The organism is Acinetobacter sp. ANC 4558, from assembly GCF_002135375.1.
Classification (GTDB): Bacteria; Pseudomonadota; Gammaproteobacteria; order Pseudomonadales; family Moraxellaceae; genus Acinetobacter.
Genome location: NZ_NEGH01000018.1, coordinates 1 through 43,186, shown reverse-complemented (window position 1 = coordinate 43,186; position 43,186 = coordinate 1). Strand labels below are relative to the sequence as shown.

General features: G+C 35.0%; 37 protein-coding genes and 2 pseudogenes. 24 read left to right on the top strand and 15 right to left on the bottom strand.

Going from position 1 to position 43,186, the window contains the following annotated elements; translation table 11 throughout:
- The 6 genes from B9T31_RS16495 to B9T31_RS16470 form a co-directional block, all read left to right on the top strand.
- Positions 1 to 521, top strand: a 521-nt coding sequence (locus tag B9T31_RS16495; protein ID WP_322853507.1) for a hypothetical protein, incomplete at its 5' end; no start/stop codon positions are given.
- A gap of 507 nt (positions 522 to 1,028) precedes the next feature.
- On the top strand, positions 1,029 to 1,583 hold the full coding sequence (locus tag B9T31_RS16490; RefSeq protein WP_086183026.1) for a fimbrial protein: 555 nt from the start codon (positions 1,029 to 1,031) through the stop codon (positions 1,581 to 1,583).
- Positions 1,584 to 1,711: 128 nt separating this feature from the next.
- Positions 1,712 to 4,117, top strand: a complete 2,406-nt coding sequence (locus B9T31_RS16485) for a fimbria/pilus outer membrane usher protein (protein ID WP_086183025.1) — start codon at positions 1,712 to 1,714, stop codon at positions 4,115 to 4,117.
- Between the two features lie 29 nt (positions 4,118 to 4,146).
- Positions 4,147 to 4,869, top strand: coding sequence for a fimbria/pilus periplasmic chaperone (locus B9T31_RS16480; protein WP_086183024.1), 723 nt, complete (start codon positions 4,147 to 4,149; stop codon positions 4,867 to 4,869).
- Positions 4,870 to 4,879: 10 nt separating this feature from the next.
- Complete coding sequence (locus B9T31_RS16475; protein WP_086183023.1) at positions 4,880 to 5,422, top strand: fimbrial protein; 543 nt, start codon at positions 4,880 to 4,882, stop codon at positions 5,420 to 5,422.
- A gap of 13 nt (positions 5,423 to 5,435) precedes the next feature.
- Positions 5,436 to 6,329, top strand: coding sequence for a hypothetical protein (locus tag B9T31_RS16470; RefSeq protein WP_139840936.1), 894 nt, complete (start codon positions 5,436 to 5,438; stop codon positions 6,327 to 6,329).
- A gap of 197 nt (positions 6,330 to 6,526) precedes the next feature.
- Here the strand turns inward: B9T31_RS16470 and B9T31_RS18280 are convergent.
- From B9T31_RS18280 to alaS, 3 genes and pseudogenes are all read right to left on the bottom strand, one after another.
- A pseudogene (locus tag B9T31_RS18280) lies at positions 6,527 to 6,634 on the bottom strand (hypothetical protein); the annotation flags it as partial.
- Positions 6,635 to 6,756: 122 nt separating this feature from the next.
- Positions 6,757 to 7,959: a tyrosine-type recombinase/integrase gene (locus tag B9T31_RS16465; protein WP_086183021.1), complete on the bottom strand. Its 1,203-nt coding sequence runs from the start codon at positions 7,957 to 7,959 to the stop codon at positions 6,757 to 6,759.
- Between the two features lie 288 nt (positions 7,960 to 8,247).
- Positions 8,248 to 10,941 (bottom strand): alanine--tRNA ligase, encoded by a 2,694-nt coding sequence (gene alaS, locus B9T31_RS16460; RefSeq protein WP_171264790.1) that lies wholly within the window; start codon positions 10,939 to 10,941, stop codon positions 8,248 to 8,250.
- Positions 10,942 to 11,354: 413 nt separating this feature from the next.
- Here alaS and B9T31_RS16455 point away from each other — a divergent pair, with 413 nt between their 5' ends.
- Complete coding sequence (locus B9T31_RS16455; protein ID WP_086183019.1) at positions 11,355 to 12,386, top strand: type I glyceraldehyde-3-phosphate dehydrogenase; 1,032 nt, start codon at positions 11,355 to 11,357, stop codon at positions 12,384 to 12,386.
- Between the two features lie 67 nt (positions 12,387 to 12,453).
- Here B9T31_RS16455 and B9T31_RS16450 read toward each other — a convergent pair whose 3' ends face one another.
- Together B9T31_RS16450 and B9T31_RS16445 are read right to left on the bottom strand one after the other, a co-directional pair.
- On the bottom strand, positions 12,454 to 12,753 hold the full coding sequence (locus tag B9T31_RS16450) for an AzlD family protein (RefSeq protein ID WP_086183018.1): 300 nt from the start codon (positions 12,751 to 12,753) through the stop codon (positions 12,454 to 12,456).
- Positions 12,750 to 13,499 carry an AzlC family ABC transporter permease gene (locus B9T31_RS16445; RefSeq protein ID WP_086183017.1) on the bottom strand — a complete coding sequence of 250 codons (750 nt, stop codon included), beginning with the start codon at positions 13,497 to 13,499 and terminating at the stop codon, positions 12,750 to 12,752. The genes B9T31_RS16450 and B9T31_RS16445 overlap by 4 nt, the downstream gene beginning before the upstream one ends.
- 148 nt (positions 13,500 to 13,647) lie before the next feature.
- Here B9T31_RS16445 and B9T31_RS16440 point away from each other — a divergent pair, with 148 nt between their 5' ends.
- Positions 13,648 to 14,106 carry an Lrp/AsnC family transcriptional regulator gene (locus B9T31_RS16440; protein WP_086183016.1) on the top strand — a complete coding sequence of 153 codons (459 nt, stop codon included), beginning with the start codon at positions 13,648 to 13,650 and terminating at the stop codon, positions 14,104 to 14,106.
- Positions 14,107 to 14,110: 4 nt separating this feature from the next.
- Here the strand turns inward: B9T31_RS16440 and B9T31_RS16435 are convergent, their stop codons facing one another.
- Positions 14,111 to 14,524: an Lrp/AsnC family transcriptional regulator gene (locus tag B9T31_RS16435; RefSeq protein WP_086183015.1), complete on the bottom strand. Its 414-nt coding sequence runs from the start codon at positions 14,522 to 14,524 to the stop codon at positions 14,111 to 14,113.
- 112 nt (positions 14,525 to 14,636) lie between these two features.
- Here B9T31_RS16435 and B9T31_RS16430 point away from each other — a divergent pair, with 112 nt between their 5' ends.
- The 6 genes from B9T31_RS16430 to B9T31_RS16405 all read left to right on the top strand — a co-directional run bounded on the left by B9T31_RS16430 (position 14,637) and on the right by B9T31_RS16405 (position 20,552).
- Positions 14,637 to 15,200 carry a cysteine hydrolase family protein gene (locus B9T31_RS16430; RefSeq protein ID WP_086183014.1) on the top strand — a complete coding sequence of 188 codons (564 nt, stop codon included), beginning with the start codon at positions 14,637 to 14,639 and terminating at the stop codon, positions 15,198 to 15,200.
- Between the two features lie 416 nt (positions 15,201 to 15,616).
- Positions 15,617 to 16,783: an ATP phosphoribosyltransferase regulatory subunit gene (locus tag B9T31_RS16425; RefSeq protein ID WP_086183013.1), complete on the top strand. Its 1,167-nt coding sequence runs from the start codon at positions 15,617 to 15,619 to the stop codon at positions 16,781 to 16,783.
- A gap of 71 nt (positions 16,784 to 16,854) precedes the next feature.
- Positions 16,855 to 18,174 carry an adenylosuccinate synthase gene (locus B9T31_RS16420; RefSeq protein WP_086183012.1) on the top strand — a complete coding sequence of 440 codons (1,320 nt, stop codon included), beginning with the start codon at positions 16,855 to 16,857 and terminating at the stop codon, positions 18,172 to 18,174.
- A gap of 165 nt (positions 18,175 to 18,339) precedes the next feature.
- Entirely contained in the window at positions 18,340 to 19,131 is a 792-nt protein-coding gene (locus tag B9T31_RS16415; protein ID WP_086183011.1) for a M48 family metallopeptidase, read from the top strand.
- Between the two features lie 214 nt (positions 19,132 to 19,345).
- Entirely contained in the window at positions 19,346 to 19,651 is a 306-nt protein-coding gene (locus B9T31_RS16410; protein ID WP_086183010.1) for a hypothetical protein, read from the top strand.
- A gap of 118 nt (positions 19,652 to 19,769) precedes the next feature.
- Complete coding sequence (locus B9T31_RS16405; RefSeq protein ID WP_086183009.1) at positions 19,770 to 20,552, top strand: M48 family metallopeptidase; 783 nt, start codon at positions 19,770 to 19,772, stop codon at positions 20,550 to 20,552.
- Positions 20,553 to 20,629: 77 nt separating this feature from the next.
- Here the strand turns inward: B9T31_RS16405 and B9T31_RS16400 are convergent, their stop codons facing one another.
- Positions 20,630 to 21,679: an NADP(H)-dependent aldo-keto reductase gene (locus B9T31_RS16400; protein WP_086183008.1), complete on the bottom strand. Its 1,050-nt coding sequence runs from the start codon at positions 21,677 to 21,679 to the stop codon at positions 20,630 to 20,632.
- A gap of 163 nt (positions 21,680 to 21,842) precedes the next feature.
- Positions 21,843 to 22,541: a cAMP-activated global transcriptional regulator CRP gene (gene crp, locus B9T31_RS16395; protein WP_086183007.1), complete on the bottom strand. Its 699-nt coding sequence runs from the start codon at positions 22,539 to 22,541 to the stop codon at positions 21,843 to 21,845.
- Between the two features lie 170 nt (positions 22,542 to 22,711).
- On the opposite strand from crp, the gene B9T31_RS16390 reads away from it, so the two are divergent.
- Together B9T31_RS16390 and clpB are read left to right on the top strand one after the other, a co-directional pair.
- Positions 22,712 to 23,134 carry an OsmC family protein gene (locus tag B9T31_RS16390; protein ID WP_086183006.1) on the top strand — a complete coding sequence of 141 codons (423 nt, stop codon included), beginning with the start codon at positions 22,712 to 22,714 and terminating at the stop codon, positions 23,132 to 23,134.
- Between the two features lie 325 nt (positions 23,135 to 23,459).
- On the top strand, positions 23,460 to 26,039 hold the full coding sequence (gene clpB, locus B9T31_RS16385) for an ATP-dependent chaperone ClpB (protein WP_086183005.1): 2,580 nt from the start codon (positions 23,460 to 23,462) through the stop codon (positions 26,037 to 26,039).
- 75 nt (positions 26,040 to 26,114) lie between these two features.
- Here the strand turns inward: clpB and rlmKL are convergent, their stop codons facing one another.
- Together rlmKL and B9T31_RS16375 are read right to left on the bottom strand one after the other, a co-directional pair.
- Complete coding sequence (gene rlmKL / locus B9T31_RS16380; RefSeq protein WP_086183004.1) at positions 26,115 to 28,319, bottom strand: bifunctional 23S rRNA (guanine(2069)-N(7))-methyltransferase RlmK/23S rRNA (guanine(2445)-N(2))-methyltransferase RlmL; 2,205 nt, start codon at positions 28,317 to 28,319, stop codon at positions 26,115 to 26,117.
- Between the two features lie 473 nt (positions 28,320 to 28,792).
- A complete protein-coding gene (locus B9T31_RS16375; RefSeq protein WP_228146073.1) occupies positions 28,793 to 30,106 on the bottom strand; it encodes a D-alanyl-D-alanine carboxypeptidase PBP6B in 1,314 nt (437 codons plus the stop codon).
- A gap of 180 nt (positions 30,107 to 30,286) precedes the next feature.
- On the opposite strand from B9T31_RS16375, the gene B9T31_RS16370 reads away from it, so the two are divergent.
- Positions 30,287 to 31,990, top strand: a complete 1,704-nt coding sequence (locus B9T31_RS16370; protein WP_086183028.1) for a M61 family metallopeptidase — start codon at positions 30,287 to 30,289, stop codon at positions 31,988 to 31,990.
- 70 nt (positions 31,991 to 32,060) lie between these two features.
- Here B9T31_RS16370 and B9T31_RS16365 read toward each other — a convergent pair whose 3' ends face one another.
- The 4 genes from B9T31_RS16365 to B9T31_RS16355 form a co-directional block, all read right to left on the bottom strand.
- Positions 32,061 to 32,759, bottom strand: a complete 699-nt coding sequence (locus tag B9T31_RS16365; RefSeq protein WP_086183003.1) for a putative quorum-sensing-regulated virulence factor — start codon at positions 32,757 to 32,759, stop codon at positions 32,061 to 32,063.
- A 182-nt stretch (positions 32,760 to 32,941) separates the two neighbouring features.
- Positions 32,942 to 33,436: a hypothetical protein gene (locus tag B9T31_RS16360; protein ID WP_086183002.1), complete on the bottom strand. Its 495-nt coding sequence runs from the start codon at positions 33,434 to 33,436 to the stop codon at positions 32,942 to 32,944.
- Between the two features lie 10 nt (positions 33,437 to 33,446).
- Complete coding sequence (locus B9T31_RS17935) at positions 33,447 to 34,034, bottom strand: hypothetical protein (RefSeq protein ID WP_213033244.1); 588 nt, start codon at positions 34,032 to 34,034, stop codon at positions 33,447 to 33,449.
- A gap of 81 nt (positions 34,035 to 34,115) precedes the next feature.
- Positions 34,116 to 35,381 (bottom strand): S8 family serine peptidase, encoded by a 1,266-nt coding sequence (locus B9T31_RS16355; RefSeq protein ID WP_213033243.1) that lies wholly within the window; start codon positions 35,379 to 35,381, stop codon positions 34,116 to 34,118.
- A gap of 663 nt (positions 35,382 to 36,044) precedes the next feature.
- Here B9T31_RS16355 and glyA point away from each other — a divergent pair.
- The 6 genes from glyA (at position 36,045) to ahpF (ending at position 42,575) form a co-directional block, all read left to right on the top strand.
- Positions 36,045 to 37,298, top strand: coding sequence for a serine hydroxymethyltransferase (gene glyA, locus B9T31_RS16350; protein ID WP_086183001.1), 1,254 nt, complete (start codon positions 36,045 to 36,047; stop codon positions 37,296 to 37,298).
- Positions 37,299 to 37,458: 160 nt separating this feature from the next.
- The gene (gene rnk, locus B9T31_RS16345; RefSeq protein ID WP_086183000.1) at positions 37,459 to 37,863 is read left to right on the top strand and encodes a nucleoside diphosphate kinase regulator; all 405 of its coding nucleotides are present in this window, start codon (positions 37,459 to 37,461) and stop codon (positions 37,861 to 37,863) included.
- A 165-nt stretch (positions 37,864 to 38,028) separates the two neighbouring features.
- Complete coding sequence (locus B9T31_RS16340) at positions 38,029 to 38,805, top strand: tellurium resistance protein (protein ID WP_086182999.1); 777 nt, start codon at positions 38,029 to 38,031, stop codon at positions 38,803 to 38,805.
- A gap of 19 nt (positions 38,806 to 38,824) precedes the next feature.
- Positions 38,825 to 39,952, top strand: coding sequence for a toxic anion resistance protein (locus tag B9T31_RS16335; protein ID WP_086182998.1), 1,128 nt, complete (start codon positions 38,825 to 38,827; stop codon positions 39,950 to 39,952).
- Between the two features lie 17 nt (positions 39,953 to 39,969).
- Positions 39,970 to 40,884 (top strand): hypothetical protein, encoded by a 915-nt coding sequence (locus tag B9T31_RS16330; RefSeq protein ID WP_086182997.1) that lies wholly within the window; start codon positions 39,970 to 39,972, stop codon positions 40,882 to 40,884.
- Between the two features lie 125 nt (positions 40,885 to 41,009).
- Complete coding sequence (ahpF, locus tag B9T31_RS16325; RefSeq protein WP_086182996.1) at positions 41,010 to 42,575, top strand: alkyl hydroperoxide reductase subunit F; 1,566 nt, start codon at positions 41,010 to 41,012, stop codon at positions 42,573 to 42,575.
- Between the two features lie 94 nt (positions 42,576 to 42,669).
- Here ahpF and B9T31_RS16320 read toward each other — a convergent pair whose 3' ends face one another.
- Positions 42,670 to 42,894: a hypothetical protein gene (locus B9T31_RS16320; protein ID WP_086182995.1), complete on the bottom strand. Its 225-nt coding sequence runs from the start codon at positions 42,892 to 42,894 to the stop codon at positions 42,670 to 42,672.
- A 47-nt stretch (positions 42,895 to 42,941) separates the two neighbouring features.
- On the opposite strand from B9T31_RS16320, the pseudogene B9T31_RS16315 reads away from it, so the two are divergent.
- A pseudogene (locus tag B9T31_RS16315) lies at positions 42,942 to 43,186 on the top strand (hypothetical protein); the annotation flags it as partial.

Genomic DNA, 43,186 nt, shown 5'->3' with positions numbered 1-43,186 from the left:
TTATTTTTAAAATGAAAATAGCTCTTCAGCAATTTATAGATAAGTTTTACCAAATCATCATTTTAGTTTTGTTGGCCATAATTTTAATTCTTTCAATTTTCAGTGGTACACAGACTTGGCGAGTACAAAGTCTAAAGACGAATTACTCATTGCTGAATGCTCAATACAAAACAGAAGTTGCCGAAACTAAAGCCTTAACCGAACAAGCTAAAGCTGAAGCAAGAACTAAAGAAAAGCAATGGTCAGATAAACTTTTAGAAGCAGAGAGAAATCATAATGCGAAAATGCAAGAAATCATTATTGATGTTAATCGTGCTAAGTCCGCTATTAATGGCATGTCAAAGCAAATCGATAAAGCCACAAGTCGTATGTCCACAGCTTCCAAAGAAACCATTATTGAGTACGCCACTACCAACAGTGACATACTCAAAAAATGCATCATTGAATATCAATACATGGCAGAACAAGCTGACAAACACGCAACTGATGCACGGCGATTGAGTGATGGGTGGCCTGAATAAAATATACTTTGAATTGTTATGAGGTTTATATCAAATTATTTGATAGTACACAGTGCCTACTTCAGGGTATTTTTGTTCTGTATAAAGTAAATGACAAAATTACCCTGAAAACAAAGAAAAACTGTGTTTATAAGTTTTCATATCAAAATGAAACCAACTTACACTATATAAATATCAATCCAGCTGCACATAAAATTTAAAATCTAAATTATCTAGTAAGATAATTAATCCCAATCACATATTGATGGAATCGGATACGGTTAGCGTCGCTAAAAATAAATTTTAGCACCTAACAATTAGCTAATAATTTAAGAAATGTTTTAAAGCCTAATTAAGAGTATGAGCTGCTTAGTTTAACGAGCAGAATATCCATTATAAAAAGCTTAATGTAATCAATTGTAATTATGCTATACAAGAAATAACAAATTAGTAACATGATATAATTATAAAAAGTATTAATTTTCAACATAATAAATTTTCAAATGGATAAATTTTGAAGAGTGAAAAATGAAAAAAATCTCACAAATTGTAACTGCATCATTATTGCTTTCTGGGCCGACTTTAATTCATGCAGCAGGTGGGCAAGGACAAGGGTCTGGTCAAGTTCAGTTTCATGGTTATATTGTAAATTCACCATGTTCGATTGTCTCTGATGACCCAATCAAAGTGGAGTTTGGTCAAATTTCAAACAAGCTTTTAAATAATGGAACTACATTTGATGGTGAAAGCCATATTAAACCATTTAGTATTGAACTTGCAGATTGTGATGTATCAGATTTAGACGATGGTACAGTTACAACTACTTTTACATATACGGGTGCAACAGCAGCTGGTGCAACATCTGACTATGTGGGTTTAGATTCGCTTCCTGATTCTGGCGCAGGTGTTGTGATCGTTGCTGGTAATGAACAAGTGAAAAATGGTGAACCATTAAAACCTAGGAAAATTCAAAATGGTCCAAATTCACTCGAGTTTTCTTCATATGTTAAAGGTTTAGGTATTGCAGCAGTTAAAACTGGTGAGTTTTATGCAAATGCGAATTTTACTTTAACTTATCAATAAAATATCTAATTTAAGTACCATATAAATTTGTTATATGGTACTTAATAAAATATAAAGACATAGGTTATTATTTTTTATTTGAAGTCTGTTAAATATATATTTGAATATTTTTTGTGGGGAAAGAGTTGATGAATAATAAAGTACTTTTATTATTTGTTTTTATTAGCAGTTCAAATGTATATGCTGTCGAAACGGAATACACATTTAATCCAGATATGCTGGGATTTTCAAAAAGTCAAAATATTGATCTTACAAAGTTTGAAAATAAGAATTACATTTATCCTGGTCAATATAGTATGTCACTTTATGTGAATAATAAATTCTACCAAACGGATGTAAGATTTAATGTTACAGATGACAATGACAAAGCTATTGTCTGTTTTAATAAAATTGTTACAGGCTTAATTCCTTTTGATGAAAAATTTGAAAAGTCTTTAATATTCGATGAAAAAGGATGTTTAGATTTATCAAATATTCCTGGGTTTGAATATAGTATTAATTTATCTGAGCAAGATCTAAAACTAAAAATACCGCAGGCCTATTTACAATATAGTAGTGAAAATTGGGATCCTCCAAAGTTGTGGAGCAATGGAATTAATGGTTTTCTTTTAGACTATAATTTAAATATAAATGCAAGTAATCAAATCTCAAAAAATAAAAATATTGTAGCTGCATTGAATGGGGTTACTGGCTTTAATATAGAGGAATGGCGTATTCGAGGTGAATGGCAATCACGCTATCAAGATCAACATAATGATCATGGGTCCAATAATAGTAGTCATAATTTTAAATGGGATAATATCTATGCTTATCGCGCCTTAAAAAGTATAAAAGCAGATTTATTAATTGGTGAGACATATTTAAGTTCTAACCTATTTAATTCATTTAATTATACGGGTATTTCATTAGAATCTAATGAGGAAATGCTCCCACCTAATTTAAGGTATTATGCTCCTGAAGTTACTGGAATTGCTAATACGAATGCCTTAGTAACAATCTCTCAACTAGGACGGGTTTTATATTCTACACAGGTGCCAGCAGGTAATTTTTCTATTCGAGATTTACCTAATTATGCCAATGGTATATTAGATGTTAAAGTTGAAGAACAAGATGGAACGGTACAAAATTTCCAAGTAAATACAATAGCGGCACCATATTTAACACGACCAGGTCGGATTCGCTATAAAACAGCAATTGGTCAGCCAAGAAATGATCATCATTTAATTCATAAAACTTTTATATCAGGTGAAATGTCGTATGGCTTAAATAATATGACATCATTAATTGCCGGTGCATTAAGTTCAAAAGATTATCACAATATTAATATAGGTTTAGGGCAGGACTTAAATATACTGGGTGCATTTGCAATTAATTACTTAAATTCTAACTCTTCTGATTTTCATGGGAATGGATATCGATTTAGTTATAATAAAAGTATATTAAATACACGCTTACAAGCATCAACCAGCTTTTTTGATCGAAATTATCAAGAATTTAGTGACTATTTAGGAGAAACAGGAAGATATTCCAGAAGTACTACAATTGTTTTAAATCAATCTTTTCCATTACAAAGAGCATCTATTTCGGTATCTTACTCACAAAATAAACAAGCAGAAGATGCTGATATTAATAAACGTTTAGATATTAATTTAACTAAATATTTCAATTTTGAAAATTATAAAAATGTGAGTACAAGTCTAAGCTTTTACCGCAATATAGATCAAAATGATTATGGAGCGTATTTGAGGGTTTCTTTCCCATTTAATACCAATGGCTCTATTAGTTATAATGCTAATCAAAGTAAGAATAATGATTTTTCATCAAGCATTAGTTATTTTAATCGAATCAACGAAGCTACGAGTTATTCAATGGGGGTAGGTCATGATGGTGACAAAGTCACAGCAACATCATTTTTTACTCATCAAGCAAATAGTTTTACAGCCAATATTTCATCCAGTTATCGAGATAAAGAGTTTGCGAGTGTCAGTGCTGGATTAAGGGGTGGAATTACAGTAACAGCAAAAGGTGCAGACATCCATCGAATTAATATGTTGGGAAGCACTCGACTATTAGTAGATACAGATCAGGTTTCAGATATTCCAGTTCAAGGATATAGTGTCCCAAGTTACTCAAATCGATTTGGTAAAGTTGTTACACCAGATGTAAGAGATTATTACCGTAATCGAATTTCTATTGATTTAAATAAATTACCGGATAATGCTGACACATTAGACAGTGTCAAGGCTATCACTTTAACAAAGGGTGCTATTGGGTATCAAAAGTTTGCAGTAACTTCAGGGGAAAAGGGAATGGTGACATTGCTATTAGCTGACGGTCAATATCCATATTTTGGTGCGGAAGTTAGGAATGAAGAGGGTGTGTTAACAGGGATTGTTGGAGAACAAGGGAGAACATATTTAACAGGCGTATCTCCTGGAAAAGAAATGAAGATTATGAGTAGTGGTAATTGTCAAATCTTGGTTCCAAAAGAATTCAGCTTTAAAACCAACACAGCTTCATTGGTATGTCGATAACTTAAAGTAAGGAAATAAAAGTGAATTCAATGTTTAAAAAGTTAATTTCTTTATGTTTAATCATACCTAGTGTGAGCTATGCATCTTTATCATTAGACCGAACAAGAACAATTTTTGATGGTAAGGAAAAGTCAGTTTCCTTAAGAGTCTATAACTCAAGTGAGAGATTGCCTTTTTTAGCTCAATCTTGGTTTGAAAATGAGAAAGGTGAAAAAATAGAAGAACCTTTTATTGCAACCCCGCCAATTCAACGAGTTGAACCGAAGCAACAAACCCAAGTAAAAATAGAAAAACTAAATACAGCAGAGCTTCCACAAGATAGAGAAAGTGTTTATTACTTTAACTTCCGACAAATTCCACCGAAAAGTGAAAAACCGAATGTTTTGCAGCTAACAGTCCAAACCAAAACGAAATTATTTTATAGGCCTGCTAGTTTATTTATGAGCGGTACTGAAATTAGTAATAACCCTTGGCAAAAAAAACTTATTTTGAAAGCAAGTGGACAAGAGGTTATCGCAGTTAATCCTACTCCTTATTATATTACAGTGTCTGCGATCTCACCAATAAAAGGGAAAGAAAGTTTTGAAGGTTTTGAGGCATTTATGGTTGCTCCATTTAGTAACCTATCTTTGAACTTTAAGCTAAATCAGGTAGGTACTAAACCTTTCATTACTTATATTGATGATTATGGAAGTAAGGTGGTAATGCCCTTTAGCTGTGTAAATTCAGAATGTGGGATTGCGAGTGAATAAGGAGTGCTAAATGTTGAAAAAGCTATACTACTGGTGGTTTATATCTATATTTAGCTTCCCTGTATATTCATTTGCTGCAGATGATATTGCACAAACGATCATTCGTATTCATGGTGAGATTCTAGGTCCAACATGTAAAATAAAAGATGAAGACTTATTTGTAGATTTTGGAACACTTACCAATAAAGACCTGTTATGGCATGGGCGTTCTAGTAGCCGAGATTTTGCTATTGAATTTGAGTGCCAAACTGAGGATATTTATAATGTAGCAATTTCATTTACAGGGCAAGAAACTTTTTATACGGATTTGCAGCGGTTGATTATTATACAAGGAGATACTCCATTAAATCCATGGGGGATAGCAATTCAATTAGTTGAACCTAATGGGGAAAATATGCCACTTAATGCGGAAACGGCAACATATACAATAAAAGATCAATCCGCTTTAAACTTTAAAGCTTTTGTAAAAGTCAGTCAGAGTGCTATTAGTCGTAAAAACATTCGCTTAGGCGAGTTTAATGCTATAGCTAACTTTTTAATTGAATATCAATAATAGAGGTAATCAAGTGCAAAAGTTTTTATATTTACTCATTGGGATGATATTTTCACCACTATTATTTGCAAATGCTTGGACTGTAAGTATTCCTTATTCATATTGGGACCCAAGTAAGCCATGGAATCAACAATTTCAATATACTGCTATTCTTTATATGACGGAGGATAGTTTTAAATCAACTGAACCCTTGAATAGAAGTTGCTCAGAATCCACTCCTTGTTATATTCAAATTAATACTCAACAAAAAGGAAATCCAACTAGGACATTTTATCCAGACCCAAATATTCCAAGAGTAAAATTAACGACTGAAAAAACAGTTGGTGAAGCTTTAAGAGCATATTTTGAAAAAGGTACCAACTATTCTTATGTCTATACTGTTGCAGCATCAAGTGCACCAGATAGAACAGGAGAAGGCGTTGATTGGTGTGGGGCAATGGGTATTTCTAATTCTTCAGGTGGTTCAGATTATATTGTTATGGCAGGAGGAGAGTGTGCAAATATTGCTCCCCCCAATGTACAATGTAATTTAGAAACACAAGATGTTGATCTTGATTATGGTCAATTAAATGTGTCAGATATTATAAATGGTCAAACAAGTGTTAAAGATGGTAGGTTTAAAGTATATTGTAATCAAGATGTTAATGTAATGCTTTCAATTACATCTCCAGATAAAGATACAACGGCAAATAATGGTTATATTGGAACAAAAATTCGTTTAAAAGATGATGGAAGTCTCGTGACTTATTTAACTGTAGATGGAAAAGATATTAGTAATCCTACAAGTATGCCGGTTCAAGGTGGTGGTACAACTTTTGATGTTAAATCAACTTTAATGGGTACAGGTACTACAGTAGTTCCAGGAGCATTTTTATCATTTGCCTATGTGACAATTTCATTTGAATAGTTTTAAATTTTTATTTCATAAGATTTATAAATGATTCTAAATATTATGTTTATTAAGCATGTAGATTTGTATTATATAAAATCAGGCATTTACTACAAATGCATTTGCAAGATCAAAGTATTTTAGAAGGACAGTAATTTGATATGACAAGCTGAACAAGAACTACGAAAACGTAGTTACTTTTTAGGCTAAGGTAGTTTTATTTCTATAATACGTGATTCTGGGACACGTAAAACTTTGGTTGGTTCATTATAAATAAACTTTCTACCAGCGCCTTCACGCTTCCCACCATGATTATTTGACATATCTTCTAATCGATAAAGTTACTTAATCAAATATTATACGTAGATCAAAATAAATTCAAATTTAAATGTTGTAGATAATTTAAGTGATGTAATGGTACCTTTATTGATGAGGGTACCAAAATTTAGATTCCTAACTTATTAAGCTTGCCTATCCATTTTGAATAAGCATCTGTTTGTTGTGGAATATACTCATAATAATCATAAGTTCCTTGCTCGCCTGGCATCACATGGCCAATCATTAATTCTGCAACATCACGCGAAGTGAATGCACTAAAGTTTGTGCGTGCAGTTCTTCTTAAATCATGCAGAGTCCAGTGTTTCATGTTGTAATCATAATGTCTGCGCAATCTCTCCATTATGTTAGCAGGTAAGGCTATTGAAGCCCCATTACCCATTGGAGTTTCCGCATTATCATTAGTAAGAAAGTATTCACAACTACTATGTTCCATTGCTTCAATAATTAGATTTTCCATTTCGGGAAGAATAGGGCGAATTATTTCACGTCCTGTTTTCTTACCAACCTTATTATTCGCAACTGGAACAATCCAGACTTTTCTTTTTAAATCAAAATCACTTTTTTTAGCTTTTCGTAATTCACCATTACGACAACCAAACATTAAACATAATTTTAAGAATATTTTATTTTTAGGTAGAAGCTTAGAGGTTTCTATAGCCTTCAATACCATTGTTATTTCTTCATCAGCTAAAATTCGATTAACTCTATTTTTCTCTATACCAAGATCCTCTTTAGCATAAATATCTGAAAGTGCATTGACTTCAAGTAATTCACGTTTCTTGGCCCACTTTAAAACTTGCTTAGCATTAGTAAGTACTCTTTCGGCAATTGAGGGTTTATCCTCAGCCAATTCTTCTAAAATAGCGAGCCACTGTTGTAATGTAATACGATCAATTGGCAAATCCCCAATTTCAGAAAATACATGTAATTCAAATGAAGTTTTTATGTCAGATGCCGATGTTTTCTTTTTTATACAATAACCTTCATACCAGTCATTGAAAACATCCTTAAAAGTCGTGGCATTGATATATTTTTGTTGCTGAACACGAACTTCAATTTTCGGGTTTTTACCTTGGTCTAACAAAGATCTCATTTCATTTGCTTTGATCCGTGCTTCTTTTAAGGACATATGAGGGTATGACCCTAAATCCAATCGTTCTGCTTTTCCAGTAAATCTATACCTTAACTGAAAAACTATTTTACCTTTCGGCGACACTCGAACACTCATTGAGTCCCGATCAGCTATTTCCTCAACTTTATCTCGTGCCTTGCCATTATTAGCTTTTAGCCACATTTCAGTTAAAGACATAGATCACCTGTGTACATAATTTTTTGAAGGGGAGCATAAAGTGCAATTATGTACGCAGTTGTGTACATAACTAATGTGACATATTGTGTCTTAATATGTCCTAGTTTGTCCATGTTGATATTGTGGTAAATGAATGAAGATATGGTTTTTATTATGTTTTTTGTCTTGGTGTGTCTTGGTGTGACAACATGGCACTAATCCTTTTGAACGATTAATGCCATAGTTGTTCCATATTAAGCCATGATTCTGATATAGCTTTCAGAATCAGTACACAAAAAGTGAAGTTATTTATTTTGCTTCAAGCCAAGCAGGTAAGCTTGCCATGATAGGTTGTAACTTCTCGTTGAGTGGCGCGCCACCTTGTGCTAAGTCAGGTTTTCCACCACCTTTACCACCTAACTCTTGCGCTAGGTATTTGATGATATCGCCTGCTTTAATTGATGCAATAAAATCGTTTGCAACAGATGCGATCAGGCTAACTTTGTCACCCTCTACACCTGCAATAACGATAATTGCATGATTTAATTTTGATTTAACACCATCATGTAAATTACGAAGTGATTTCGCATCTACATTTTGAACGACGGTAATAAGGGTTGATCGTCCTGCAAGTGACTGTACTTGATTGAGTAACTCAGTTGCTTGGAAATTTGCTAATTTTTGATTGAGTTGTTCAATCTGTTTTTGCAAACTAGAAGCAGTCGATGCTAAAGCTTCAACTTTTTCTAGAGTCTGATCTTTTTGTGCTTTTAACAAATCATTCATCGTATAGATGTCACGATCAATTTTTTGTACTACATCAAGTGCTTTCTCACCTGTGATTGCTTCAATACGACGTACACCAGCGGCAACACCACCTTCAGAAGTAATTTTAAATAAGCCAATATCACCAGTGCGTTTTACGTGGATACCACCACATAGTTCAATAGAGAAATTCTGTTCATCTTGAACTGATCCCATTGAAAGGACACGAACTTCATTACCGTATTTTTCACCAAATAACATCATTGCACCTTTTTCTTTCGCTGCATCAATGTTTAATAATTCGGTAGAAACGATGGTATTCGCAATCACTTCCTGATTGACAAGACGTTCGATTTCTTGAAGTTGTTCAAAAGTCACAGGTTGATCATTGGCAAAGTCAAAACGCAACAGTTCGCTTGCAACCAAAGAACCTTTTTGTTGTACATGTGAACCTAATACTTGACGTAATGCTGAATGAAGTAGATGTGTTGCAGAGTGATTGCGCGCAGTTGCATCACGAATATCTGCTTTTACAATCGCAGTAACGTTTTGAGTTGTGATTAAATTGCCCATAGTTACAATACCTTGATGGACAAAAGCACCACCAGATTTTTTGGTATCTTGGACTTCAAAAATACCTGTATCATTTTTAAAGATACCTGTATCACCAATTTGGCCACCACTTTCTGCATAAAATGGTGTTTGATTTAGCACGATTAGTGCTTCATCACCTTCAACTATTTCATTTACTTGTACGCCATCTTTATAGATGGCAATAATTTGACCTTGACCTTGTGTTGAATCATAACCGTCAAATTGTGTATCACCTTCAACATTAATAATTGAGTTGTAATCAATTGCAAACTTTCCAGCATCACGTGCACGTTGGCGTTGGGCAGCCATTTCAACTTCAAAACCAGCTTCATCAATGGTTAAATCACGTTCACGTGCAATATCTGCGGTTAAGTCAGTTGGGAAGCCATATGTGTCATATAGTTTGAATACTGTTGCACCAGGAATAATCGTGCCTTTAAGCTGTGCTAATTCACCTTCAAGTAATTTCAAACCTTGTTCTAAGGTTTTGGCAAATTGCTCTTCTTCTTTTAAAAGTGCAGTTTCAATACGTAATTTTTGTGCTTCAAGTTCAGGATAAGCGACACCCATAACATCAATAAGTGGTTGTAGCATTTTATAGAAGAAAGTGCCTGTTGCACCAAGTTTATTACCATGACGTACAGCACGACGAATGATACGACGTAGAACATAGCCACGACCTTCATTTGACGGATTTACACCATCTGCAATGAGGAAACAGCAAGAACGTGCATGGTCTGCAACAACTTTGAGCGATGCTGGATATTCGATTGGCTTATTTGTTGCTTTTGCAGTTGCTTCAATTTCTGTGATATCTAGATCGATAATTTTTGCAGCAGCTTTTAATAAATTTTGGAATAAATCGATTTCATAGTTTGAGTTTACATGTTGTAAAACAGCAGAAATACGCTCTAAACCCATACCTGTATCAACAGATGGTGCTGGAAGAGGGTGGAGTACGCCATCTGCAGTACGGTTAAACTGCATAAAGACGTTATTCCAAATTTCAATAAAACGATCGCCATCTTCTTCAGGACTTCCAGGTAAGCCACCCCAGATATGATCGCCATGATCATAAAAAATTTCTGAACAAGGACCACATGGACCTGTATCACCCATTGCCCAAAAGTTATCTGATGCGTATTTCTCGCCTTTATTATCGCCAATACGAATAATTCGACTAGCATCTAAACCTACTTCTTTGTGCCAGATGTCAAATGCTTCGTCATCGGTATGATAAACAGTAACGTAAAGTTTATCTTTAGGCAGCGCTAACCATTTGTCGCCGGTGAGAAATTCCCAAGCAAATTTGATGGCATCACGCTTAAAGTAATCCCCAAAAGAGAAGTTTCCAAGCATTTCAAAGAACGTATGGTGACGTGCAGTATAGCCAACGTTATCAAGGTCATTGTGTTTACCGCCAGCACGTACACATTTTTGTGAAGACGTTGCACGCACATAGTCTCGTTTTTCTAAGCCAAGGAAGCAGTCTTTAAACTGATTCATACCAGCATTGGTAAACAATAAGGTCGGATCATTGGCTGGGACAAGTGAACTCGACGCGACACGCGTATGTCCTTGCGATTCAAAATAGCTTAAGAAAGCTTCGCGAATTTCAGCGGATGTCATAAAACGAGTACTCACAACCAAGTCACTCCATAAATTTCGATTTGGCTAATAGTTTATCAAGCTATAATAATTGGAGAAATTGCTTAATAAACTGGCTTAAAATTTTAAAACGCCAAATTATAACGGAAAAAGCACTATTCACCAATGATTTTGAGGGATTAAATCATAATACGCGGGTTTTATTGATTTCTTTATTTTTGCTGTATAGAAACTAAAATTTATACAACATATAAAAACCCTTTTAATGATATGGATTTAATTTATGAATTGATGTGAATTTTAGGTTTTATTTAAAAATAATTGATTAGATGTTGTATTTTAAAATTGAAAATTTAGTTTATTTTCATGAGGAAAACATATCAGTTTTATCAAGAAATCTATTACCATAGCACTGAGATCACTTAAATCTTTAAGCTTAAGGACAAAGAATGCAACGTGTAGCAATTAATGGTTTTGGAAGAATTGGGCGGAATGTATTAAGAGCTTGGTTTGAACATCCACAAAAGTTTAATTTTGAAATAATTGCTATTAATGATGTCGCAGATTTAAATACTTTAACCCATTTGTTTAAGTATGATACGACACATGGTCGGTTTTTAGGTCAGGTGAATACTTTAGAAGAAAATGGAGAGAATTATTTACTGATTGAAAGCAATGGGAAAAAACTTAAAGTACACGTATTTAATCAAGCAGAACCGTCTTGTTTGCCTTGGCAGTTGTTAAATGTTGATGTCGTTTTAGAATGTACGGGCTTGTTCCGTTCGCATCAGGCAGCAACACAGCATATTCAGGCAGGTGCGAAACGTGTCATTATTGGTGCAGCGCCATTTGATACGGTGGATGCAGCCATTGTTTATGGTGTAAATCATCAAGATGTAAAAACATCTGATCAAATCATTTCGAGCGTGTCATGTACAACACAAGCTTTGGTGCCTTTGGTTAAAATTATTGATGATGCTTTTGGTATCGAAACTGCTTTAATGACAGAAATACATGCCATGACAGCAGATCAGTCTGTACTTGATCATGCACATCGAGATTTACGTCGTGCACGTGCATCTGGACAAAATATTATTCCAACCACATCTTCTGCATTAGGGGCTTTAAAGCAAGTCTTACCTAAAATGGAAAATCGAATAGATGGTTATTCCATTCGTGTTCCAACCATTAATGTTGCTGCAATTGATTTAACCTTTAATTCGACAAATGCACTTTCTGTTCAAGCAATTAATCATGCATTACAATATGCGGCAGAACATCTGTTTTCTGAAATTATGCAAGTGACGACAGAACCATTGGTTTCAAGCGACTTTAATCATTTACCCTATTCTTTAATTGTCGATTTAACCCAAACCATGGTAGTTGGACATCAAGCTAAAGTATTTGCTTGGTATGATAATGAATGGGGGTATGCAAATCGACTCTTAGATTTATGTGAATCTTTTTATAAATATAGATAAAGTCGTGTGATAAAAATTAAAAGCAGAACGTCCTGTAATTATTGATCATAATAATTACAGGACTTTTTTATAATAATCCCATTCGAAGAATAGCAGCTGAAAACATACTAATCACGACAGTAGGCAATAATGAAAAACGAGAAGCTGCAAATAGTGTGATGACAATGGCAATTAAATCAATAAGATTATCTTGAACAAAATAAGGTGCAATTACTGAAATGAGTACGCAGCCTGGAACCACTTCTAAAATTTTCCGCTGGCGTGTACTTAGGGTTTTATTCTTTAATAAGAGATACCCTAAAATTCGTGTTAAATAGGTGGTGAGTGCAACAAATAAAATGGCAATCAATGTCGACATGTGAATCATTCTGCATCATCTCCTATCAAATAAAATGCAGAAGCAATACCGCAAATTGCGCCAATTGGTACATACCAACCATTCGGTAAATATAGGTAAGCCAATGCAGCACAAACGAGACTGACCAGCCACGGACGTGCTGAATTAAATCCTTTCCACATGCCACGTAAAAGCACTAAAAAAACGGCTGGGAATGCCATATCGAAGCCGAAGCGACTAATATCCCCAAGCGTAGGTCCTATCATTCCACCTAAAGCGGTAAAGAATACCCACATGATGTATAGGGCAAAGCATAATCCTGCATAAAAAGGCATGCTAAAAGCATGTTGAAAACCCATTTTTTTTTGATTTTTTTGTGCATCTGCATAAGAAACAGCCCAACTTTCATCCACTAAGAAAAATAAAGCAGGCAAAACTTTTTTATTGGGTAAATGCCGTAGATAGGGAACTAAACTTGCTCCCATGAGTAAATGACGACAATTAACTAAAAAGGTAATAAATATCAACATCATAATATTGGGTGGATTTGTCCACATTTCAAGAATTGCAAATTCAGAACCACCAGCAAAATTTAAACCTGTAAGTAATGGAACTTCTAAAAAAGAGAAGCCTTTTTGAGTGGCTTGAGCACCGAGTACTAAGGCAAAAGGTGTAATCGCTAAGAGCAAAGGAATAGAAGTTTTTAAACCTCTTTTAAACTCACTCACTTGATGACTAGATTTAACATCTACGGATATCGTTCTTGAAGTTAACATGGATATGCTAAAGCGTGGAAAAGGCTGAGAAATGTTATTTTATGTATTGATTCAAGAAATTTGGTATTTTATTTAGCTTTATTACGGTTGTTTTTGGCAGAATATTGCTTTATTAATATAATTATTAAAATTTTATGCTTTAACCCTTATGGATCAATTGGATAAGCGAATACTGCAAATATTGCAACACAATGGTAAATTGCAAAACAACGAGTTAGCGCAATTGGTGAGTCTTTCGCCATCTCCTTGTTTACGTCGAGTAAAACAGCTCGAAGATGATGGGGTCATAGAAAAATATGTAGCATTACTCAACCCTCAGAAGATCAATTTAGGACTAACGGTTTTTGCACGTATATGGTTGAAGGAGCAAGATGAAAAAACTGTAAATGCCTTTGTTGATGCAATTCAAGATATGGATGAGGTGGTGGAATGTCAATTAATGGCAGGTGATTGTGATTTTTTCTTAAGAATTGTCGTTGCAGATTTAGATGCATATCGTAAATTTCAAATTCATCGACTCAATCGAATTACCAGTATTCAAAACGTGAAAACGGAAATTCCATTACAAACCATTAAGCATACAACAGCATTACCGATAGAAAAATAAGAGATTATTTAGGGTCAATTTTCCGAATAACATGGTCAATTGAATATGTACCCCAAATCGAAATTTTCTCAATGAATTGATGCAATTCTTCTGGGTTAAAATGAGCAATAAGCGTATAGCAAGCTGAACCTGCGACTTTATAACATTCATGAATTGCATAAAATTGAGTAATAAACGTCTCAAAAGCATTGAAGTTAGGTTCCTTCATCATAATACGAATGAATTGAGTGTGTTCATTATGGGTTTCTATCGTATATTTTTGAATGATATTTTGCTCAATTAAACGGGTGACTCGATTTCCAACTGCTTGACCTGTTCGATGTACCTTATCGCCAATTTCTTTATGTGACAAACGAGAATCCATGTGCAATATTTTTAAAATTTCTTTATCAATTTGATCCATTATGTTCTGACTCATTTCATTTTTTTCATTGTGAACGTTATTTTAAGAACTTCTTTCATAAGGTGCTACAAATTTTAAGGAAGTTCGCATAAGTTATACAAACTTTATCATGTATTGGAACAATCGAATGACTGTACAAGCATTAATTATTATCGATGTGCAAAACGACTATTTCAAAAATGGAAAAATGGAATTACATGAACCAGAAATAGCATTAGAAAATATTTTAAAACTTGAAGCACAATTTATTCAAAAGGAATGGCCAATTTTTTATATTCAACATACACAATCACTTGCACCAGATCGACTATTTTTTGAAGGAACCTATGGTGCTGAAAATCATGCAAAACTGGCATGCGAAAATCAAACGAATGGTTTTAATGTGATTAAACATTTTCCAAACAGTTTTCACCAAACGGAATTACAACATCAGCTTAAAGCATTATCTGTTCAGAAATTGATAATCACGGGGATGATGACCAATATGTGTGTAGACGCAACGACAAGAGCTGCTTTAGATTTAGGATATGAAGTTGACGTGATTGCTGATGCGACAGCAGCACGAGCGTTAAGCTATGCATCAAAAGAGGTCAATGCAGTAGATGTAAAAACTGCATTTTTAGCGGCTTTAAACTTTTTAACAAACGTAAAGTCAACACAAGAATATTTGGACTCAATTGATTTGATATAAGCGTTGAGTGAATCAATAGCAAGTTTCAATTGATCTATTAATGCGAAAAGACTCTTCTCACCTTTTAAAGTGTTCAGCTGACGTGTTAGCCACAGTTGTATGGAGATTTTTATTCGCGAGATGAGCGCATGATGTCGTTATTTTACACAGAGTGATTAAGTCTAATCTTAATCCTTATTTCAATTGAAAAATGATAGTAAATAAATAGCTTCATATTTAATTAGAGTGATCAAATTTTTATAACTTAATTTCCCTTTTTTTCGTTGATTTATATAAAACTATAAGGGCGTTAAATGAATTTTTGAAAAAGTCTGGTGCAGACGCTAAAGTATCGTGCTAAACTTGGAGAAATCGGGTGTGTTCCCGATTTTTTTATGCGGATTTCTTCCGCGCTGGCAAGGATTTAGGTTTACAACATGCCCATTTCAGAGACATGGTTATTACCTGATGGTGTAGCTGATGTATTACCAGAACAAGCGCAAGCAATAGAAACCTTGCGTCGTGATGCACTAGATTTCCTCACTTATCGAGGTTATCAGTTGGTGTACACGCCATTTATTGAATATATCGAATCTCTATCTTCTTTATCAGAATCGAATCAAGATTTAGACTTAGCTACGTTTAAGGTCATAGATCAACTTTCTGGTCGCTTGCTGGGTGTGCGTGCCGATATGACACCGCAAGTCGCACGTATTGATGCACATGTATATCCTGTAAATGGTGTGGCACGTTATTGCTATGCTGGTACTGTTTTACATACAAAACCTCAAGGGTTTAATACCACACGAGCACCACTACAACTCGGTGCAGAATTGTTTGGTTCAGATAGTATTGATGCCGATGTTGAAATGATTGATGTCATGCTGGGGCTATTGAAATCTTCTGGTTTTGAGACAGGTATTCATCTAGATTTAGGTCATGTTGGGTTATTCCGTAGCTTGATTAAACATGCAGGTTTAAATAAAGCAACTGAACGCCAACTTTCAGATTTATATCAGCGCAAAGCATTACCAGAGCTTGCTGCATTCACTTCAGATTTAGCATTTGGTCAAGATTTTTATGCTTTAGGTCGCTATGCAAGTGATTTGGCGGCATTACAACAGCATTTAAGTGCATCAATTCTTGAGGATGTGGAATTTAAATTAGCATTTGAAGCGTTAAAAACCACTCAAGCAGAAATTCATGCGCGTTGGCCAAATTTGCAACTTGGAATAGATGTGGTTGAGCTTCGTTCTTATCATTATCACACAGGATTAACATACGCAGTGTATGCCCCAAACCGTGCGGCACCGATTGCGCAAGGTGGTCGTTATGATGGTATTGGTGAGCATTTTGGACGTGCGCGTCCAGCCACAGGTTTTTCCTGCGACTTATATGCACTTTCTGCAGGACAATTTAGAAAAGTTGAAAATATTATTGCTCCTAAAGGTACAGACAAGGCCTTATTAGAAGCAATTGCAAAATTACGTGCTCAAGGGCGAAGTGTAATTCAGTTATTAGGTCAAGATGGTCTAGATTCTATTCCGTTTGCAACTCATCAAATGAATCATAAATCTGGTGAGTGGGTAATCGAACAAATTTAATGATAGGGCTGAATGTTCATATTCATTCGGTCGTATTTTCAATTTTAACAGCATGATGTAATGAGGCTATTATGGGCAAGAATGTTGTGGTACTGGGTACCCAATGGGGCGACGAAGGTAAGGGTAAAATCGTCGACCTGCTCACAGATCAAGCGACTGCGGTAGTTCGTTATCAAGGCGGACATAATGCAGGGCATACTCTTGTGGTTGGTGGTAAGAAAACTGTATTACACCTCATTCCATCTGGTATTTTGCGTGAAAACGTATTGTGCTTAATTGGTAATGGTGTTGTACTTTCTCCTGAAGCACTTATCAAAGAGATGGCGATTTTAGAAAAAGAAGGCGTTCCTGTTAAAGAGCGTTTACGCATTTCTCCAAATTGCCCATTAATACTTCCAAACCATATTGCACTTGATCAAGCACGTGAAAAGAAACGTGGCAATGCAAAAATTGGTACAACAGGTCGTGGTATTGGGCCAGCCTATGAAGATAAAGTAGCACGTCGTGCAATTCGCGTTGCAGATCTTGTACGTGGCGGTGAACATCTTAAAGCTCAGTTAACTGAACTTCTTGAATATCATAACTTCCAACTGACTCAATTTTATGGTGTAGAAGCTGTTAAATTAGAAGATGTATTGGCACTTTGTGATCAATGGCGTGAAGTTGTTGCTCCACTTGTGATTGATGTGACAGGTGAGCTTCACAAGTACCGTAAAAATGGTGAAAACATCATGTTTGAAGGAGCGCAAGGTTCTCTTCTAGATGTTGATCATGGTACATATCCATATGTGACGTCTTCGAATACAACAGCTGGTGGCGTAAGTTCTGGTTCAGGTCTTGGTCCATTGCATCTTAATTATGTATTAGGAATTACGAAGGCATATACAACACGTGTAGGTGCAGGTCCATTCCCTACAGAACTTGTGTATGATGCCGCTAATGATACTGGTGATGCCATTGGTAAACATTTAGGTACAGTTGGTTCTGAGTTTGGCGCATCTACTGGACGTCAACGTCGCTGTGGATGGTTTGATGCAGAAATTCTTCGTCGTTCTGTAGAAGTGAACTCACTTTCTGGTATTTGCTTAACTAAACTTGATGTTTTAGATGGTTTAGATGAAGTGAAAATTTGTGTTGGTTATGAAGCTGCCGATTCAGGATGTGTTGGATCTTCTGATGCACTTGCGTTTGAAACGTTAAAACCAATTTATGAAACAGTGCCAGGCTGGAAAGAGTCTACATTTGGAGCGAAATCACTTGAGCAATTGCCACAAAATGCAATTAATTATGTGAAACGTCTTGAACAGCTCATCGAATGCCCAATTGATATTATTTCTACGGGTCCAGATCGTGAAGAGACAATTGTACTTCGCCATCCATTTGATGCTTAAATTAGAGATCAAATAGTTAAAAAAAACCTCACAATTGTGAGGTTTTTTTATAAATAAAATAATAATAATGTGAAATATGTTTTGTTTTTGTATAAAAATGTGTGAAATATGATAAATTGCTAGTTCGTAAAACTTTTAATTTTTTATTTTTAAAATGGTAAGCAAATGATTAATAAGAATGGCATTTATATTTTAGCGGTAGCGCTTGGTCTGTCTGGTTGTGCTACTTTTGCAGAGTTAACTGGAAATGACTCAGCAACATTAAATATGAATGCAGCACAAGATTATCAAGCAATGGTCGACAGTGCTAAATCTCAAAAAGCATTGGATACATCTTCGGCAACTTATAAGCGTATTAATGCGGTATTTCTTAAAATGAAACCATATGCTGATCAAATGAATGAGACAGGACATAAATTTGATTGGAAATTAAGTGTTTTAAAATCAAATGATTTAAATGCTTTTGTAATGCCAGGAGGTAAAGTTGTTTTCTTTACAGGCATTGTTAATCAGTTAAAACTGACTGATGCTGAAATTGCTGCGATTATGGGTCATGAAATGACGCATGCATTAGAAGAGCACTCAAAAAGCAAAGCAGGTGCGACTGCTTTAACAAATCTTGCTGTTAATGCTGGTAAATCTTATGCGAGCAGTAAATTGGGTGAACAAGGGGCAGATGCAATTGATCTTGGCAGTAAATATGGTATTGGTTTACCATATTCACGTAACTTAGAATCAAGAGCCGATCGTGGTGGTTTAATGCTAATGGCTAAAGCAGGTTATAACCCTGAAGCAGCTGTGACCGTATGGCAAAAAATGAACCAAATTGACTCAAGTAATAATGCTGCACTTGCTAAGTTTACCTCTACGCATCCTTCAAATAATGATCGAATTGCAGATTTGAAGAAGAGCATGACAGAAGCAAAAGCAGTATATGCTTCTAGTTCTAAAAAATAATTTAAAAGATTAGCTTTTTGATTAATTACGATCTCCGTATTGATTGGAGAGAGTAAAATATTAGTTCGAATATTTAAATATGATGTGTTGAATTAAAGCCTTGCATATGCAAGGCTTTATTCTTGTTAAAGGAAGACAAAAGTTCAGTATGTTTTTAAATTTAAACGTATTATAAACATCATTAAATATATGTAGATTGAGATTGGATTGTAGAATGCAAAAGAACATCGCTGGTACTATTTTTTATTCATTATTATTTGCAATGGGAGGTGCCCCAACAATTGCCATGATTATGATTAAGCTACAAAATGTACATGTTGATTTTATATATCAAACATTTATTGGTTTAACCGTGATGATTGCATGCTTACTTATTCCATTAGTTTTGATACAAAATACATATTTGTATATAAAAAGAAAGAATACTGAGCTTGAAAAAAAAATAGAAACGTTATGTCAGGTTTATTTAATGTTGGATATTTTTGCCTTAATTTTTTGGTTAATTTATCAATTTATATAAAAATTAGTCTGTTACAGAAATATAATAAATTCATTTAAAAATTTCATCTTCATAAGAGTGTGTAAGTTATAATTCTGTAATAAATTTTGCAAAATGTAAGTGCGGAGAAAAAAGCGAAATGAATAAAAATTTTATGACGGCTTTACTGATGTCAGGGGTCATGACAATTTCTGGATGTGCTACATTTGCAGATTTTGTGGGTGCTGATAGTGCAACATTAAATACTGCGGCAACTCAGGGATTTAATAAAACAGTAACGGAAGCACGTACATCCAAAACTCTTGATACGAGCTCTTCTACTTATCAGCGTATTAATACCGTGTTTATGAATTTAAAGCCTTATGCAGATCAGTTGAATCAGACTGGTATTAAATTTGATTGGCAACTTGCAGTATTGAAATCTAATCAAGTGAATGCTTATGTTGCACCAGGTGGGAAGGTTGTCTTTTATACAGGAATTGTAGATAAGTTAAATTTAACTAATGCTGAAATTGCGGCAATTATGGGGCATGAGATGGTTCATGCTTTAGAAGAGCATTCTAAGCAAAAAATTGGTGCTCAGGCTTTGACTGATATTGCATTAGGTATTGGTTTAAGTGCAGCAGGGGCAGGAGAGTCTGGTTCAGCAGCAGCACAATTAGGTTCGCAAATTGGGGTTGGTTTACCGTATTCACGCAACCTAGAGAGCAGAGCTGACCAAGGTGGATTAATGCTTATGGCGAGAGCAGGATATAATCCACAGGCGGCAATTACACTTTGGGAGAAAATGAATAAATTAGATGGGGCAGGAGGATCATCTTTCTTATCAACACACCCTTCTAATACGCAACGCATTGAAGCAATGCGTCAGAATTTGCCTGCTGCAATGGCTCTCTATAATAAAAGTGTAAAACGTAATTAATTTTTGATTAAAAAAGGATGCATTTGCATCCTTTTATTTAATGATTTACATTCTGAATAACGAAATTCGTATGCATTTTAAGGTGCAGGATTAGGCTGTTGTTGATGAATTTCTGCAATCGCTTGTAAAACTTCTTCTGATAAGTTGACATCAAACGCATCAATATTTTCTTTAAGTTGATCTAAATTTGTCGTCCCAATAATGGTTGATGTCACAAAAAATTGTTGTTTAATAAAAGCAAGTGCTAATTGGGTTAATGTTAAATCATGCTTTTCAGCCAATTGTGCATATTGTTCTACAGCCCAGATACTTTCTGGGTTGCTATAACGGCTAAAACGCGAATATAACGTGATTCGTGCATTGGCAGGGCGTGCACCATGTCTAAATTTTCCAGTCAAATAACCAAAGGCAAGTGGGGAATAAGCAAGCAAACCGACATTTTCATATTTTGCAATCTCAGCCATTCCAACTTCATAAGTTCGGTTTAACAGGCTATACGGATTTTGAACACTTACAATTTTTTCTAAACCGAGCTGCTCGGCTAAATGTAAAAATTTCATGGTACCCCAAGGTGTTTCATTGGATAGCCCAATATGACGAATACGTCCTTTTTTGACTTCTTCTGATAATGCAATCAAGGTTTCTTCTAGTGATGTAACTTGATTTTCACTATTTGCATCTGAGTTGTTATAGCCGAGTTTTCCAAAAAAATTAGTTGGGCGCTGAGGCCAATGTAATTGATATAAATCAATATAATCTGTTTGTAAGCGTGTCAATGAAAGATCAATTGCAGATTGAATTTCACTGGCTATGAATTTAGTTTTTCCTTCACGAATATGTACTCCTCCTTGCGATGGGCCAGCAATTTTAGATGCAAGAAAGATTTTATCTCGTCCTCCACGTGCTGCGATCCAGTTTCCGATAATACGCTCTGTAGCACCTTGTGTCTCTGCTTTCGGTGGAACAGGATACATCTCTGCTGTATCCCAAAAATACAAACCACGATCTAGCGCATAATCAAGTTGTTGGAATGCCTCTTGTTGTGAGTTTTGCTCACCAAATGTCATGGTGCCAAGACAAATTTCAGGTACTAATATTCCAGTATTTGCTAATGGTTTGAATTGCATATCACTATCCTGTTAGAAACATGTAAACTTTACTCATCATAAGCTAAAGCATTTGTTCAAGTAATTGAAATCATAATTTATGAGAAGTTTTAAATTTTTATGGTAAAGACATCGGCAAAAAAAAAGCAAATTCTAAAATTTGCTTTTATATTTAACATGAAAATTATTTAGATTCATCACTGTATTCATCATTTGATTCTAGGGAAGCATCAAAGATTAATATTGCTTTTCCATCTGTTTCAATCATGCCTTGTTCTTCTAGTGTTTTAAGAACACGACCGACCATTTCTCGAGAACATCCAACAATACGACCAATTTCTTGGCGTGTAATACGGATTTGCCGTCCGTTTGGCAAAATCATTGCGGCAGGTTGTGTTGATAAGTCAATTAAACAGCGTGCAATGCGTCCTGAGACATCAATAAAGGCTAAGTCTGTAACTTTACGTGTCGTATTTTTAAGGCGACGTACAAGCTGTGCAAATACCGCATAGCTTAGGTCAGGATATTGTTTACTTAATTCATGAAAATTTTCATAAGTAATTTCGGCAATTTCACAGATCTCACGAGTACGTACTTCAGCAGTACGCTGTGGATTTGCTTCGAAGAGTCCCATTTCCCCAAAAAAATCCCCTGGATTTAAATAAGCAACCACAATTTCACGATCATCATCTTCTCGAAGGATGATTGATACTGAACCTTTTAGAATCAAGTATAAAGACTTAGAGTCTGAACCTGGATCAACGATAGTTGTACGTTTTGGATAACGGTTAATATAAGCGCGTTTTAATAATGCTTTTACTGATTCTGGTAATTGACCAGGCGATAGCGCATCAGTGCTAAGTTGTGAAAAGTTTGAAGTCATGCTAACGGTTCCGAATTGGATAAATAATAGATCGCACAAGACCTAGTATGAACTTGTCACACAGTAGAGATGAAAATCCTTTCAACTCAAACGATGAAATTTCTTATCAGCTCAAATTATGTTAGTGTACAGGTACCATGTAAATTTATAGTTTTTTTTAGGGACTTGCAATGCAAACAAGTGTTCACTGGCTAGAGAATGTTGCTTTTGAGGCGAAATCGGAGAGTGGTCATCGCATAATTATGGATGGATCGCCTGAATATGGGGGTGAAAATCGTGGTCCACGTCCTATGGAGTTGATATTAATGGGACTTGGTGGTTGTGCATCATTTGATATTGTGACAATTTTAAAAAAATCTAGACAAGATGTGACGAGTGTTGAATGCTTTTTAAAAGCTGATCGTGCTGATACAGTTCCTGCAGTTTTTACAAATATTCATCTCCATTTTGTCGTGAAAGGCAACTCTGTCAAAGAAAAGCAGGTTTCGAAAGCCGTTGAACTTTCAGCAGAAAAGTACTGTTCTGCCAGTAAAATGTTGACGGATGGTGGTGTAAAAATTTCACATGATTTTGAGATTATTGAAAATATTTAATTAAATTGTAAAGAAATGTAAAAAATGTCAGGTCGATAACAAATCGGCCTTTTTTTTGTCGATAAAAACGGAATATTGAAAATTTATTCATGAATTATGTTGTAAAAGATTTTCAATTCAGTGGGGGATGTAACATAAATTGTAAAGAATAATTTGGAAGTAGGGCTTGACTTGAAATTCTTTTTTTTATACCCATCTTATAACTAAGGTTTATCTTAATTTAATTACAATAACTATATGAAAAATATTAAATAATTTCTTGAAAAAAAATAGATTAGTCCCATATATTGAGTATGTTTAGAATTGATTGTAAGGAATAAGAAGAATGCGTTTTGAAAAGTTTACAAATCGCCTGCAACAATCTCTCTCCGATGCTCAATCGTTAGCAATGAGCAAAGACCATACTGCAATAGAGGGAATTCATCTTCTCACTATATTGATGGAGGAAGCTTCTAATATCAGTTTGTTGCAGCAAGCGGGTGCAAATTTAAGAGATTTACAAAGCAAATTAAATCAAGCGTTACAAGATGCACCAACATTAGCAACGCCAACAGGTGATATTCATTTAAGTCCAGATGCAGTTAAAGCTTTAAATTTAGCAGATAGCTTTGCGCAAAAAGCAGGAGATGAGTTTTTATCGACAGATTGGGTGATTTTAGCGTTAGCTGAAGTGGGTGCGACTAAAACTATTTTAAATAGCGTTGGCGTAACAGCAGATCGGTTAAAACTAGTAATAAATAAAGTTCGAGGTGATGAAAAAGTGATGAGTAATAATCATGAAGACCAACGTGATTCACTCAATAAATATACGATTGATTTAACAGAGCGTGCAGCTGCAGGAAAACTAGATCCTGTGATCGGTCGTGATGATGAAATCCGTCGAACAATTCAAGTTTTATCCCGTCGAACAAAGAATAACCCTGTTTTAATTGGTGAGCCTGGGGTTGGTAAAACAGCAATTGTTGAAGGCTTAGCGCAGCGAATAATTAATCGTGAGGTGCCTGAAAGTTTACAAGGTAAACGTGTTTTATCGTTAGATTTAGGTTCTTTGTTGGCTGGTGCAAAATACCGTGGAGAATTTGAGGAGCGTTTAAAAGCAGTCTTAAATGATCTTTTTAAGCAAGATGGTGCAGTTATCTTATTCATTGATGAGTTACACACGCTTGTTGGCGCAGGGAAAGGTGATGGTGCTATGGATGCTGGTAATATGTTAAAACCAGCGCTAGCACGAGGAGAATTACGCTGTGTTGGTGCAACAACCTTAGATGAATATCGTCAATATATTGAAAAAGATGCTGCATTAGAGCGTCGTTTTCAAAAAGTACAAGTTGATGAACCGAGTGTAGAAGATACCATTGCAATTTTACGTGGATTAAAAGAGCGTTACGAAGTACACCATGGAGTGAAAATTTTAGATTCTGCGATTATTGCCGCTGCTAAAATGTCACATCGTTATATTACAGATCGTCAATTACCCGATAAAGCGATTGATTTAATTGATGAAGCTGCTTCACGTATTAAAATGGAGCTAGATTCTAAGCCTGAACCTTTAGATAAACTTGAACGTCGCCTTATTCAATTGAAACTGCAACTTGAAGCGGTAAAAAAAGATGAAGATGCGGGAAGTAAAGCTGAAGTTAGTCATTTAGAAAAACAGATTTCTGAAGTCGAGCGTGAATATAGTGATTTAGAGGAAGTCTGGATTGCTGAAAAGCGGTTAGTTCAAGGTGATCAACAAACTCAAGCTGAATTGGATCAGGCGCGTATTGCGATGCAAAAAGCACAACGCGATAACGATTTAGCGGAAATGGCACGGTTGCAATATGGTGTTATTCCAGAACTTGAAAAGCGTTTAAGTGAAGAAGAGGTTGTTGAAGAAAAAGAGGAACCGAAACTTTTACGTAATAAAGTAACAGATAATGAAATTGCAGAAGTCGTTAGCGCTGCAACTGGAATTCCTGTTGCCAAAATGATGCAAGGTGAACGTGAGAAGCTCCTTCATATGGAAGACTTTTTACATAACCGTGTTGTTGGGCAAAATGAAGCAGTTGTTGCTGTATCGAATGCAGTACGTCGCTCGCGTGCAGGATTGTCAGATCCGAATCGACCAAGTGGATCATTTTTGTTTTTAGGTCCAACAGGAGTGGGTAAAACTGAGCTTACGAAAGCATTGGCAAACTTCTTGTTTGATAGTGATGACGCCATGATTCGCATCGATATGTCAGAATTTATGGAAAAACATTCAGTCAGCCGTTTAGTTGGGGCACCTCCTGGTTATGTGGGTTATGAAGAAGGTGGATTACTCACAGAAGCAGTTCGTCGTAAGCCCTATAGTGTTGTGCTATTTGATGAAGTCGAAAAAGCACATCCAGATGTGTTTAATATTTTATTGCAGGTTTTGGATGATGGTCGTTTAACGGATTCTCAAGGTCGTGTCGTTGATTTTAAGAATACAGTGATTGTTATGACTTCTAACCTTGGTTCACAAGATGTTCGTGAATTGGGAGAAAGTGCAACCGATGATGAGATACGTACAGTCGTCATGAGTGCGGTCGGACAGCATTTCCGCCCAGAATTTGTAAATCGTATTGATGAACTTGTGATTTTCCATTCACTTCAAAAAGCGCAAATTCGCGGTATTGCTGACATTCAACTTGAACGTTTACGTTCACGCTTAAGTGAAAAAGAGATGAGCTTAAGTATTGATGATAGTGCATTTGACCAAATTGTTGATGCTGGTTTCGATCCTATTTATGGCGCACGACCTTTGAAACGCGCAATTCAGCAACAAATTGAAAATACATTGGCTCAGAAAATTTTAGCTGGTGATTTTATAACGGGTGATAATATTCTGATTAAATCTGAAAATGGTCATTTAGTTTTTGATAAAGTAAAACTAAGTTGATAAAACATAAAAAAACCTAGCTTTGGCTAGGTTTTTTTATGTTAAAAAGATGCGAAGGAATATGTGAAATGGTGTTTAAATTGGATAATGTGTAATTTTCCACGCGCGGTGAATTTTTTGATTTCGTTTGAAATCTAGCCCAATCGTTTCATTGCTAATTTCTTTGACATCAAACATTGCTTCAATTTCCTCATCCATCTCAAAACCACGATAGTTATTTGAGAAATATAAGGTTCCTTCAGTTGTAAGGCGATTCATTGCACGTTTGAGTAATGAAATGTGATCACGTTGTATATCAAAAGTACCATGAAACTTTTTGGAGTTTGAGAAAGTTGGTGGGTCAATAAAAATAAGATCATATTGTTCATGACCTTCTTTTAACCATTCAAAGCAATCACTGGCAAAGAACTGATGCTGTTCATCTGGGTGATCGACAGTTAAACCATTTAAAACAAAGTTTTCTTTAGACCAATTTAGATAAGTATTAGAAAGATCAACACTTGTTGTACTTGCAGCTCCACCTAATGCAGCATGTAAGCTTGCTGTTGAGGTATAACTATATAAGTTTAGAAAATGCTTTCCTTTTGCTTCTTCTGCAATACGGAGGCGCATTTGGCGATGATCAAGAAATAATCCTGTATCTAAATAATCTGTTAAGTTGACAAGAATTTTGGCTTTGCCTTCTTGAACAATAAATCGTTTAGATGCGGTACTTTGTTTGGTGTACTGTGATTTGCCTTCTTGGCGAGCACGGGTTTTAATGAAAATTGCATCGCGACCTAACCCAGTGACAGCACGAATAGCAGCAAGTGCTAAATTAAAGCGTTTTTTGGCTTTTTCGGGATCAATTGTTTTTGGTGGTGCATATTCTTGTACATGTAAGCGATCACCATATAAATCGACTGCGACATTAAAATCAGGTAAATCAGCATCGTATAAACGTAAGCAATAAATATGGTCTTTTACCGCCCATTTTTTCAAGGTTTGCATATTTTTTTGCAAACGATTGGTAAAGTCTTCAGCACCTTCAATCGCTTCAAATTGCTGAGGTTGCCAATTTTCTAAGAATGGACGGATAATCGTAACAGGTTTGATTTTTCCAATACGCGTATAAATTGGTAATTTACCATTCATTAAACGTAAAGTTTGTGGATCACTAAATGCGAGTACATCAGCTTGTTCAATTTGTGCTGCAATTACGGCTGCAGTTTGATTTGGGAAACTTTTTTGTAAAAGTGCAGATAAACCTAAATATAAAGAGCGATTAGATGCCTTTTCACCTAAACGTTCACCATACGGTGGGTTGGTTACGATAAAGGCCTTTTGACCTTCTGCTTGAAAATTTGGCCAATCTGCAAGTGTACGTTCTTCTATTTGAATATGATCGAGTAAATTTTCAAAACCTGCTGCAATCACATTTTGTTTTGTTGCTTTGATTGCTTCCCAATCAGCATCAAAAGCATAAAACTTTGGTAGCGATTGAGTGAGAGCAGTTTGGTGTCTTTCAGCAGCTTCAGCTTTAATACCCATCCATAAGTCATGATCGTGACCATTCCAGCCATTAAAACCAAAACGACGCACTAAACCAGGTGCACGATCAGTTAAAATCATCAATGATTCAATAATAAATGTTCCAGAGCCACACATTGGGTCTAAGATAATATCGGGCTGAATATTTTTAAGTTTCGCTTTTTGTAAAATCGCTGCTGCTAGGTTTTCTTTGATAGGTGCATCTGTCATGTAACGACGATAACCACGTTTATGCAGAGAATCTCCAGATAGATCTAAACAATAGGTATGCTGAGTTTTACCTGCTAATACATACATTGTAATTTCAGGTTGCTTCGTATCAATACTCGGGCGGCGACCTACAGCTTCCATAAAAGAGTCAACGACACCATCTTTGACACGTAAAGTGGCAAATTGTGTATTGACCATAATATCGCGTTCTACATGCAGTCGGATGGCAAAAGTACTTTGTGGCGCAAAAATAAGTGACCAATCAAAGCTGATCGCTCCTTCATAAAGTTCTTCGGCCACATCGCGAGCATCATGACTATGTTCTAAAGCATACGTATGAATTGGAAGAAGAACACGCGATGCAAGGCGAGACCACATACAAATGCGGTAAGCATTTTCTAAAGTACCTTTGAAAACTAAACGACCAGGAAAAACCTCAATTTCTTGAATGCCTAAACCTTGTAATTCTTCTTGAAGTAGGGCTTCAAGTCCTACTGCACAGGTTACCCAATACGTAGAAAGACGTGGCTTTGATGTCATGTAGATTTTCCAAAAGCGATAATGCAATCGAGTATTTTAGCTTATTTTAGCCTGTTTGGGCGGAAGAACTTTCATTCATCTATAGAAAGAAACATCGATAAATGTATAAGAATAGGAAGGATGAATAAAGAATGTGTTTGAAAAGATTAAACTTAATGGATAAATAGTTATATAAAGTTAAAAGGGAAACGGATTTTCGAAAGAGAAAATGCTTGCTAAATGATCAAAATAGGATTAAAAACAATAAAAGAAGGTTCTATTTATAAAATATATTTAAAGTTATTTTTATCTATATCATTATCAAGAATAGTGACATCAGATGAGATTGAAAAAAGGTAAACTGTAAAGCATTAAAAGAATATGCAGTGTATATGCATGAAAAAATTAGGCTTTGAATAGTGGGGGATTCAAGGCCTAACTTAAATATAGAAAGCTGTTCAATAATAAGGAAGCTAGAATGGCTTCCTTATTTATTAAGAAGAGGCCGAATGATTTTTATGATCTATTTGATGGTCTTGTGAGTTAAAAGAAAATAGATTTGAGAACCAAAATAAGATTCGATCCCAAAGTGTTGCTTCTGTGATATTTACATCTTGGACAATTTCAATTGCTTTAAGTAACTGATTATTTTGGTAGACATCAATCGTGACTAATTTCATGACTTGCGCAAGAGGTGCAACAAGTTCTTTTTGGTTTAGTTTAATATTCACATTTGTTTTAGTTTCTTGCAGAGGATCAATTGCAGTAACTTGTCCATCAATACTGGTCATAATACGTTGATCTTTTATGTTATAACTAGTTAGATCGATGGGATTGTTTGAACCATAAAGTGATGCAGTCACAATTTTAGGCTGATCAGTTTCAACTTTGAACATTTTTAAAGTTGACTTAATGACAGGAAGCTCGGCGATCAATTGTTTATTTTTAATAACAACCTCATCACGAGTATAAACATAAGCAAGATCTAAGAGTTGATGTGCTATTTCAGCACGTTTCAGGGCATTTTTTGTTCCCATCACCACCACAATTAATCGACGATCAGGCATTTCTGGGTTTGCTGTAGGACGATGTGCGGTCAGTGCGAGATTATAACCTGCTGCTTTGGTAAAACCAGTTTTTAAACCATCTACACTTGGATCTAATTTTAAGACTAAATTTGTTGCTCGATGAAATCTGTGATTATAGTTAAAACTTGGCATGATTGAATAATGTAAATATTCTGGTGTATGTATGGTCACTGCTTGACCTAATAAAGCCATATCATGCGCTGAAGAATAATGATCAGGCATGGTAACACCAGCAGGATTTGAAAAATGAGAGTTTTTCATCCCTAAGGTTTGAGCTTCTTGATTCATACGCTGTAAAAATGCAGGAACACTTCCAGAAATACGTTCAGCCAAGGTCACTGCTGCATCATTTGCAGACATGACAATCAATCCTGCAAGCAGTTGATCAACAGTAATTAGCTCTCCAGGTTTAAGATACATTTGAGATTCATCCCACTGTACGGTATTAACGACAGGTGTTGCTGTAATCACTTCATTTTTTGATAATCGACCCGCCTCAATTTCTTTCAAAGCAATATAGGCAACCATCATTTTTGTCATGGATGCAGGGGCACGTTGAACGTGACTATTATGCTCTGCAATAACTTGACCAGATTGTGGATCTAAAATGATCCAAGATTCTGCTTCAACTGATTCAGGCATAATATTTAATAAGCTAGCATGACTCAGATGGCTGAAAAAAAGACTGAATACTGCGATGACGTAAATGAGCGCTTTCAAAGGGATTCCTTAGTATTGTCAAGTCCATGACTATGCTGTGTGTTGTTGGATAGCATGCTATGCTTTTTTTTATTTTCTGACTAGTCAAATTTGCTGTCTTTTAAGACAATTCAGCATTCTAAGATCAAAAAAATGATAAGCTACTCATTAAGTTTTATTGATTATTTTGTATTGTCTATTATGTTGCATTATCAAATCGAATTTGACGATTATCGTCAACATCTAATACATGTCACTTTACGTTTTTTGGCCGATCCAACTCAAGTATTATCATTACCCACCTGGATCCCAGGAAGCTATCTTATCCGTGAATTTTCAAAGCACATTGAAGGTGTAAAAGCGTATGATGAAGCAGGACGCGTACTAAAAATTCAAAAGTTTGAAAAAAATAAGTGGCGTTTATTCAATACGGATCATGAGTTAATTACGGTTGAATATGATGTTTACGCATATGATCTTTCGGTACGTGGTGCCTATGTAGATCAGAATCGACTTTATGTGAATCCCGCATGTGTTTGTTTGGGCTTAGAAGGACAAGAATCTAAAGCGATTGAAGCAGAGATATTTTTACCAGAAGAATTAAAGTCATTTCAATTGGCAACCGGTTTGAAGTCTAAAAGTTTGGTCAAAGGACGTTTTACATTATATGCAGAACATTATGCTGAACTCATTGATTCACCTTTTGAGCTAGCAGATCAAACTCGGTTTAGCTTTATAGCGAATGATATTCCACATGAGTTTGTCGTGTCTGGTAAGCATTCAATGAACGTAGAGCGAATGAAACATGATTTAGAAAAAATTTGTGCGACTGAAATTTCATTATTTGGTTCTGCACCTTTTCAAGATTATACCTTTATGACGATGGCGACAGCGAATAGTTATGGTGGCTTGGAGCATCCAAACAGTACAAGTTTAATTACGCCGCGCGATGATTTACCACAAGCAAATGAGCCTGTAGAGCCTTCGGAAAATTATCAACGATTTTTAGGTTTATGTAGCCATGAATACTTTCATTCATGGTTGGTCAAATTTATTCGACCAGAAAATTTTGTAAATTATGATTTAAATAAAGAAGGATATACATCATTACTTTGGATTTTTGAGGGTTTTACATCTTATTATGATGATCTGATTCTTCTTCGAAGTGGTGTGATTCCGCAGGACGCCTATTTGAAATTATTAAAAGCGCAACTTGACCGTTATTTACAGAATCCTGGACGGAATATTCAAACAGTTGCTGAATCTAGTTTTGATGCTTGGATAAAATTTTATCGTCAAGATGAGAATTCTAACCATGCTGGCACTAGTTACTATAATAAAGGTTGTTTAGTTGCTTTATGCTTAGACTTAGGATTACGTTTACGTGGTTCAAGTTTAGATGCTTTACTGCGTCGGCTTTATGAAAATGCACAAAATGGTATTCAGGTACATGAGCGTACAATTTATGAATTATGTAATGAATTGACAGGTGATCAATGGCTTGAACAAATTAACCATCTCGTGAATACCACGGATGAGCTACCGTTAGATCAATTATTTCCAGAGTTTGGTATTCAGTATGTACTCAAAGATGAAAAATCGTTAGCATTTGGTCTGAAAGCTATAGATAAACCAGAGGGTGTATTTATTCAACAAGTACGCCGTGATGGAACAGCAGCGCAAGCTGGTCTTTCAGCAAATGATACGATTATTGCAATTGATGGGATAAAAGCGACAACAAAGCTTTTAGAGCAATATGCAAAAAAACAGGGAACATTCACTATTTTTGCATTCCGTAATCATGAATTAATGCAGTTTGATGTTGTCGCTGGGGGCGTTGAGCTGACCACAGTTGAATTGACGATCAATGATCAAGCTAAAGTGGCTAAGTGGCTTGCGGTATAAATGAAGTAATTACATGACTTCAGCACTTTTGTTCTAAGTGCTGAAGTTAGGTTGTAAAATTATGAGAAATTTATAAAGTTGTGATTGCGGTGTTTTCAAGTGCTTTACGCAAATATGGATCAAGTTCTTCTTGGCGTAATAACCATTGAATATAGTCTGGTGGTAAATCTATAATTTGAGTTCCTTTGTGTTTACCAAAATTTACGACTCGTGGAATTCTTGCATCTTCAGAAGCTTCAAATAATGCTTCAATACTATTAATTTTTAGGTGATGAATAATATGCATTAGAATATTGGCAGTTAAAATAATGTCCATATCTGCTCGGTGAGCTTTACGAATCATTTCACGTGCTTTTTCACTACCTTTACTGATCATATAAATTAAAGCAGAAATATTATGTGCTTCGGCATCTGGCCAGACTTTGCGAGCAAGGGCTAAAGTACAAATTGCTTTGATTGGAGATATATCTACGCCACATTTTTCAATGGTTCGAATATCGTAATCTACATTATGACCAATAATATATTGAGTTTCTGCTGGAAGTTGAAAGCTTGAATAGAGTGGTTTATCTGTTAAGTCAGACTCTAAAATATGATGAACAGCCATAGCAGCAAATGAAATTGGTTCATTCACTTGATACAACTGGTCAAATAATCGTGATTTATCTAAGGTGAGTTTCGCATCATGAATTTGAATAGGGGCGTAGGCAATTTCGATCGGTAGTCCATTTAATGAATGGGTTTCAGTATCTAAAATAATTGCATGCATGACCTATTCCATCGGGAAAATTGACAATTTACCATCATCATTTCTAGAGAACAAATTTTTCGAACTAAAAGTGAAATTAATTTCTTTTAATGAACTTTAAATTGGTCGATATACTGATCTGAATAGTTTATATGTGAATGAATAAATACTGTATAGAAGCCATTACTTCTATACAGATTTGTTTAACGTGGGGATGGTTCACTAAACTTAATCGGGATGCTGACTTCTGCTTGGGGAAATAATTTTACCAATTCATTATAGGCGGTAATGGTTTGATTAAAGGTTTGAAACTGTAAAGAACTCACTTCAAGGTGATCATAAAATTTTGTAGAAATTGCTGCATGAATAATATTCTGTGTAACTGAGCGAACTTGGTTAGGAGGTACTCTCGCAATGAGAATGAGGTTTTCACTTACACCAAGCACACCATTGGTATTTGCAATCAATGTTTTAGATAGAGCGTTGGTCGTTGTTCCTTTGATTTGTTTTTCTTTAATATTCTGTTGTTCTGTAATCACTTTAAATGATTGATCACCTAATTTTAGATTAAATCCTTTCAGTTTGGAAAGCTGTGCAGGACTCAGTTTTTTCCCTATCGATAATTCAGTCTGAGCGAATGTTGGTGTTATGGTGAGTGTTGTAATAATCAACGTTAATATCGTTATTTTGTTTAGCATAATGACTTCCTTATGAATATATTTTAGGAATAATTCGATACTCTACTTTTAGAGGTGTTAATGCTGAAACATTACTTTCAGATGCACCTTTATCACCGCTGACAGCAAATACTTCCCAAGATCCTGTTGATTTCTCACCATGAAAAGCATAACTTCCTAGGCCATAATCGATTACATCTGAAATATTTGATTTATAATATATATTATAAGGGGTCGATAAATTTGAAATTACGCCAGATGGCGATTTAACAAAGAAGCCAACACTTCCTGAACAAATAGGTCTTGTTAGACGCAATTGAAATTGGTCAATTGTTTCTAACTTATTTATCGAAATATTACCTAACTTTGTTACTCTGCCATAAGCTAAAGTTTCTATGGCAGGAAATGCACTTTGAAAATTGGAAAGTTTTAAAGAAGCTTTTAAAGTTCCTGCTTTATATTTTTTAGCTAACTTAACGGCAGCCTCAGCATTGACCAAGCCAAAACCATACCAATTCGAATATTGAAAACCAGCACCATTGGTTTGCCAACCAAATTCAAGTGGTACTTGCGTCATTCCATCTCTAATATCAGATCGAGTTCCAGTTTGAGTTAACATTCTTCCTGTTGTTAAATCAACTAAGTGATTTGCAGCAATTCTTAAATCATAATTTTTATCAATGACACGTGAAGACTGAAGTTAAATCTCACGAATATCACGCCATGTTAAATCTGGATTTACTTGTAAAATAAGGGCAACTACACCTGTCACTGTAGGTGTTGCGGCAGAAGTACCTCCCATTTGTGAATAATCACAGTTTGGATTGTTTTTAATCCCTTTAAAAATAGATAGTCCTCGAGCGAAAAGGTTATCTGTTGAATTAGAGCGACTATAACCACGTTGATATCCTTGTAAGTCTGTTGAAAAAATAGAGGGTCCCCTAACAGCAGTTCGACGTTCATTTGGGGTATATGCAAAGCCGTCTTCTCCTTCACCAAATATACCACCTCGACCTGATTCACCTGCAAGACCAGTAATCCAATTCACTGGACCTGCATTTGAGTAAAATGCTTTTCGTCCTTGTGCATTTGCGGCACCCACTAAAATGACATTCGGTTCTAGTGCTTCAATATCATGTGCTAGATTTTCACAACTGAGAATGTTTTTAAATTGATCTGGACAATCTCGGGTCCGATTAGCTCCTTCAAAGAATTCAATGAACTCATTCCCAGCAGATTTAACTAAAATGGCACCTTTTTGATTACGTAAATTGACGATAGAACGAATATGAGTGGGAATATTTGTAGCGGTATCATAAGGAATTGGAGCAGAAGGATTCTTTCCATATGATGCATTGAAAATATCCGTATTTTTTGAGAATGCTGCACCACCGTATGAATCTAAGTCTACGTTACGTGGAGCAGATAGTAAATTAGCGCCGCCTAAGTTTACCCTTGGTGCAATACCCATAACGCCTTTACCATTTTGTGCTGCTGCAATAATTCCTGCAACATTGGTACCATGTGAATCATGTTGATAATTAGGGTTATTTGCAGGGGTGGGATTATTGCTGTTGTTAATAAAATTGAAAGTCATACTTTTATTAATGTTGGCAGATAAGTCTTCATGTTTGATATCAATACCATCATCTAGAACCATTACACTAATGCCCTGACCTTTAATTTCTTGTTTATGCAGAACTTCAACATTTATGTCATAATTTTCAGGGTCAGAATCATTTTTCCATATATCTTTGAAGGCTTTAAAGAAACTATTTTTATAGTTTAAAGCCCATTGAAAAGGATATAGAGGTTCTGTTTCACCAGATTTACAGGCATATACACCAGTTTCAATACAATCTTTTTGTGGGGTGACTATTTCATTGTTTGAGCTATTGGGTGATTTGTCTGTGCAAGCTGAAAGTGATATAACCGTTAAAATATGAAAAATTATTTTTTTATACATCATTTATCCTCATAGCAGGCATTAAAATTTTAATCCTGTGATGTATTATCTTTATTTTTTACTATTACTTTGGTTATGAATTATTAATAATATCTATAACAGGTAATTATTTAGATATGTAATGTAATAGTATGATAGTATTTATTAGTTTTTAAAATTTTATTATTTTGATTTTATTTATTAAATATAATTTCACTGGGTATTTTTATTAAAAAATATACAACAATATGTATTACATGTTGAGATAGTGTATTAATTAAAATAAAAATATTGAAAATTTAAATTATTTTAACTAAATATATTATTTAAAATTGTAGATTTATTCTGTAGTTTAATATTTTAACTTTAAGAATCATAATAAATATTTAGATTTTATTCATTCTAATTATTTTAAAGTAAGTATTTAAAATAGGTAGTAGTATGAATACGCAAAGTTTTTATAATTAATATTGAATTGAAATTATTTGTGATTTGTGTCACATTATTGAAACGTTAATATATCAGAGAAACTTAAAAAATGATTGTTAATATTTAATTGTATTCATAAGTGCAATTTTTATTACAAACTGAGCAAAGTTGATTCTCAAAATAAGATAACTTCATGATATAATATGCGCCAATCTTAGCACGGCTTAAAAGCCCTACATTCATAGGACCTCGCTAATGTTTGCCAATATCTCTATTGCTGAATTTGACCCTGAATTAGCTCAAGCAATTTCAAATGAAGATGCACGTCAAGAAGCTCATATTGAGTTAATCGCATCGGAAAACTATTGCTCTCCAGCTGTTATGGAAGCTCAAGGTTCAAAACTCACTAACAAATATGCAGAAGGCTACCCAGGCAAACGCTACTATGGCGGTTGTGAATATGTTGATATTATTGAGCAATTGGCTATTGATCGTGCTAAGGAACTCTTTGGCGCTGACTATGCAAACGTTCAACCACACGCAGGTTCTCAAGCAAACTCAGCAGTTTACTTAGCACTTCTCAATCCTGGTGATACTGTATTAGGTATGAGCTTAGCACACGGTGGTCATTTAACGCATGGTGCTAAAGTTAGCTTTTCAGGCAAAACATACAATGCGATTCAATATGGTTTAAATCCTGAAACGGGTGAAATCGATTATGAAGAAGTTGAGCGTTTAGCACTTGAACATAAACCACGTATGATCGTGGCAGGTTTCTCTGCCTATAGTCAAATTGTAGATTGGCAACGTTTCCGTGATATTGCGGATAAAGTAGGTGCTTATTTATTTGTAGATATGGCTCATGTTGCAGGTCTAGTTGCAGCTGGTGTTTACCCAAGCCCAGTTCAAATTGCTGATGTAACAACAACGACAACGCATAAAACACTTCGTGGTCCGCGTTCTGGTTTAATCCTTGCAAAAGCAAATGAAGAAATTGAGAAAAAACTGCAATCAGCAGTATTTCCAGGAAATCAGGGTGGTCCTTTAGTCCATGCAATTGCTGCAAAAGCGATTTGTTTTAAAGAAGCAATGGCACCTGAATATAAAATTTATCAACAGCAAGTCGTGAAGAATGCTCAAGCAATGGCTGAAGTTCTTATTGCTCGTGGCTATGATGTTGTTTCTGGTGGTACTAAAAACCATTTATTCTTGCTTTCTCTAATTAAACAAGATATTACTGGTAAAGATGCTGATGCATGGTTAGGTGCTGCGCATATTACGGTAAATAAAAACTCAGTACCTAATGATCCACGCTCTCCATTTGTTACTTCTGGTGTTCGTATTGGTACACCAGCAGTTACAACTCGTGGTTTTGGTGAAGCTGAAGTACGTGATTTAGCTGAATGGATTGCAGATATTCTTGATTCTAAAGGTGATGAAGCTGTAATTAATACAGTAAGAGCCAAGGTTGAAACGGTTTGTGCTAAATTTCCAGTTTATGTAAATTAAGTCATCCATTGATTGAGAAAGCCTCCTCATGGAGGCTTTTTTTATACTGTATATATTTAAAATATTCATGTACATTTGAAGCATAGAATAGATTTAAAATACCAATTTTAAAGTTGAATAATAATTCAATGAGCAGACTCATATATTAAGGATTTTTTGTATGGCTAAACCGAATATTATTATTTCTGAGCAAGATTTAAATCGTTTAGAAACAATGCTTGAACATCAAAAAATACAGACTGTGACTATGCAGCATTTAGAAGATGAGCTTGCTCGCGCTGAGGTGGTCAATGCGACGGTAGTTCCGATTAATGTCGTCACTATGAATGCAAAAGTAGCGATTACGATTGCACCATCGATAACACCTATAGAGGTGACTTTGGTTTATCCTCATGATTTTAATGGAGATAAAGGTCAGGTTAATATTCTAGCACCTGTCGGTGCTGCTATTCTTGGTTTAGCTGAGGGGCAAGATATTGAATGGCCACAACCAGATGGACATATCATGAAAGTACGTATTGAAAAAGTACTTTATCAACCAGAGCGAGAAGGTAACTTTATATAATTTAAAGAAAATTCAAAGCCATTCTTTAGAATGGCTTTTTGTTTTAATGAATGGCTTAAATCTGAGTTTTTTTGTAAATAGAAAATAGCAAAAAATTACTTAAGCTTTGATGTAAAGAGAGTAGTATAAAAATGATTGTCCGATGCTCTTGGTTTTTTATTTCAAATGATTGTATTGACACCAGTGAAAGAAATTTGCGTTGATCATCGTCGGTTATTGCAAATTCAACGTGACTATTTACTGCCTATATTAAATGATCAATATCAATTAAATCATTATGCAGATGATATTATTCAAGCACAGGCAAAATTACTTAAAGGTGTAGATCCATCTTTAATGTATCAGTTAGGTCAAACAATTGAAAAAATGATTGAGATGTTATCAAATGCAAATAAGCACTTAAAAATAAAAAAATTTAATGCGTTACAGCGCTGGCTTGGATTAGATATTGAATATGATGCAAGTCAAATCGAATATTATAAAAAATTAGATTTATTATTGGCAAAAGCAAATCAATTGAGTCAAAGATTAAGATTTGAAATTCAAAAATCTAAAAATAATATAGAAAAAATTCATCAATATCGCGAAGATATGGCACATGCTATTGCAGCAGCAGAAGGATTTTTACAGGAATATCCAAAGTTTGTTAAAAATATTCATCCCCTCGATAACTTTTCAGACAGATTATCTAAAAAAGTCATGAGCCTAATGACATTACAAGCAAATAATGATATTGCTATAACACAGATGCAGCTTTCTCAACAGATTGCATTGACGTTATTAGATCGTTTTAAGGAAGCACAACAAGTGCTTATTCCTGCATGGCAATTTCATGTGAAACAAAGTCAACAAACATCATCTGGTATAGATTTAGAAAAATTAGATGATACACGATTAAATTTAATTTCATCCTTGAAAAATTCTTTGGATAAAACAAGATAATTGATGGAAAAGGTAATATATGTCTGATTTTGAAAAGCATGATGTTTTAAGTGATAAATCTTCAGTAGAAGAAACCAGAAAAAAGTTTGATCAACTGAATTTAAAAGAAATTGGGCTTGATGAAAGTGATTTTGAAAAAGTACTGAGTGCTCGAAAAGATTTACAAGACTTAAATTATCATGTAGTTGCGGAGTATGGGAAAAGTATTGCTAAACAAACGTCTACTTATACCGATGAATTATTAGATCTTGTTCAAAATAAAGATTTAGAAGAAACAGGTCAAAAATTGAATGAAGTGGTACACGTCGCTCAGCAACTAAATACATCAAGTATTTTAAATCAACAGAAAGATAATGGTTTTTTAGGCAAAATTATTAATAAGCTTAAAGGTGCAAAAAATAATTTTGATATGGCATTTAATACAAGCAAAGAACAATTAAATGTGCTGATAAAAGAGATTGAAATTTCTCAATTGGGTTTAAAAACGAGAGTTGAAACCTTAGATAAAATGTTTGTTGGAGTGGAAGAAGAGTATAAGGAATTAGGTATCTATATTGCCGCTGGTCAAATCAAACAGCAAGAAATTCAAAATGAAATTGATCAATTAACGAATTTACTACGAGATCAAACGGTTATACAAAAAATTTATGATTTGAATCACCTCGCAAATAATTTAGAAAAGCGAGTTAGCGATTTTAAAATTTTACAACATTCAGCAATGCAAACGTTGCCTATGATTCGGATTATTCAATCGAATAATATTATGTTAGTCGATAAATTTTATTCAATTAAAAATATTACGATTCCAGCATGGAAAAATCAAATTAGCTTGGCTATTTCGTTAAATGAACAAAAAAATAGCGTGAAACTTGCTCAAAATATTGATGATGCAACCAATGAGATTTTACGACGAAATGCAGATTTGCTGCATCAAAACTCTATTGATACCGCAAAAGCAAATCAAAGATCAGTGATTGATATTGAAACTTTAGATCATGTTCAAAACACTTTAATTAATACAGTAAATGATGTAATTCAGATTCAAAAAGAAGGAATGCAAAAGCGAGATGAGGCAACAAAACGATTAAAAGTTCTACAAGATAATTTGAATCAGTTGGTGATAGATTCCAATAAGCCACCAATGTGAACATTAGGAAGCAATCTTTGTTGTCAGAAAAATATGCATTAAATCTAGTTAAGATTGAACAGGGTATCGTTGAAATAAAAAAGCGATACCATCGACTTGATCTATTCATGATTTGTACAGGAACTATTTTTTTAGGATGTCTGATTTCTTTGTATCTACAACAAGATTTTGTATATAGTTTTTTTGGATTAACTACCGAAGTAAAACAATTACATGTTCCTATAAGTGCGAATGGAAGTTTATCGAATTTACAAACATCACCTGATTATTTTTTAAATTTATTATCTTGGTTTGGTTGGTTTATTACTAAATTATTGATTTCATTTGTAGGCTCTTTTTATTTTCTTCGTTGGGCCAAAAGAATACATTTTTTTATAATAAGATTTAAATCTTTAGTTTTAAGATGTATTGCTTGGTTGATTGCATTTATCATGATTTTGTCAGTTTTAACTTATATCCAAAATGATAGGCGTGATAATAAGATAGGCGTATTTACACAAGAAATTGCTTATAATGAAGATATTCAACAGAGTAAAATTGCCCAATATTTAAAAAAATCAAATTTAGATCCAAATGTTCAGGCCTATTTATTGGCACAAACTGCATTAATACACCAACCAGTTGATAAAGATGCTGCTATTCCTTATATATTAAAATTAATCAATGCAGAAAAACAAAACGATAACTTTATTCAATATGGTTTTAAGCCTGAACAGCTTTGGACAATGCAATATCAACTATATGAAAAAGCATTGACTCCTTTGGCCAAATCAGTTGAAAAGCAAGCTAAACAAGCAGAAGACATACAAGTATTTGTACAATACTTTATTATTTTATTAAGTTTTATTAGTGCAATTTTAACGATTATTTTATTTTTTTTATCTCATCATTTAAAAAAGCGTATTCTCCGAATTGAACATCGGTTACGGTAATTTTTAGCCTAACATTAATTTAATAAACCGATCATTTAAATAAGAATAACTTGTTTTACCTATCTATTGGTTTATTCTATGATTCTTCCATCAAATAAAGATTTACTCCTTTGGAGACGTTCGTCATGTTAGATCAAAATACTTCAGCACAATTAAAAACGCTTCTTGAGCGCCTTGAAAGTCCAATTGAATTGGTTGCAAGCTTAAATGATTCAGATAAATCAGAAAAGATCAAAGAACTTGTGACAGAAATTGCCGCACTTTCAGATAACGTGACTGCACGTTTTGATGGAAAAAACAAGCGGATTCCGAGTTTTGGAGTAGCAAAAGCAGGACAACAACCTCGAGTCTTCTTTGCAGGCTTACCGATGGGACATGAATTTACGTCATTAATTCTTGCATTGTTACAAGTTTCTGGTTATGCACCCAAAGTATCTGAAGAGGTACTTTCTCAAATTAAAGCATTGAATTTAACGGCTGATTTCGATGTTTTTGTTTCTTTAAGTTGTCACAACTGCCCTGATGTTGTGCAAGCCTTGAACCTGATTGCCATTAATAATCCAGGCACAACAGCGACGATGATTGATGGCGGTTTCTTTCAAGATGAAGTGGAAGAACGTAAAATCATGGCAGTTCCTATGGTTTTCCAAAATGGGGAACATATCGGTCAAGGTCGTATGACGTTAGAAGAAATCCTTGCTAAATTAGACACCAATTCAGCTGCCAAAGATGCTGAGAAATTGAATGCCAAAGATGCATTTGATGTTTTGGTGATTGGTGGTGGTCCTGCTGGAAATACATCTGCAATTTATGCAGCCCGTAAAGGGATTCGCACAGGTATTGTTGCAGAACGTATGGGGGGGCAAGTCATGGATACCATGGGCATTGAAAACTATACCTCCATTCAAAAAACCCAAGGACCAAAGTTTGCTGCAGAAATGGAAGCCCATGTGCGTGAGTACGGTGTTGACATTATGAACTTACAGCGTGTAACGGATATTCGAGGTGCAGACCAAACAACAAACGGTTTAGTTGAAGTGAGCTTAGACAATGGAGCAACACTTTCTTCTAAAACAGTCATTCTTTCAACAGGTGCACGTTGGAGAGAAATGAATGTTCCGGGCGAGCAAGAATACAAAACCCGTGGAGTCGCATATTGTCCACACTGTGATGGTCCATTATTCAAAGGTAAACGCGTTGCTGTCATTGGTGGGGGTAACTCTGGTGTTGAAGCTGCCATTGATCTTGCTGGTTTAGTTGAGCATGTAACTTTGGTTGAGTTTGATACACAATTACGTGCAGACCAAGTCCTTCAAGATAAATTTCATAGCTTGCCGAATACGACAGTGATTTTGAATGCATTATCAACGGAAGTTGTTGGTGATGGTTCACAAGTGACTGCATTAAAGTATAAGGATCGTGCAACTGACATTGAGCATATAATCGAATTAGCAGGAATTTTTGTACAAATTGGCTTATTACCGAATACAGATTTCTTGAAGGAAACAAACGTTGAGCTTTCAAATCGTGGTGAGATTGTGATTAACGAACGTAATGAAACTAATGTCAAAGGCGTTTTTGCTGCGGGTGACTGTACAACCGTACCATATAAACAAATTATTATTGCCACGGGTGAAGGTGCGAAAGCAGCACTTTCCGCATTTGATTATATTATCCGTTCAGGACAGTAATCTTTAATTTTATCAATCAAAAGCCTTTATCTTATAGATAAAGGCTTTTTAAATGAAAACTGATTAAATTTATGACAACGTGGATAATAAGAGTCTAAGCGATCAGAGGAAATATGAAGTTAAACTCTTCAATTTCAATCTCATTTGGAGCTTCCCACATATCACTGGCAATTTCGAAAATATGATCGGGTACAATCATTGAAAAAGTCTCACCTTGTTCAATATTTCGTTGCTGAACGCGTTTTTGTCGAATACTCTTGGGTGCATCAAGTACATGAACTGTAACGTTAAAGCCTGTATGTTGAATTTGGCGTAGCACTTCTATTCTGGGAATGTGTTGAATTAAACCGAGCTCGGGTGCAAGTTATGCATAAATTACTTTATTGCTCCACCCAGTCGGGCTATTCAGCCCAATTGGGTGATGGTGTTATTTCACAAGAGTTAGATGGTGGTGCGCCAAGATATCGCCGTGCATTGAAAGGTAGTTATCACACCGCATCCGTGCAGTGGGTGGTTCAAGAAGAAGGCTATCAATATTTAATGGCTTTTTATCGAGTATGGGTTAGAAACCCAAGTCAGCGGTTCTTGGCAAAGCTGTGTATCGATAGTCC

What these genes read in the sequence shown, in the direction of transcription:
- clpB (WP_086183005.1), top strand. Translation starts at nt 23,460, where the DNA reads ATGCGTTTTGAAAAGTTTACAAATCGCCTGCAACAATCTCTCTCCGAT.
- B9T31_RS16440 (WP_086183016.1), top strand. Translation starts at nt 13,648, where the DNA reads ATGGATCAATTGGATAAGCGAATACTGCAAATATTGCAACACAATGGT.
- B9T31_RS16410 (WP_086183010.1), top strand. Translation starts at nt 19,346, where the DNA reads ATGCAAAAGAACATCGCTGGTACTATTTTTTATTCATTATTATTTGCA.
- rlmKL (WP_086183004.1), bottom strand. Translation starts at nt 28,319, where the DNA reads ATGACATCAAAGCCACGTCTTTCTACGTATTGGGTAACCTGTGCAGTA.
- B9T31_RS16450 (WP_086183018.1), bottom strand. Translation starts at nt 12,753, where the DNA reads ATGATTCACATGTCGACATTGATTGCCATTTTATTTGTTGCACTCACC.
- B9T31_RS16340 (WP_086182999.1), top strand. Translation starts at nt 38,029, where the DNA reads ATGATTGTATTGACACCAGTGAAAGAAATTTGCGTTGATCATCGTCGG.
- B9T31_RS16485 (WP_086183025.1), top strand. Translation starts at nt 1,712, where the DNA reads ATGAATAATAAAGTACTTTTATTATTTGTTTTTATTAGCAGTTCAAAT.
- B9T31_RS16405 (WP_086183009.1), top strand. Translation starts at nt 19,770, where the DNA reads ATGAATAAAAATTTTATGACGGCTTTACTGATGTCAGGGGTCATGACA.
- B9T31_RS16335 (WP_086182998.1), top strand. Translation starts at nt 38,825, where the DNA reads ATGTCTGATTTTGAAAAGCATGATGTTTTAAGTGATAAATCTTCAGTA.
- crp (WP_086183007.1), bottom strand. Translation starts at nt 22,541, where the DNA reads ATGACTTCAAACTTTTCACAACTTAGCACTGATGCGCTATCGCCTGGT.
- rnk (WP_086183000.1), top strand. Translation starts at nt 37,459, where the DNA reads ATGGCTAAACCGAATATTATTATTTCTGAGCAAGATTTAAATCGTTTA.
- B9T31_RS16475 (WP_086183023.1), top strand. Translation starts at nt 4,880, where the DNA reads ATGTTGAAAAAGCTATACTACTGGTGGTTTATATCTATATTTAGCTTC.
- B9T31_RS16480 (WP_086183024.1), top strand. Translation starts at nt 4,147, where the DNA reads ATGTTTAAAAAGTTAATTTCTTTATGTTTAATCATACCTAGTGTGAGC.
- B9T31_RS16455 (WP_086183019.1), top strand. Translation starts at nt 11,355, where the DNA reads ATGCAACGTGTAGCAATTAATGGTTTTGGAAGAATTGGGCGGAATGTA.
- B9T31_RS16355 (WP_213033243.1), bottom strand. Translation starts at nt 35,381, where the DNA reads ATGTATAAAAAAATAATTTTTCATATTTTAACGGTTATATCACTTTCA.
- B9T31_RS16445 (WP_086183017.1), bottom strand. Translation starts at nt 13,499, where the DNA reads ATGTTAACTTCAAGAACGATATCCGTAGATGTTAAATCTAGTCATCAA.
- ahpF (WP_086182996.1), top strand. Translation starts at nt 41,010, where the DNA reads ATGTTAGATCAAAATACTTCAGCACAATTAAAAACGCTTCTTGAGCGC.
- B9T31_RS16365 (WP_086183003.1), bottom strand. Translation starts at nt 32,759, where the DNA reads ATGCATGCAATTATTTTAGATACTGAAACCCATTCATTAAATGGACTA.
- B9T31_RS16370 (WP_086183028.1), top strand. Translation starts at nt 30,287, where the DNA reads ATGTTGCATTATCAAATCGAATTTGACGATTATCGTCAACATCTAATA.
- B9T31_RS16360 (WP_086183002.1), bottom strand. Translation starts at nt 33,436, where the DNA reads ATGCTAAACAAAATAACGATATTAACGTTGATTATTACAACACTCACC.
- B9T31_RS16400 (WP_086183008.1), bottom strand. Translation starts at nt 21,679, where the DNA reads ATGCAATTCAAACCATTAGCAAATACTGGAATATTAGTACCTGAAATT.
- B9T31_RS17935 (WP_213033244.1), bottom strand. Translation starts at nt 34,034, where the DNA reads ATGTTAACTCAAACTGGAACTCGATCTGATATTAGAGATGGAATGACG.
- B9T31_RS16390 (WP_086183006.1), top strand. Translation starts at nt 22,712, where the DNA reads ATGCAAACAAGTGTTCACTGGCTAGAGAATGTTGCTTTTGAGGCGAAA.
- B9T31_RS16465 (WP_086183021.1), bottom strand. Translation starts at nt 7,959, where the DNA reads ATGTCTTTAACTGAAATGTGGCTAAAAGCTAATAATGGCAAGGCACGA.
- B9T31_RS16420 (WP_086183012.1), top strand. Translation starts at nt 16,855, where the DNA reads ATGGGCAAGAATGTTGTGGTACTGGGTACCCAATGGGGCGACGAAGGT.
- B9T31_RS16415 (WP_086183011.1), top strand. Translation starts at nt 18,340, where the DNA reads ATGATTAATAAGAATGGCATTTATATTTTAGCGGTAGCGCTTGGTCTG.
- B9T31_RS16435 (WP_086183015.1), bottom strand. Translation starts at nt 14,524, where the DNA reads ATGAGTCAGAACATAATGGATCAAATTGATAAAGAAATTTTAAAAATA.
- B9T31_RS16430 (WP_086183014.1), top strand. Translation starts at nt 14,637, where the DNA reads ATGACTGTACAAGCATTAATTATTATCGATGTGCAAAACGACTATTTC.
- glyA (WP_086183001.1), top strand. Translation starts at nt 36,045, where the DNA reads ATGTTTGCCAATATCTCTATTGCTGAATTTGACCCTGAATTAGCTCAA.
- B9T31_RS16490 (WP_086183026.1), top strand. Translation starts at nt 1,029, where the DNA reads ATGAAAAAAATCTCACAAATTGTAACTGCATCATTATTGCTTTCTGGG.
- B9T31_RS16425 (WP_086183013.1), top strand. Translation starts at nt 15,617, where the DNA reads ATGCCCATTTCAGAGACATGGTTATTACCTGATGGTGTAGCTGATGTA.